Raw genomic sequence first — 56,829 nt, forward strand, 5'->3', positions numbered from 1 at the left:
GAGCGCACAGCCGACATCCCCGTGCTAATGCTCACCGCCCTCAGTCAGACCCAAGACAAGGTGGAAGGTTTCAATGCGGGCGCAGACGACTACCTCACCAAGCCCTTCGAGGTGGAGGAAATGCTGGCGAGAGTCCGCGCCCTCCTGCGCCGCACTGATCGCATTCCCCAGGCAGCAAAGCATACGGAAATCCTGAACTATGGCCCGCTGACGCTGGTGCCAGAGCGGCTAGAAGCTATCTGGTTTGACCAGACCGTAAAGCTCACCCATTTGGAATTCGAGCTACTGCACTGCCTGCTGCAACGGCATGGGCAGACAGTTTCCCCTAGCGAAATTCTGAAGGAAGTCTGGGGTTATGATCCCGACGATGATATTGAGACGATTCGGGTTCATGTCCGGCATCTGCGAACCAAGCTAGAGCCTGATCCCCGCCATCCCCGCTATATCAAAACGGTTTACGGCGCAGGCTACTGTCTGGAGCTTCCAGCCACAGCTGCTTCGGCAGAGACGGCAGAAGTATAGAGACGGTAGACGTACAGATCGTCGTGCATGTCCGGCGCAGGGGTATGAGTGCTGCATCAGCACTCTTGCGTTTTTGGGACGTTGTGAAGCGGGTCTGTCTCAATGCTCCCAAATGGCGCTACGGATAGAATTGCTGGAAGCCCCGCACCGCCTGATTGGTAATCCAAATTCACCAGTTCAAATCTGTCAGTTCAAATTCGCCAGTTCAAATTCGAGAACTAACATAGGCGTTTGTCGATTCTCGGCAAAGCCCCAGCGAATCCGTAAATGCGTCCGGCTTAGCAGTAGGGCGTTACATCTACCCGGCATTTGTCTGCTAGATAACACAGTGCCCGAAACCGAAGCGCTACAACCTCTTCGTAGACGGGATTGAGCTTACACAGCGGCGGAATCCGAAGAATCGTTTTCCCCAAGACCCGCACCTCTCGCTCGAAGGGACACCGGGCGGGGATCGCCTGACAAATCCGACGGGCCTGAGCTTCACTTGAAATTTCAATATTGTTGAGCCATTGGCGTAGGGGTTGCAATGGCGCACACTGCGGACGCAGCGAGGGTGCAACAAATGCTGTTCTGTAGAGCGTGGCTGGGGGCTGGGGGGCTGTATTGGAGTGACTTGTTGCAGCGTCGTTGGGGAGCCATGTCCAGCTAGAGAGCGCCAGATCCGGGGTTCTGTAATGCGACCAATTCATGTCAATACCTCGCCCTGCAATGGAGGGATGTGACGGTGAGAGAAGGACTTTGCGCTAAGTTTGCGTTAATCCGGTAAGTAAACCGCTAAGTAAACCGCGAGAAGGCAGCAAAAGGAGCGGATAAGAAACTGTTAGTTAACCTTTTCTACAAGCTGTAGAGAGCCGCTACTGCAACCAACCTAACGCTTTATTGATGAAGTTGGGGTAGTGCTGTAGACATTGCAGTGTGAATAATTTACGAGCTTTCTAAGCTACGGCTAGAGGTTGATGGGCACACTGCGATCGCCCTCTGCTGCTCTGCCCTCAGATTGCCCCCTGCCTAATCGAAGGATTCGCGTGGGATTACGGAATTCTGGCAGTAATGCGATCGCCCTACTGGGGAATTTACGTGCTTTGTAGGCCGTAAAAATGAAAAACGAAGAACGAAGAACGAAGAGGGAAGAACGAAGAGGGAAGAACGAAGAACGAAGCGGAAGAATTGTAAGGGGGTAGGGGGTTCTGGGGTGGGGTAGGGTTGGGATTGGTCAACTGCGGGATCGCACAACGTGGTAGGCTCGTAGGGCGATCGCCCACCAATGTTTCTTGCACGGTTGCTTGCTTTCTCTTAACTTTCCTGTGCTGGCGTTCTCGCTAACTTACCCACTCACTTTTCTCTGGCATCGATCCCTACCATGCACGCAGACTGGCAGACTGCAAAAAGCTACGAAGATATCCTCTACCACAAGGCAGATGGCATCGCCAAAATCACTATCAACCGCCCCCACAAGCGCAATGCCTTTCGCCCAGAGACGGTTGCCGAACTGTACGATGCCTTTAGCAATGCCCGCGAAGATCCCCGGATTGGGGTGGTGCTGTTGACCGGAGCGGGCCCCCACACGGACGGGAAATACGCCTTTTGCGCGGGCGGGGATCAGAGCGTGCGCGGTCAGGGTGGCTATTTAGATCAAGGCGGCACGCCCCGGCTGAACGTACTGGACTTGCAGCGACTGATCCGCACGATGCCCAAGGTGGTGATTGCTCTCGTGGCGGGCTATGCCATTGGCGGCGGCCATGTCCTCCATGTTGTCTGCGACCTCACCATCGCCGCAGATAACGCCATTTTTGGACAAACTGGGCCCAAGGTCGGCAGTTTTGACGGGGGCTTTGGCGCTAGCTATCTGGCCCGCATTGTTGGACAAAAGAAAGCGAGAGAAATCTGGTATCTCTGCCGCCAGTACACCGCCCAGCAGGCCCTCGATATGGGACTCGTCAACTGTGTTGTGCCTGTGGAGCAGTTGGAAGCCGAGGGGATCGCTTGGGCGCAGGAAATTCTGGAGAAAAGCCCAATCGCCATCCGCTGCCTGAAGTCTGCCTTTAATGCTGATTGTGATGGGCAGGCGGGACTGCAAGAGCTAGCGGGCAATGCAACGCTGCTCTATTACATGACAGAAGAAGGCAGCGAGGGCAAGCAGGCGTTTCTGGAAAAGCGATCGCCCGATTTTCGTCAATATCCCTGGCTACCCTGAACGCAAGCGTTGGAGACATTTGGGGCGATCGCTCGAACATGGAGATCACGCCAACAGCTTTCATCATCGAATCCTGATTAAACTTCCCACTTCAAAGATCCCGAACTAGAATGTGTTTGGGAGCAACGCTCTGAGGAGTAAAGTCGCGTAGTCCAACAGAATTTAACAAACAGGATTTAACAGGCAGAATTCAACAGAACCGACTGAACGAGTTCTTGGCAGAATCGCAAACACCACAGGTACAGGCGCTATAAAGCTCTTGCTCCGAGCTGGCTCAGAGTCTGAATCTAGTGAAAAATTGAGTGGGCAGGGTTTTACCTTCTTACGACTTGGGTTGTGGAGTCTTATCTGCCAGGTAGGTCGCTTTACGAAGTTGGGGTAAAGATGTGGTTGTGAGCGGTGCAGGCTTACGGAATCCGATGGGATCAGGCTGTAGACAGCGGTAGAGTGGGTTCTGAAGTCGAATTAGGTCGCTTTCCTCTTGCATAAGCTGGCTGACCAAGGGATATAGGGATATCGGTTAGGACTGTTCAGGGGTGTCTGCGGCGATCAGATTGAGAGAGCATACTTTTTCACCGAGGGTTGTTTGATCATCCATAGGAATTTATTGATGATCATGCCGAGTGTGACCGGAGATATCTATAGGGCTTTAGAACTAAGCTAGCGTCCTAAAAGTCAGGATTTTCAACCTCTTCTCATACTTTCGCTATAAGCTCCTTTTTCGTAAGAATGTTTTAATATTTAGGACGAGGCAATTGTGTCTCGAATAGCTACAAATACCTAAAAGAAGGTTACGACAATCTAGAATAGTCGAATGTGATGTTATAGAGTGTGGTGATTGGAGGTCGAAGATGTTTTTGCGACTTGCAGAACAGCACCGTCGGTTTGTACATGACCTGGTAATGAATCTCCAGGCATTGGCCATTGTGCTGGAGCGCCAGGGTTACCTCGCATCTTGCTATACCTGCGGCGGTCAGATGAACAGCGCGTCCTTTATGGTGAGTCTGGGCGAGAACCACCTGATCCGCTTTTTGGTGTCAGACTATGGCATTACCTGGACAGAAATGCGCGACGATCGCGAGCTAATGAAGCTCGAAGGCGCGGAGGCAATTAGCCAGCTTCAAGAATTGGCGAACCTCGTAAAGTTCCAGATTAAGCCGTCCGATGGGCATGTTTCGCTGGTACGGGTTTCGGGTGGAGCAGCCTAGGGCAGTCTGCGGGCTATGTGCTCAGGCCTTGACAAAGATGTCGTAAAACGACAGCAGTATTTCCACTACGATCAGCACAACAACGTACCACTCTACGCGCAGGCCGCTGTTGTGCTGGAGTAGATCTAATACTGTTTCTGCTGTACTGGAAATCAGTCCTAGCTTGCGTTCTAGAGCCTGATGGCGATCGCGGATTTCATACTCATTTTCTAAGCGGGCGTAAAGTCGCTCCAGTTCGGGTGCTTCCCAAAGCAGGTCGGGTTTGTCGATAATTTCGACCCGACCCACGATTTTATGCTGAATGGATAACGTCCGTCCGAGCTGCCGCAGGAGCTCTTTGCCCCAGCGCTCATTTTTGGTGGTGCGCTGTAGCCCCGCAGCGAAGGGTTCGATTTGGTCGAAGACGCTAGCTGTGCCCAGTTCGTAGTGTGCCAGCACCACGCTCTTAGCCAGCACATCGGCCACCACTTGCAGCGACTCTACGCTAAATTCTTGCAGCGAGATAATGCCATTTTCCACCTGCCCCGCTCGCGACGGCTCGATCCGGAGGGTCGCTTCCTCGGTTTCAGGCTTGCTGAACGGCTCCTGCACTAAGGGTTTCAAGTTATTTAAAAAAGTGGCTTCCTCAATGGGGTCTAACCCGAATAGCACCACTGCGCCATATTTAAAGAGAACCACACAGCCATCGCTTCCAGCGGCGATCGCCAAGGGTTGCCGTCCGAGGGGTGTGGTTGCTTCTAGCGTTCGCAAGTCGAGGCGCTCTCCAAGAAAAATTGCGCGTCCTTTAACTGCGTCTTTGTCAGGAAATAGTAACTTTTGCATGGGGTGAATTTCAATAGGCTTGTCTTTCTAAACCAGCGCAAGCCGCTACTCACCTTCTTGCTGTCGCATGATTAAAAACCAGAAACGGCTCTGTCCAAAGCGTTGTCTCTCTGGAAGGCGGTGGGTTGCTGGGCTGATCATGCCTGAAAACTAGGGGTGCAATTCCTTGCTGAACCAAAGCGGCTGGACAGCAGAACGTCTCGAATTCTGAGGGAAGCCTGCTGTCTGAGCGCTGAAACTTTATCTTAAACGATCTAAATCAGAGTCGTTTGACGAGGATTGTGCGGATCTGTCTTGTCTAGTCAGTTTTCCCTAAATTCGGTGCAACGGATGAAACGGGGTTCGTTATATTTAGCTGTAAGGTCAGAAATCGCGTGACGCAAGTCGAAAATTTCCTGGAGGTATGCCCTTATGCTGGGTTCTGGAAAACCATCCCGCTCGTCCCGACGCCGCATGAAACGGCGATCTGGGCAGGGTGGAACTCAGCCTTTGGGGTCTGTGCCGCCGGCCGCAGGCAGTCGATCGCAATCGGGCGATCGCTCGGCTACAAATCAGGCTCCTCGTTCGGGACATATACTGGCGCGATCGCCCCGGCCCATCTCCCCCCGCGCCTCCTATTCGGCCCAGCCACCGCTGAACTTACGCAACGTCCTGGATCATTCAGAGCGATCGCCCGCTGCTGGCAACGGTCGCCAATCGTCTGAACGGTCGAATCCGCCATCTCTGGCGCTGATCCAACCCCAGCCTCGCTCACTTTCTCCGAATGGGAATCGGCCTGATGCGGCGAGACGACCTGAGCGTCCAGTGGCGCTGGCTCCCCGACCGATGGGGCGATCGCGCTCGACTCCCCGACGGGGACGCGCCCATCCCCCAGCCTCCGCTTCGCCACTACTCTATGCGACTCGCCTGATCATTCTGGGCGTGGGCATTGGGGCAATCGTCGGCACTAGCCTTTCTGTCTGGAATCCGACAATCCGGGCCCAGGACACCACAGCCGCCAGCCTGGCCGCCAGTCCTACCCACGCCCCCAGCCCCACGCCAACTCCTGGCTTTCGCGGTGATCTTGTGCCTGCCAATCCGTCTTCTGCGATTATGAAGCTGCGTCTGGGGCAGCCGATTGCGCCGCTCACGACCACGCTACAGTCGCTTGTGGCTCAGGCTGGGCTGTCGGCTGGCGTGTTTGTGGTGGATTTGGACACTGGGGACTATGTGGACTTGAACGGCAGCACCGTCTATCCAGCCGCCAGCACGATCAAAACCCCCATTCTGGTTGCCTTTTTGCAAGATGTCGATCGGCAGCGGGTGCGACTGGATGAGGCTCTGACCTTGCAAACGATTGATATCACAGACGGCTCCGGTGAAATTCAGTTTATGGAAGTGGGCAGCCAGCTTAGCGCTCTGGATACCGCGACCAAAATGATCACTATTAGCGACAATACGGCTACAAACATGGTGATTCACAAGCTGGGCGGACTGACCGCACTCAATAGCCGATTTCGCGATTGGGGCATGAGCCACACCGTGCTGAATAATCTCTTGGCGGATTTGCAAGGCACGAACACCACCAGCGCCCGCGATTTGTCGCTGCTCCTAACAGCCGTGATCCAGGGAGATTTGCTGTCGCTGCGATCGCGCGATCGCCTGCTCGACATCATGCGCTCCACAGTGAACAACAGCCTCTTGGCGGCAACTCTCGGGCCGGACGCAAAAATCGCCCACAAAACTGGCAACATCGACAGTCTTTCGGGCGATAGCGGGATTGTAGATATGCCCAACGGCAAGCGCTACGTGATTACCGCCTTGGTGCAGCGGTCGGGCGATGCTGGGTCGGCGGCGCAGCTCATTCAGCAAATTTCTCAGGCAACCTATCAATACTTTGCTCAGCCCCCTGCTGTGGCTATCCCGCCCAATGTGCCGGATTCTACGGCTAATCCCGACACCGCGCCTTCGAGCCAGGATCCTAGCGCCTCTGATCCCGCACAGCAGCCAACTCTTTAGTGACTCAGCCAGCAGGTTGGTGGAAAAAAGCACGTATCCTGCACTCCATCTATCCACTGCTGAGCAATCATTAGAAGAATCTATACATTCCTGCTCTGCGATCGCCCGTGTGCGTCAGCTTCAGACCGACGCACGCCATCCCCTGCAATGTATCGGATCTCGCACGGATCAGATCTCCAATTGCTGCTGACCGACAGACCTATCGGGCGATCGCCAACTTCCGCTTTCCCTATGCCCAGCGTTGTTCTCGTTAATCCCCAGATTCCCCCAAACACGGGCAATATTGCCCGCACCTGCGCCGCCACCTGTACACCACTGCATCTGGTTGGCCCCTTAGGCTTTGAAATTAGCGATCGCTATCTCAAGCGGGCGGGGCTGGATTACTGGAAATACGTAGACCTCTACTATCATTCTGACCTGCAAGCATTCCAGCGCTCCCATGCCCAGCAGGGAGGACGATGGATCGGCTTCAGCACTTCAGGGTTATGTAGCTATACAAAGTTTCAGTATCGAGATGACGATTGGCTGTTGTTTGGCTGTGAAACGACAGGTCTACCGGCCAACGTATTAGCTGCCTGCCACACTGTCGTCAAAATTCCAATGGCTCAACCCAGTGTTCGCAGCCTCAATCTCTCAGTCAGCGCTGCTTTGGGGCTTTTCGAAGCGCGTCGCCAGCTTGGGCTTTTAGACTAGCCCCGCCTCAAAGCTGACTCAGGAACAGCCTGATTCTCCTGTTCCTCAGGAAAACGCTCACTCCATATCTATATATATATGGAATGGAACTTCCTCAGGCGAGTAATTTTCTTCGGAAAGCTTATTTCAGATGCAGTGGCTCTAGAGTAAATGCCCAGTAAATGCCCAGTAAATGCCCAGGCTTTCGTGCCTGAGCGCTAAATTTGGGCTGAATTGAGGGGATATAGGGGCAATATGGGGGCGATCGCCCTCAAATCCCAGCGCCTGGAATCTAACCCAACTGAGAAATTTTTGAGAACTCGCTCTGCTGCGAGCGATCCTCCCAACACTGCTGATCAGACTGCCCTAATCCAGCCGCAAAAAAATCAGATCAACTCAAATCAAGCGCTTGGCTTGAAGGATACGCAATAGAAGTCAGTAACCTGGAATACGAAAGAATAGGGTCTGCCATAAGAAATCCCAATCTGCGAAGTGAGCCTTACAAGCCCTCACCCGGGCGCAATTTGGTCACTCGACGAAGCTTGGCATCGGTACTAAAAACCGGAGAAAAGTGGGTAGTGTTTCTCCAGTTCGTCAACCGTGAAATCCTTGGATCTTCCCTTGTAGATTTGGAAGCTCGAAAGGACAATCGGTTGAAAATTAGAAATCCTAATTACGCAAAAGTGTTCCTAGATTCTTACCAAAACCAGTGACCAAAACTCTCTTCTGACAAGGCGTTTGAGCTTTTCGCAAGGTCTCTTATGTGAAGATAGAAAGCTGTGATTTATTTTTCTATTTAAGGATTAATGCAGTTACCCTGTTAACAGCTAGTCTTTTTTGAAGAACTGGTGTAAGCTCATCGGTTGTTCTGGGAGTCAGGTGGTAAACGGTTTTTTGTTTAAGCTAGACGTTTGAATGCCTCGACAGGGGTAGTTTGAGCACAGGTTTATTCAAGAGTGTTGATTTTTTTGAAGACTGGTGTAAGCTTGTCTAAGCAAAAAGCTTAAGGTAATCTTACCTAGTTGTAAGGCGCGTCAGTGATTAGAACCGCCGTCGGTCTGTGACTTCGGTCACTTCATCCGTGTCAACTTGATTCCAACGACTGGTTCCCTTTGAGGACAGTTGAACGCCGCTCAACAGGAGGTTGTTCTTTGAGACGAGCATTTCCGCAGAAGGTTAAGCCTGTTTCCTGTTATTCGTCTGACTATGCAGCCGAGGCAGGGCAGCCCAAGCAGAACCCCCGAGAGGTTAGCCGTAAGGCTCGCACTTCTGCCGCCATGCTTGGGTTAGCGCTCTCGATGGGCGCTTCTAGCTTGTTACTCCCAAGGCACAGCGATCAGGCGACCGCAGCCGAACCGAACTCCGTTGAGTCCGAAGTTTCTACAGGCTTGTCGGTTCCCCAAACTGATTCTCTGGATTCCCCCCTCGCCAGCCCTGGGATAGACGAAGTAGCTCCCACTGCTCCGTCTGCCCCTGTCAAGGCTTCATCGTCCTCGACGTATTCTGGGGCAATGTTCACCCACCGGGTTCGATCCGGACAGACGCTTTACAAGATCGCTCGTTATTACCGGGTTCCCGTTAGAACGCTTGCCGAAGTTAATGGTCTCTCTTTGGATTCTGTGCTTCGGGTCGGGCAAGCAATTCGAGTTCCGGGCCACCAAAGAGCAGAGTCGGCTAGCGTCTTAAGGGTTGCGCCTGAGCATACTCCGCAGCTAGTCCCCGGCGTAGAGCCTTCACCGCTTGTAGCAGATACGCCTACTTCATCTTCAGCAGGCGTTTTAGACGAGCAGGCAGCGCCATCCGAGGTGGCAGATATTTCGGAGGAAATTCGCACCTCAGACCGTCCCCTCCGCTACGCCAGCCTCGAAAACCTCCGCCAGCGCCGAGAGCGTTTGCGTAGCGTGTTGGCAAGCCAACAATTGCAGTCGTCGGCTGAACCCTCTAGCTTGTCTAAGGGTGATGCTACTCCTTCTGTCCGTGTTCAGGGCAATGGCCGAAGCAGCGCTCTGGAAGCAGATGAGAAGCAATTGGTTTCGCCTCCCTCGTCTTATGGACTAGCCGCTTCGGGTGATGTTGAGCGGAGTTTGACGGCGGTGTTACCTGCTGGCGGTAGTGTCCTGTATCGCGTTAAGCCAGGGGACACCTTGGGGGCGATCGCCCTTGCCTACGACGTTCCTCAAAGCGTTTTGGTTGCAGCGAACGGCTTGGACAATCCCCATCAACTGCAAGTTAACCAGGTTCTTGCAGTTCCATCTGGCTCTGCAACGCTGGAGACTTCTTTCAGTGCTTTGAGTCAGCCTGCTGGCGATGTCTCTCTCAATCTAGAGCAGCCTGTGTTGCTGGCTCATCGCGTTTCTGCTGGAGAAACCATTGAGCAAATTGCGAGCGCCTACGGCGTATCGAAAGATGCTGTTGTAGAAGCCAGCGGTCTGCAAGATCCAGATGTAATTCAGATTGGTCAAGTCATTGCAGTTCCTGCCGAGTCGTCTGAGCTAGTATCATCGGCCCGTCGCCAGTCTTCGGTCGTGCTGCCTCCGGCCGATTCTCGTCAGGTTGACGGGGCTTCTACGATGTTTGAGCCGTCTGATGCGGTGCCCACGGTGGCTACTGGCAGTTCTGTTCTGTTTGCGACTGAGTTTGTTGGGGTTGGGGGTGTTGCTCCTGCCCGGAGCGAAGCGGTACGTTCTGAGGTTTACCGACCCGGAGCAACTGAGGTGGCAGCAGTCGTATTGCCTGCTCAAAATCCTAGCCGCACCTTCGAGCATTTGCATCGACTGATCAACGATGTTTCGCCTTTGCGATCGTCAGAGCCTTTAGAGCAACCAGGTTTAGATGGTCAACCTAGTAAGTTCGGTCAGGACAATCAGCCGTCTGTGGTAGCAGCGCTCACTTTGAGAAGCGTTGGCTCGGCTCAAGACTTGGGCGATCGCTTTGTACCTTCTGTACCCACAGTTGAACCTGTTCTAGAGGCTCTCCCGCATCTAACTCAGCCTCAACCTGAGGTCGTGTCTGAGTTAGATGCGGGAGAGTTTGCGGTAAAACCGGGAGCCTTAGATTCCTCTAATCCTTCTGCTGGCGCTGAGCCTGAGCTAGTGGCTGCTGCTCCTGCTAGCGAATCTGCTCCTGCTGCCAGCAGCGGACAGCTTGTGGCAGTTGCCCCCCTCGGGTCAGAAAGCTATGAGCCTCTTCTAGAGCCGCTGGTGGGTCGCATGGTTTCTCCTGAGCTACCTGCGCTGTCTCAGATGGATGCGTTTTTGCCAGAGGGAACTCCCGTTTCAAACGGTTTCATCTGGCCAGCGCGTGGAGTTCTGACCTCTGGATTTGGCTGGCGCTGGGGACGGATGCACCGGGGAATCGACATCGCAGCACCCGTTGGCACACCCATTGTGGCGGCGGCCGCTGGAGTCGTTGAGTTTTCCGGTTGGAACTCTGGTGGCTATGGCTACATGATTGACATTCGTCATGCGGATGGCACCCGCACTCGCTATGCCCACAATAGCCGTCTACTGGTGCGCGTTGGGGATCGAGTGGATCAAGGTCAGCATATCGCGGCGATGGGTAGCACGGGCTTTAGCACTGGGCCCCACGTCCACTTCGAGATCCATGTCCCGAACCAGGGTACGGTTAATCCGATGTCTCTCTTGGCGCGTCGATAGTCGGGTTCGAGAACTGGATATCCCAAAAAGATTCAAGGGGTCGCTTTTGCAGCCATTTGCGAAGCGACTCTTTTGTCTGGAACGCAGCGTTCGGAACGCTGTGGATTGGACTATGCTTGAGTTTTGAATGGAGGGCTGAGCATTCGCGATTAAGAAAGCCAATTTGCAGCTCCCATCTGCCCTTGTCCCTTTAACGGTATGCGGGCGATCGCCCGATTTTCTTTTGGGCTTGGCTTTTACTTTGATGCTTTTTTAGGGAATATTGACCACAGCACCGCGACGCAGAGGATGGATTCACTATGCCCAGAACACCGAGCGAATTTGCTGTTCACCTGTTGATGGACGGTGGACATCGAGAAGAAGTTCGTTTTTCAACGATTCAAGACTTTCAGAAATGGTACAGTGGCGAACTAGTTCCCAAAGCCACCTCGGATGACTTTATCAGCGTGCCGATCAAAAACATCCAGGGCGAGTATATGGTTGTCCGCCCCTCCAAGGTTTTGGCGCTGCGTGTCGAGCCGATTTTCTCTGGCAGCGTTGATCGATATTAAACCGATATCAAGCAAGATTAAGCCAGTATCAAGCAAGGTTAGGGCGATGCAATTCGAGTCGGCGATCGCCCTCTCTGCCCTGCCTGACCCGCCTTAATTGAGGCCCAAGTTAGGTGAATGTGAAAGAGTTGTAGGTCGAAGAGTTGTAGGTCGTCGCCGTTCCCACACTTCTAATGATGGGTTAAGCCTCTTCCTGAGGCTTTTCGGCAGAACTGGGCGATGCGTTGTATAGCGCATCGAGCTGTTCGCGGGCATCTTCAACCGAAATCGATCGCATCACCAAATACGGCTCGTTAATCAGGTTTCCCGTGTCGTCCAGCAGTTCTGGATGAGAGGTAGACTGAAGGCGACTGGAGCGATAGGGCTGTGCCGGGGGTGCATAGACACGCTGCGACTCTATACCCAGCGTCATCAGGCTGCGGATCAAGTTGCTGACTGCCAGCAGCGCCAGGATCGTAAAGGCAACGACATAAAGCAGATGTAGCATAGTGCTTTCCTTCTAAATTGCGTAACCCCGCCAACCTGAACTGTTGGCATTAGTTTTGAAAGTTTTGAGCAGTCAGAGCAATTAACCCGTCGAGCAACTTAAGTTGAATCGTCAGATGCTTAACAAGCAGACACAAACTTCTCAGGTTCTCTCATAATTGCAGTACACCATTGCAGCACACCAACGACGCTCAGAATATAAGTGCATTCAGACCCGTCTCCACTGCCGAGGAATCGCTCAGCGAAATCCTCAAGGCTCTGAGTCTTGCGACTGCATCCGCTCTAGACGAAAACGACTCGAAACCTGCCAACACTCCGTTACCAGCGAGTGCCAGGGAACCATGACGGCTGCCTCTACACCCACCTTCCCATCTGTTGCCCTAAGGAGCAGTTGGGCCGTTTGCACCTCTCGCTGAGCTTGCAAAACTCGCGCTAATAAATCTGCCTGTTGCTCATTGCTGAGAAACGAAATGGGCTGGGATTCTAGCAGGGTTTGCGATCGCTCAAACCAATACTGAAAGTCCTCTAGCAAAGGCTCTAATAGGGCTTTCAGCAAATCGGGTTCCGGTGTACTTGAACCAGACATAGAGGGTTAACTGTATATAACTTTATCCTGTAATCTTAACGTGATTTACGTTTCGCAACAATTTTTGACACATAAAGTCAGACCCGCCCGATCGAATTTACAATCGGACGGGGCTTGCTTGCGTTTAGGTCAGGGGATTAGCTTTGGGGGATTAACCCGGAAGGCTAAGCCTGGGCTGCTCCAGTCGAAATCAGCGCCACATCGATGTAATCTTCACCGGGCTGGCTGATCTCGACGCGCAGCCCTGGGCCAAAAAATCGCTCAATCTTTTCCCGCTTGCTGTTCCATTTTTCCAGCGAAACATATTCAGACTCGAATTCCAGAACGAGTGCATAGGCTCCGTCTCGATCTTCTTCCCGTAGGGCGACCAGCACCGGGCGCTCATCGTCCGTCGGCTCTAGCCCCAGGCTCTCTAGCGAACTATCGAGATGCGCTGACTGCCCGTAGCGATAGCGAGTCACGTCCTTGCGAATCTGATGCTGGGTTTCGGTTGCTTGCTGATCGCGCAGCGCCAAGGCAGCAGCCGAAGGCGGCTGAGAGTATGGAACTGGGGTCAACTCGGAAATTTTCAGCGCCAGCCCGCCCAACAGCAGGGGGATTCCGTAGAAAAACCCTACCAAATTGAGCGTGGCGCTGCTGGAAAAATAGGCAATGAAGCCTACCACGGTAAGCAAACCGCCCACGACCAGTCCGACCGTCCCTAGCGAAATACGTCCAAGCATAGCCACCACAGATGAAAGGGTTGTTAACAATTATTCAACATTGTTGGAACGGTTTGATAGGATGAAGCTTGTGTCTAGCTGAACGAAAGTTGTTTCGGAGTTTTCGGAGTTTATTGAGGAGTTTATTTCCCATGCTGGATGCTCAAGTTTTGCGCGATCGCCTCAAGTTTCTGATGAGCAAGCGCGACTCACTCGTGCGCCTGCTAGAGCAGCCAGATTTGGGGACGCTGCGGATCGATGTTAACCAGGCGCTAGAAGAGCTAGACGACCTGATTGATGAGTTTAAGCGCACCTTTCCCGACGCTGAACTGAGCTAGGGCGTGCTTTAAAACCCTTCGATCCCCCCTAGCCCCCCTTAAAAAGGGGGGAACCGAGCCGAACCACTCCGGAAGTCCCCTTTATTAAGGGGGATTTAGGGGGATCAACTCAAGGCAATCAACAACCTAGAAAGTTTTAAGACACTGCCTAGGGCTAGTTTCCAAGCTTCGGCTTTTAACACGTCAGCCCACTTAGCGCGTCTTGCAAGAACCCATTCCTCCTACCTGTTCTAACGTTACGCACGACTGTCATCATGACCGACACTTATAGGGTTGAAATTCTTCACCAGGGAAACTCCCACACGATTACGGTTTCAGCAGATGAAACCGTGCTTGCTGCTGCTGCCGCTGCCGGACTGGAGCTGCCGTCCTCCTGCAATGCGGGGGTTTGCACAACCTGTGCCGCGCAATTGCTATCGGGCACGGTGGAGCAGGGTGACGGCATGGGCATTAGCCCGGAACTGCAAGCTCAGGGGTTTGCGCTGCTCTGTGTTGCCTATCCGCGATCGGATTTGAAACTGGAGACGGAGAAGGAAGATACAGTATATGAATTGCAGTTTGGTCAGTTCCAAAAATAGGGATTGAGCATCGGCATCAGAAACCGAGAGTCAGGATTTAGCGGACTGGGGCTGGCAATGAGGCTTGAGTTGGTAGCGATCGAAGTTCATCTGGGCGACGAGTTGGGCGAGTTGCAGACGGCGATCGCCCAAGCTCTGCTGGCCTACGGTGAGCCGCTGCGGTGGGCGGTGACGCGGGTGGAGGGCGATTCGCGAAGCAATCCCTACGGGAATCGCCAGCTTGCCCACGTCGAGGCGGTTGTAATTGTCCCGTCATGACTTTTAAATCCTTTTAGTTTAGATAGCTTAGACAGAATTTTCGACAGGAATTGATCGATCACAACCATTGATTTACAAGTGATCTACAAGCATCGATCAATTACAAATTGACACAAATTGACGCACGACGGGGTGGCGGTCATGATTGGGCAACAGGCGCAGGACTCTCCAATTCCTTTAGATCAGATCCACTATAACGAGGCGGGGCTGGTGCCAGCTATTGTGCAGGACTATCTGGATGGCACGGTGCTGATGATGGCGTGGATGAACCGCGAGTCGCTGCAAAAAACTATCGAAACGGGCGAAACTTGGTTTTGGAGCCGTTCTCGCGCCGAGTTGTGGCACAAAGGCGCAACCTCTGGGCATCTACAACACGTCAAGGCGCTGCGATATGACTGCGACAGCGATGCGCTGCTGGTGAGCGTGGAACAGGTGGGCGACGTTGCCTGCCATACCGGGGAGCGCAGTTGTTTTCATCAAATCGACGGGGCGATCGCCCCTCCGCCCGCTGATACGCTGTCGCAGGTGTTTGAGGTGATTTGCGATCGCCGCGATCATCCCAACCCAGACTCTTACACCTGCAAGCTGTTGGCAGGTGGGGACAACAAAATTCTCAAAAAGATTGGCGAGGAGGCCGCTGAAGTGGTGATGGCCTGCAAAGATGACGACCCAGGAGCGATCGCCGGAGAAGTAGCCGACCTGTTCTACCATACGCTGGTTGCCCTGGCCCACCATAACGTAGATCTGCGAGCGGTGTATCAAAAATTGCAGGAACGCCGCCGCTAAATCGCGTACTCTAAATCGCGTACTAAGGCAGCCGTGGATTCCCCACATCACCCTAGCGCCCCACATCACTCCGGCGGTAGTGTCGTCCTTCCTGGCGAATCCGGTTATCCAAATATTGCAGCGTCAAGATGGAAGGTAGAATGCTGGCGGCGCAGGCGATCCAGAAACCGTGTGCGAGTTGAGCCGTGCCATCCATCGCCCAACCACCCAGAACCGGGCCAATGAAGTAGCCCGCTGCCCAGCAGAGTGAATTGACCGAAAGATACACTCCACGCAATTCTGCTGGAGCCAGCGCAACGACGAGCGAGGCGGCTCCTGGGGTATAGGCAGCCGTGGCGATCGCCATCAGCACCAGCGCCAGCACTGCCCAGCCCAGCGGCATCACTCGCGCCATACCCGTCGCCCAAACTAGCCCAAACCCCGCGCCCCAAAACATCGCCGACACGATCAGCATTTGCGGCTGGGTTAGTCCTTGCAGCTTGCGAATCACCGGAAGTTGCGTCAGTGCTGTCAGCGCCACATAGCTCGAAAACAAAACGCTAATGGTGCTGGTGGAAAATCCGCGTCCCGCCGCAGTCGGCACAAAGTTGGCGAAGTAAAGCGGCAAGGCGCTGTTGAGCAACGCCAGATAGGTGGTGAACAGCGTACACACCACGGTAAAAATCAGCAGACTGCCGTCGCTGAGGGCCTGCTTCCAGCTTTTCAGCATGGACTGATGCGCCTGGGCGGGATTGCGGGTTTCGGCGATCGCCCGATACACAATCCCAAAAAAGATGACGTAGGACATTGCGTCGATCACAAACAGCGCTCGATAGGAACCCGTTGCTGCAATCAGCCCGCCGCCCAGCGCCACGCCCACGCCCAGCCCCAGACTGTCGCCCAGCCGCGCCAGCGCGTAGGCTTCGTTTCGCTGGTCGATGGTGGTCAAATCTGCGACGACCGTTTCGGTGGCTGGCCAATATAGCCCAATCCCCAGTCCCATCAGCAGGTTGCCGATCAGGAAGGTGGGGAAGTCGAATGTGACCGCCAGAATGGCCGAAGCCGCTGCCGACACCGCTGCCGACAGGAGCAGCGTCCGCCGTCGCCCAATCTTTGGGGAATCGGCAAACGACCCGCCCAAGACGCGCCCTAGCACTCCGGCGATCGCCCCGACCCCCAGCCCCACGCCCACCAGCGTCGCCGACAGCCCCACCCGGTTTACAAAGAAAATCGGCGCATAGAACAGCGTGAATCCGGTTCCCACCTGCGACAGCAGCCGCCCCGCAATCAAAATCCACACCCGAAAATCCAGATCCGGCAACCACCCCGCCAGTTTTCGTGCCAACACTCTCTCCACCGCATTTATCAAGAACCTCTGTAGTGTAGGGTTCCCCACCAAGGGGATGCATCCCCTGCTTGGCGGAAGTGATGGAGGTTGGAGATGGCGCTTAGAGCGGCCTCCCGGTTATCCCATCATGCCTTCCCGCTGTCTTCGCCTTCCCGCGCCCGCCGCTCTCGGATCTCCCGGGCCCGCTGCTGGAGGTCTTTGAAGTAGCTGCTTTCGGTGATTTCGGCGACTTGGCGGGCGCGTTTTTCCTGGTCGATTTCGACGGTGGGCTTGATCACGCCCTGCACTTTTTCTTTCATTTGCTCGAACAGGGCTTCGGTGTAGCCACCTTTGGTGGCGCGATCCAGGATGACGACGGCAAGGGCCGTACTGAGGAGGGCGATCGCCGCTGGCGCAAGGGGCACCCAACCGCCCTGCAGAAACAGCAGGTACGACAATCCCGCCAGCACCAGCACCGCCACGCCCTCAGCAATCAGGAACCAGTGGGCTTTGGTAATCAACCAGGCGATCGCCCCGCCCACCAGCGACCAGCCCAGCATCCAGAGCATTTCCACTGCCAGCGGCCAATACCACACCAGGGCCCGCTCTCCCTTGGCCGCGCTGACCAAATGGCTGGCAATTTGGGCATGGAGGATCGCACCAGGGGTGGGTTCGCCGCCGTCGCGGTCGCCGCTGTAGGGCGTTTGAAACAGGTCTTTCTTGATACTAGAGGTATAGCCGATGATGACCATGCGATCTCGGATCAGATCAGGGGGCACCTGGTGTTGCAATACCTCCATCAGGCTGACTACGGGCGCGGCATGTTGCGCCGAGCGATAGCGCAGCATAATCTGATAGTCCGTCGCGCCTGTACGCCGATACCCTGCGGTCTGTCCTGCTGCCAGGGGTTTCAGCAATGCCTGACCCAACTGAATTTCGCCGTTGGGGGCAGGAGCAGCGGTAATATTCTCGTCCTGCAAGTAAAACAGCGCCATTGACAAGCCCAGAGAGACCAGCGGATTGTCGGCGGCGGGCGTGTTGCAGCGGTGTGCCGTTTCCTGGGGCAGCCGCAGCGGATCGGTAATCACCAAGCTGGCGCGGCGGATTATGCCCCTGGGGTCGAAGGGCAGGTCGGCAAAGGCTACCCGTTCGTCGGGCACACTGGGGGGCGGCGCAAGGCTGGGTTCACTGGCTTTGGTGAGGGTGCAGGCAGCAAGGATGCGATCGCTCTGTTGCAGCACGCGCAGCAGTTCCTCTCGCCCTTCGCCCACAGGCAAGTCGCGCCCCACATCCAGCGCAATCACGCGCGGTTCCCCCTGCTCCAGATTTTGCAATGCTTCTGCCAGTGTGCCGTCGTGGATATCGGGCTGGCTCAGCGATTGAATATCCTGGTCGGAAATGCCCACCACCAGCAGCCGCTCATCGGGCCCCAGATCGGGCGATCGCCGCACCAGCGCATCGTAGGTGTCTAACTCGGTGCTTTGCAACAGCCCCAACTGACGCACCGCCACAACTGCTCCCGTCACGACTAAACTTGCCACACCCAGCGTCGCCGCCAGTGCCCGTAGCGCCTTCAGCCGTTTGCGCGTTGAACCCGAAAGGCGATCGCCCGATGGAGGAGTCATGGTACATGCAGCAAGGGAACTGCCTCTCATCCTAGGGCGGAGTCTAGGGGACAAGCGCCAGAGATCAGAGAAAATTCTGAATTGAGGCCCAACGTCCTGCCAAACGGAATGGGCAAAGCCCGCATTTGGCGGAGAAAACCACACTTGGGCTGGCTAGAAAGCCGTCTCCAGGAGCACTGCCATTTTTTGCAGAATGAATTTGCAGAATGAATGCGAATTGCCGGGGCGGATTGCGAACCCGCGAACCGCCACCCTGCAAACCATACGCCCTGCACCCTGCGAAACCCTATTGCACCCAAGGCAAGAATGACGATGAATCTGGATCACAATCAAAACCAACCGGAATTTTGGGACGGACATGGCTGCGCCCTGTGCGAAACGGAGCAATTTTCAGAAGCCGTGGCAGCCTTTGACCGGGCGATCGCCCTCGACCCCAGCTATTGCAAAGCCTGGAACAACCGTGGCAATGCCCTGTGCGGTCTGAAGCGCTACGCCGAAGCGCTGGATTCCTACGACCGCGCCGTGGCGATGCAGCCCGACTATCATCAAACCTGGTTTAACCGGGGGCTGCTATTTGCCGAAATGCAGGCCTACGGCAACGCGCTGGAAAACTTTGAGCAGGCGATCGCCCTCAGCCCCGATCCGCGCTATCTCCACGCCCGCGAAGACATCTGGCTCAAGCGCAAACTGATCTCGGCATAAGTAAGAAAAGACCCCCTAATCAAAGTCCCCCTTAGCCAAGGGGGATTTAAGGGGGATTGGCTCAAACGCGCTACGACTCGATAACGGTAGCTTACTCGGTCTTGAGAGTCCATCAAGACTTGAGGGGTCATGGGCGGGTTCTCCGGAATCCCTGTTGCCTGATGCGTATTAGTCCCCGTAGTGCTTTCCGGCTCGATTTCCAGCACGAAGCATCTATCCCTTGACCAAAAACTCTGAACCTGGCGATTTGCCGCTGGAGGCTCCTGAGATGAAGCATTTTGCCGTGTTGCTGTCTCTGTTGCGCGATCGCCCAGATTTTATCGACGATATTCGCCGCAATTTCAAAGTCGAGCGCAAAAGCGTATCGCTGCTGATTTCAAGCTGCTTCTTTTTCGCAATTTATGGTGCCATTATCGGCTCCTCCAGCAGTTGGATGCAGATGATTGCATCGGCGATTAAACTGCCCGCACTGTATTTGCTGACGCTGGCTATCTGTCTGCCAACGCTGTTTTTCTTTGATGTGCTGTTTGGTTCGCGGCTGAAATTTAGCCAGTACGTGGCGCTGTTGATGACGGCAATGGCGACCATCAGCGTGCTGCTGTTTAGCTTTGCGCCGATTACGCTATTTTTCCTGATTTCGGTTCATGACTATACCTTTTTCCAACTGCTGAATGTTGGCATCTTTGGGCTGACTGGGCTGGTAGGGATACGGCTGTTTTATCACGGAATGCGATCGCTTGCAGAGCAGGATGCGATTAGACTCCAGCCAGAGGGGCTGCCCAAGGGCGAACTGCCCGATTATGATCCCTATTACAAATCAGGTGAACTAGATAAGATAGACGAACTGGACGAAGCGGGCGATCGCCCTGCCCAATTCCGAGACTTTGCGCCACCGGATGATGTGCGGGTTTCTGCCAAACACAGCAGCCTGGCTACCCAAAATAACAGCGACCTGCTCAACACCCGCCTCAAGTTGCTCCGCTTCTGGCTGGTGTTGTATGCATTGGTGGGTAGTCAGTTGGGCTGGACGCTTCGACCCTTCTTTGGCGCACCGGGTCAAGCGTTTCAGTTGTTCCGCCAGATCGAGGGCAACTTTTACAGCGCAGTCTTTAACATAATTCTTAATTTCCTCGGCTTCTAGCGCGTGGCTTCTGGCTCAATGCTTGCATTAACCCTCGACCCCTGGCACTATGCCTTCTCTGACAAACCTCCGGATTACCGAGGATGAACTCGAACGCCTGACGGGGCTGGATATTAGCGACACGTTTATGGGGCGGGCGATTCGTCCGTCGGTGCTGCGGTCGCGGCGACGGCTGCGATCGCTCTTGATGAGCGAAGTGCTAACGCTGGGGCTATCCATTATTTTTTGCCTGCCTGTCAGTTTGGTGATTGCTCGAAATCTGCCGGGGTTCACCGGAGAAGATCTGGATAAATTCCTGGCGATTTCTCTGGGAATTGCCGTAGGCTTGTTTGCGCTGTGGAATGGCTATCTCTGGCGGCAGGGAAAGCAGTTGAGCCAGCTTTCGCATTTGCTCGATCAAGTCGATCGACACAACGAAATCATTGATGCGATCGCCCTAATGGAAGAGTTGGATTCCGTGCGGGCGAACCATCACGAACCTGTGGATCGACAGGAAATTTTTCAGGCTCTGGATGCGACTCGCTCCAGTTTGATCTGCGCCCTGACCACCGAAAGGATTGTGCGAAAGCACCAGAAGATGATTGCCAAACGCGCAGAACTTGCAGAGGCGATCGCCCAGAATCTGGCTATGTTGCAGACGCTTCAGGAAAATGCAACGGCGAATGAATATGGACAGTTTTTAACTGAAGCGTTGAGCATTGGGATCATCGTACAGCAGGAGTTGTCTGAGTTCATGCCGAGTGAATCTCTCTCGAACCGATGGTCTAATGAGTGAACGCCTGAGCGAACGTCTGAGTGAACGTCTGAGTGAACGCCTGAGTAAACGTCTCGGTGAACTTCTGGGTGAACGATTGGGTAGACCTGAGCAAAGAATACTGGGTGGACTGAGAATAGCGTCATCGAATGCTGGACGGCTCTACGCCGGATGGTAATAAAACGCTGCCGCCAGAATCGCGTAGGTCGCCAGCAGCAGCGTCCCGTCCAGCCAGTTCGATCGCCCGTTCAGGCTGATCAAGTTGACGATAAACACAGCGATCGCCACGGTAATCGCCTCAAATGGGTTGAAGTCCAGATCCATCGGCTGCCCCATCGCCTGCCCCACCAGCACCAACACCGGAGCCACAAACAGCGCCACCAGCAGGCTCGACCCCATCGCTACCGACACAGGCAAATCCATATTATTTTTCATCGCCACGCGCACGGCAGTCACATAGCCAGACACATCGCCCAGCAGCGGCAGCAGCACCACGCCCGTAAACAGCGGCGTGAGCGCCCAGTCGGCAATCACCTCTTCCACCACGCCCACAAACAGTTCCGACTCGACGGCGATCCCTACTGTCGCCAGCAGCAGCACTCCTATCCACACCCACAGCGGCGATCGCCCGTTTTCCTCTAGCTGTGGATCTTGCTTGGCCTTGCATACGTCGTAGAGGTAACTGTGGGTTTTTAGTGAAAACAGCAGCGTCAGCCCGTAGACCACAATCAGCACCACAGCCACAATGATCGACAGGTTGGCAATGTCCTGTGCATCCACGAAGTTGGACGTATTGATGACAATCGTGGGCAAGGCGATCGCCGTCACCGCCAGCGTCATGGATGAACCGTTCACCCGCACCACAATCGGCTCAAACGATTGCTCTTTATACTTCAGCCCGCCCAGCAGCATCGCCAGCCCCAGCACCAGCAGCAAATCGCCCAAAATGCTGCCCGTAATGCTCGCCTTGACCAGATCCACCAGCCCACGCCGCAGGGCCGCCAGCGAAATGATCAGTTCCGTCGCATTGCCAAACACAGCATTCATTAGCCCGCCCACCGTTGGCCCCAGCGCTAGGGCTAGCTCCTCAGTAGCGCGGCTGAGGAAGATGGCCAGCGGGGCGATCGCCAGCGCCGAAGTCACAAACACCGCCGCATCGCCCCAGTCTTGCCCGTGCGCCAGCAGCGAAATCGGGATAAAGACCAGCAGCACCAGCGCAGGAAACCGTTTGAGCAGCATAGAGAGGAGAGGAAGAGGTTGGTTGGGGTATAGAGCCGGGGATTAGGAGGGAGAATGTTGATTCTCGATTTTGGATTTTGTTTTGGATTTGCGATTTTGGATTGACCGCCGAGCGTTTGTGGCGCTTCCGTCCACTTCATCTGCCACTGAATCCGTAGCACTACTGAGGAACGGTAAGGGACGGGCGGAGTGCTATCTCATCATCCCCACGCCTCCCTGCCTTACCCATCATTCTCTCCCTACACTACGCTACAGTTAAGCTTGTGCATTTCTCACCTTGCCCCAATCCATGACCCCATCCTCCGCAGACCCTTCCGAATGGGAGCGAAGCCCGACCCGTCGCCCCCAGCGCCCGACGGACTGGCGACTGCTCAAGATGCTCCTGCCCTACGCTATGCGGCATCAGCGGCTGCTGCTGATTTCGCTAATCATGTTGATTCCGACGGCGATTGGGGATGCGGTGCAGCCGATCTTGGTGGGGCAGGCGATTTCGCTGATTCGCAATGAGCCAGTGCTAGGCTTTTTGCGGGGATTGACCCTGGCACAAGGGCTGAATCTGCTGGTGGTGCTGTTGTTAATCACCATTGTGGTGCGGCTGACGTTCGATGGGTTGCAGAGTTTTCTAGTGCAAAAGGTGGGCCAGCGCATTACTGCTGACATTCGCAATGACTTGTTTTTCCACGTCACGTCGCTGGCCACTCGCTTTTTCGATCGCACTCCCGTGGGCAAGCTGATTACGCGCCTGACCAGTGATGTAGATGCGCTAGGTGACGTGTTTTCTACAGGAGCGATCGGGATCATCGGCAATCTTTTTTCCATCATTGTAATTGCGCTGACGATGTTCACGCTGGAATGGCGGCTAGCATCCATGCTGATTGCCATGCTGATTCCCATTACCATCCTCACAATCTACTTTCAGCGGAAATATCGGCAGGCCAACTATCGGGCCCGCGAAGAGTTGTCGTCGCTCAATGCCACGCTGCAAGAGAATATTGTCGGCATTAACGTGGTGCAACTGTTTCGGCGGGAGGCGTTTAATGCCGAACTCTTTCGCACCATCAACCAGCGCTACATCAAAGAAGTCGATCGCACGATTGTGTTCGACTCGCTGGTGTCGGCGACGCTGGAATGGATTTCGCTCGTGGCGATCGCCGCTGTGCTTTGGCTGGGGGGCGTGCTGGTGCTGCAACAGTCCCTCCTGTTTGGCACCCTAGCGTCCTTTATCCTCTTTGCCCAGCGCCTCTTCGATCCCCTGCGCGAATTTGCTGAACAGTTCACCGCCATCCAGGCAGGCTTTACTGCCTTGGAGCGAGTCAGCGATATCCTGATCGAGCCAATCGAAATCCGCGATCCGGAGGTCGGGGAGCAAGGAGTCCCGTCTGTTTTCCCTGCTTCTACCCAAACCCCCGGCGAAATTCGATTCGATTGCGTCTCTTTCGGCTACAAAGCGGATGAACTGGTGCTGCGCGATCTGGACTTCACCATTGCTCCGGGCGAGAAGGTGGCGCTGGTGGGGCCGACGGGCGCGGGCAAAAGCTCGATCATTCGCCTGCTGTGTCGGCTGTATGAAGTAACGAGCGGGCGCATTCTGCTGGATGGCATAGACATTCGCGAAATGCCCCAGGCAGAACTGCGGCGGCGGATGGCGGTAATTTTGCAAGACGGATTTTTGTTTGCGGGCGATGTGAAGGGCAATATTGCGCTGGGCGAAAACTACTCAATGGCGGACATCCAGCGGGCGGCAGAGCAGACGAACGTGGCAAAATTTATCGAGCAGTTGCCCCAAGGCTACAACACAGAGCTGCGGCAGCGCGGCACAAACCTGTCGGGTGGGCAAAAGCAGCTTCTAGCCTTTGCGCGGGCTGCCATCCGCAATCCGCCAATTCTGGTGCTGGATGAGGCGACTGCAAACCTGGACGTGGGTACGGAATCCCTGATTCAGGAAGCATTGGAAACTCTGCTAGAAGGGCGCACCGCCATTATCATCGCGCATCGCCTCTCGACGATTCGCAGCGTGGACCGGATTCTGGTGCTGAAGCGAGGACAACTGGTGGAATCGGGCAGCCATGAGGATCTGCTGGCACAAAACGGGTTGTATGCCAGTTTGTATCGGCTGCAAATGCTGGAAGGTTAAGCGCGTGGTTTGGTGTGGTTTGCCAAACGCAATCCGCCTGCAAGGATGATGCGCCTGCAATCTCAAGCGAGATATTTCACATAGACGCGATCGCACCTTGCGGTTTCTACCCCACTGGCGGGTTCGTAGCCCTGTCGCTCGTAGAGCAGGACGGCTTCTTTCAAGACGCTGGCGGTTTCGATCCAGATTTGCGTATAGCCGCTGCGGGCGATCGCCCCCTCCAGTTCCATCAGCAAAAACTTGCCCAAGCCCTGGCCGCGCACGCTGGGATGCAGGTACATTTTGCGAATCTCGACGGCATTTTCACCCCGGCGAATAGGGTAGTAGCCCGCCGTGCCGACGAGGCTGCTCGCTTGCTCCACCACCCAAAATTCGCCACCCGTTGCCCAATACGCCGTTTCCACCTGAAGCACGTCCTGGTCGGCTCCGTTAGGTTCGCTGCCGAGTCCGTACTCCGCCAGCACCGTGTAAATTAGCTCGGCAGCAACGGCGCGGTCACCTGGCTGCCAATCTCGAATCCGAAAGGTTTTGTAGATTGCGTCCATTGCTCAGTCATCGCTCAGTCATGGCTCAGTCATGGCTCAGGCAAAGAGACTCAGTTAAAGAGACCCCAGGCAAAGAAGCTCAGCTAAAAAGAGGGGTTAGCGCTGTTCCATCAGGCGAGCGGAAAAGTTAAGGAGTCGTAGGGGCGATAAGTCCATAACTTTTCAGTATCGCGCTGCCAGAGGCGATCGCCGTATAACAGAGACATCAAACGAGGCGCACCCCGCTTCACCCTCTAGGAGACACAACCATGCAACTGACCTATCGCGGCACCGAATATACCCCCTGCGCCGAACTGCCTGCTACCAGCCAATCTTTTTACGGACACTATCGCGGCGCTGAGATGACGATGCGCCACTCCTCTGAACTGCCAGTTCAGCCTTTCGTCAACCTCACCTATCGTGGCGCACAGTATCGCCCTGAAGCGGCTCCTCTCTTCAGCAACACAGCGGCGATCGCCCTCTAAAGCTTCACTAGATCTACTTCAGGATCTCTCAGCTTGGTCTGCCTAGCGACTCTCTCCTGACTTAACCAAATCTAGCTGCACTTGGAGCGATCGCACTTTCACTCACTGGCGATCGCTCTTCCTTATCTCAACTGACCCAGTGTTACTTTTGGATCGTATCAGACAGGCTGAAAAATTACCTGGCAACCCCTCAGCTTATCTGCGTCACAAAAGCCGCTGATCCTCGGCAAGCACTGTCACTGTCACAACCGTTACGGCGGCCTCAGCTTATCTGCGTCACCAAAGCCGCTAATCCCCCCTCAGGCATTCAGTTCAGATTTCTATCAAGTTTCCAACTGTCGCTTTTCGGGACGAAAATTGAGGAACGGGCTGATCAGCAGCAATCCCGGAAACAGGAAAAACACCAGGAAATAGAGCAGTAGCCGCTCAATGGAGCCAGCCGTATACCACCGCTGCTTGAGATACAGCATCGTCAGCAGCGGTAGCACCAGCAGATAAGCACCTGCCAGCGCGACATAGAGCAGGGGAACCAGCGGCAAGGAGTCGGAAATGGTGAGCATCGGCTTTCGATTTTGGGTTTCGATAGTTTCGCGATTTTGGCTTGCAGCAGACAAGCGGGCAGGGCAGCTTGCCAAAGAAGCTTAACCTAAGCTCTCCAAATTCTATCGCCTCTAATCTGTGAAAACCGTGACCGGGCAACTCGTTTTCCCTAGAGGTTCCATAAGAATTTTGGATGATGAGCGCTTCGGGCGTAATCAGGCTTGGAACGCAGGATGGCTCTGCGGGAGGCAGATCCTCTGCCAGCGCAATGACCCAGTTTAAGGCTGCCGGTTCTAAAGCTGCCGGTTCAAAGCTCAGAGGATTGCTTATCGCAGGCGAGGCAGGCGGCGGCGCGGCGCAGGCGTTGGCGTGGTAATCAGGGACGGATCATCCACGACTTGCAGACGACGAGTATGCTGCACAATGCCGTCTTCGCGAACCAGCACGCCGGTAATCCAGCGATCGCTCGGTAGCGCAGGAGCCTGCCCCGTTTTGAACAAACCCCCTGCCGACAGCAGTTCCAAGTTCAACGGCGCGGCGCTGAGATAGCCCTGAGCATTCACAGTTTCCTCAATGGCTGCGCCCAGCAAGAGGCGATCGCCCAGCGGCTCCTGCACGATCACGTCAAAATCAAAGCTTTGCCCCACAAGCACCTGCGCCGGAAGCTGAACCTGCACGCTGGGCGGAAAATCTCCACTGGAGACTTCGGTACGCTCGGATAGCACTGATTGAGACACAATGCGTCCGTTTTCATAGCGCTGGCGCGTAGACATCACGGAATTCAGCGTCACGATGCGTCCGTTGATATCGCGAGTGCCTGTAATCGTCGTGGTGGTGTTGGCAACCAGCGCATTGCCATCCCGCTCCCAGGAATCCAGCACGGTTTGATAAGTCAGGCTGCGGTAGGGCTGCCAAAACCGCTGGAGCGCAGTGCTGAGTGTGTCATAGGTCAGCCCGTCGGCATGGGTAAAGTTGCGGCTGAAGAGGCGCATCACATCTCGCAGGTTGCGGCTGCTGGCGGCGGCATCCAAGCGGGCGATCGCCTCCGTCAGTTCCTCCGGCGCAGGCCGCACAGCGGGCGCGGGTGCAGCAGGCTCCGCCGGCGCAGGTGGAGTCTGGGCCCCCACGCGACCCGCCCAACTGAGCAACACCCCCAGCAGCACCGCCGGAATCACCAAATTTGCCCGCCGCCAGTCTCGGCGCGTCAGGCCCAGCCGCAAAGCTACTGCCCGCCCGACGGGGCGCACCAATAGCCCATTCAGGCGATTCATCTGGGGCAATGGAAATTCAGGGGGTTTCTGCATAAGGATGGGGTAGGATACTAAAACGTTTGGGCTGCAAGCCTTTCTCAAGCCACGCTCGAAACCTAGAACCTTCGAGCAACTCACTGAATTTTAGAGGCGCTGCAATTCCAGACACAGTGTAGACGCTATCCACGCTGTTCGTCACGAAATCCGGAACTTCTCCTAACCCACCCCCACCCCACCCCACCCTCCATGAAGCTCCTGATCGCGGCCAGCGGCACGGGCGGACACCTGTTTCCGGCGATCGCCACCGCTGAGCAACTCTCCCGTCATCAGACTCCCTGCCATATCGAATGGCTGGGCGTGCCCAACCGTCTGGAGACGCAGCTAGTGCCAGGAAAATATCCCCTGCACACGATTCAGGTGGAGGGCTTTCAGGGGAAGCCGGGCCTGGGCACGCTAAAGACCCTGGCGCGGCTGTTGGGGTCGGTGGTGCAGGTGCGATCGCTCTTGCAAAAGGGCAACTTTCAGGGCGTGTTTACCACAGGCGGCTACATTGCGGCTCCGGCCATCCTGGCAGCGCGATCGCTTGGGTTGCTCACAGTTCTGCACGAATCCAACGCCCTACCTGGCAAAGTGACGCGGCTGCTGAGTCCCTGGTGCAGCGTCGTGGCAGTGGGCTTTGAGGAGACGATCCAGCGGCTGCCCCGCGCCAAGGCGGTTCACGTTGGAACGCCCGTGCGCGACGCTTTTCGACTCGCGCCCTCGGCCCTGCCGCCGCTGCAACTGCCGATTCCCGATGACGTGCCGCTGATTGTGGTTGTCGGTGGCAGCCAAGGCGCAGTGGCGGTGAACCGCTTGGTGCGCGAGTGTGCGCCCGCCTGGTTTGAGGCAGGCTTCTGGATCGTCCATCTGACAGGCGACTCGGACCCCGATGCCAAAAGCCTCAGCCACCCGCAATATCTGGCGCTGCCCTTTTATGACAACATGGCGGCGCTGTTCCATCGGGCAACCTTGGCTATCAGTCGCTCCGGCGCAGGCACCCTGACAGAACTGGCGATCGCCCATCTGCCCGCCATTCTGATTCCCTATCCCTTCGCAGCCGAAGACCACCAGACTGTCAACGCCGCTGCTTTCGTCCGGGCGGGTGCGGCCAAAGTGTTTCAGCAAAAGGATCTCACGACCGAAATGCTCACGACCGAGGTGCTGGATCTGATGCGATCGCCCCAACGGACAGAAATGGCTGAAGCCGCTGGACGACTGGCGATCGCCGACAGCGCCGAACAGCTTGCCAAGCTCATTCAAAAGACCGTTGGCATATAGTTTTTGGCTCAATGTGAACCAAATGTGAACCATAAGTCTGGCACCAGTTTCAACAGGACACCCTCACAACTGTCCTTTTGGGAGATCAGTTCCAAGGGCGATCGCCCTAAGCTATGAACAGTTGCGTTTTGCCCTCGCTTGCATCGGGTTCATAGCGCGATCGGGAGCATTCTTCCGTCGAACTTGGTGCAGGCAGGCGAACGCAGAGCTTAGTTTTTGGCTCAATCCAAATCATCCCTGCTGTTTTTGCTGGTTTTTTCCTGCTCTATGGTTTTACATCGCCCAACCGACGACCCTTTGACTGCCTCTGTCACAAATCGAGAAAGCAAAGTGAATTCAAAGGTGTCGCCCTGGCTGTCGGCGATCGCCTATCCTTTGGGGAATCGCCTGCTGCTGCCGGCCTACTTCGGCAAAATCGAGATTCATGGGCAACACCACTTGCCTGCTGAAGGGCCGGTCATCCTTGCGCCGCTCCATCGGGCGCGGTGGGATGCGCTGCTCGTTCCCCATGCCACTGGGCCAAGTGTCACAGGTCGCCTTCCGCGATTCATGGTGACGGCCGACGAAGTGAAAGGGCTTCAGGGCTGGTTCATTCGCCGCTTGGGCGGCTTTCCGGTCAATCCCCGCCAGCCAGGGGTTGCCAGCCTGCGGTTTGGGCTAGAACTGTTGCAGCAGGGCGAAATGCTGGTGATTTTCCCAGAAGGCGGCATTTTCCGCGATCGGCTGGTGCATTCGCTCAAGCCTGGGCTAGCTCGCCTCGCCCTCCAGGCAGAACACAGCCAGCCCGGACTGGGCCTACAGGTCGTACCGATTCATTTGCATTACGACGAGCCGCTTCCCCGCTGGGGCTGTCAGGTTTCGATTAACATTGGTGCCCCCATCCGAGTTGAGCCTTATCTCCAGGAGCCGCCCAAGCAGGGGGCAAAACGGCTGACTGCCGATCTCCGCCATGCGCTAGAGCGCCTCAGCCCCAGCCCAGAAACTCGGAGCCTGATAGCCACCCACAAGTCTGAAATGGCGGCTTAGGCGCGGAGTAGCAAGATTTTCTGCAAATTCTTCCACTATAACTTCTTCCACCGCGACCGGTTTCACTGCAGAGGATTCCACAGCATCTCATTGCAACCGATTCCACTGCAGCCTATCTCACAGCGCTGGCAATCGCCTGCACGGCCTGGTTTCTCCCCTGCTCCTTTGCCCGATAGAGCGCACCGTCAGCCTCCATGAGCAAGGTTTCTGGCGACTCCTCTGGATGAGGAATCAGAGTGGCAATACCAATGCTGAGGGTAACGCGATCGCTAATGTCGGACTGGCAATGGGCAATGGCCAGATCGCGCACCGCAGCCTGAATTAGCGCGGCAATTTGGGCGGCTCCGTCGGCAGTAGTATTGGGCAACAAGACTGCAAACTCTTCTCCACCGTAGCGGGCAACCAAGTCAGCCGGACGCTTGGCAGCCTGGGCGATCGCCCCAGCAATTTGCCTCAGGCAGTCATCCCCCGCCTGATGTCCATAGGCATCGTTGTAGCGCTTGAAATAGTCCACATCGCACAGCAGCAGAGACAGCGACTGCTGCTCGCGGGCACACCGTCGCCACTCCTGTTCCAAGCACACATCCCAGCGGCGGCGATTGGCCACCTGCGTCAGCCCGTCCAGATTCGCCAAGATTTCTAGCTTTTCATTCGCGGCTTGCAGGGCTAGCTCAATCTGCTTGCGGCTGGTGATGTCGCGCACCGTCACTGCAAAGCCGTCGCCCAGCTTTACTGCAATGTAGTGATACCAGCGATCGCCCTCTGAGGTGGAATAGGCCAGGTCGCTCTCCAGCGTTTCGCCCGTCTCCACCACGTCCACAAACTTCTGAAACAGCCCCGGATCAATCTGCTGCACCAGTCGCCGCAGAGCCAAGTTGCCAATCAGTTCCTCACGGGTTTTGCCCAGCATCTTCGCCACCACCGGATTCACCACCAGGCAGCGAAAATCGCCAATCGTGCCGCCCACATCGCGCACCGCCTGCATCGCCGCAATGCCATCGAGGGAACTGTTCAAAATGCTAGACAGCAGCGCCCGCGATTGGTAGAGAATTTCTTCTGTCTCGCGACGGATGAGAACTTCCTGCTGAAGTTGCTGCTTTTGCCGCTGAATCGTAAGCTGGCTTTCGAGGCGGGCGACGACTTCCTCCACCTGAAACGGCTTGGTAATGTAGTCCACCCCGCCCACCTGAAACGCCTCGACCTTATCCAGCAGATCGTCGAGGGCGCTGATAAAAATCACCGGGATGTCCCGCGTCGTCTCGTTTGCTTTGAGCGACTCACAAACCTGATAGCCATCCATGTCGGGCATTTTGATATCCAGCAAGATGGCATCGGGGGGTTTGGCGACGGCCGTGCGCAGGGCCATCGCGCCGCTGGTGACGCTCCGCACCTGATACCCCTGCTGGGTCAGGATATCGGTCAGCAGCCGCAGGTTTTCGGGGATATCGTCTACAAGGAGGACGCTGCCTTTGGGTTCAGCCTTGGGACTAGGGTTCATAGCTGCTCAGCATCAGGAATAGGGGCGGTTGAACCAGGAAGTGCTTCAACCCACTCCAGGATTTTGTCAAAGCGAAACTGGTGACTCCATTGGCTCAGATCTTGGGCTAGGGCGGCATGGGTCATGGAAACTTGGGCGATCAGCGCCTCAACTTGGGCACTGTCAGCCTCTAGGGCTGCGGTGTACAGGGCGGCCTTCCAGGCATCCGGCAGATCCTGCAAATCTGGCGAGTGCAGGTCGGCTGGCGGTTCCTGCTCTCGGCTGCCCGACTCACTTTCGTCATACAGGAAGACCACGCCGAGGTGCTTGGAGATCGCATCAAAAATGTTCTGTTCGTGAAACGGCTTGCGAAGAAAATCATCGCAGCCCGCCGACAAAATCACCACTTTTTCCTCTTCTAGCACACTGGCCGTCAGAGCAATCACGGCGGTTGCCTGGCCTTTGGTCGTCGCCTTGATCCGCTGGGTTGCCTCGTAGCCATCCATCACGGGCATTCGCATATCCATCCAGATCAGATGCGGTTCCCAATCATTCCAGATTTCGATGCCCTCCAGACCGTTGCTGGCTTCGCGGACTTCAAACCCTAGCGGACTCAGCAGCTTCACCAGCAGACGGCGGTTCACCTCTTTGTCGTCTACCACCAGGATGCGGTAGGTGGGTTGTCCCGAAGCCAGCCCCCGCACACGCCGCCGAGCAGGTTGCAGATCGAGCGGGGCCGCCTCCGAGAGGCTGGCTTGGATATAGAAGGCGATCGCCGTGCCCACTCCCAGTTCACTACTCACAGCAATATCGCCGCCCATAAGATGGATAAACTTGCGGCTAATCGCCAGCCCCAGCCCCGTGCCTTCCTGCGACTCCTTGCCCGCCTGAGTTTGGGTAAAGGCTTCAAACAGATGGGACAATTCCTTCGGTGCGATGCCAACGCCTGTATCACGCACTTCAAAGTAAATCGGCAGAGTGGCGGCAGGCAGCGTCTGAGCCGGAAGCACTAGCGGCGTAGGGCTGGGCGGATGGGTAGAGACATGCAGCGATACGGAACCTGCCTGCGTAAACTTGATGCCGTTGCTCAGCAGATTGATCAATACCTGGCGCAGTTTCATTTCATCGGTTTGGATATATTGCGGCAGGTCATCGCTGCGGGTGACCGTCAGCAGCACATCTTTGCTCTCAGCCCGCAAGTAGAGCATGTCTTCCAAATCGCTGAGCAGCCGATGCAGGTTAAAACTCTTGAGATTAAGCGTGGTTTTGCCCGCTTCGATTTTGGAGATGTCCAGAATGTTGTTGATCAGCGTTAGCAGATATTCGCCGCTGCGATAGATGATGCCCACATTTTCGCGCTGGTCTGGCGGCAGACTGCTAGAGCGCAGGGTCAGTTGCGAAAAGCCCAGCACTGCATTCAGGGGCGATCGCAGTTCGTGGCTCATGTTGGCGATAAAGGTGCTTTTGGCTTCGTTTGCCACCTCTGCCTTTTCTTTGGCCAATTCCAACTGCCGGTTTGATTCGGCCAGTTCTGCGGTGCGCTCCTGCACCCGCTGCTCCAGCGTATCGAAGGAGTCGCGCAACTGGTGTCCCATCTGGTTAAAGGATTGGGCCAGAGTTTCCAGTTCGGCAATGCCGTTGACCTCGACCGTTTGCGCCAGATCACCCTCGGCGATCGCCTGGGCTGCCTGATTCAGCTTCAAAATCGGGCGAGCAATCCAGCGGCTAGTCAGCACACCGATGCCCGCTGCCAGCACCAGGGCCCCTAGCGAGAGCCACCGCGTCAGACGGTTGTTGGCGTTGATCTCAGCCATGAAGTCGGATTCGGGTATGGCAACCACAATCAGCCAGTCCAGCCCATACTCGTCATGAAACGGCGATACTTGGGCAAACTGGCGATCGCCCCCCAGCAGCCGAAACTCAAGCTGCTGCACTTGGTCGATCTGCCGCAAATCATCAAACTGTTGTTCCAAGTAGTGAGCCGTTGCGCTAACCAGGGGATTCTGACTATCACGGGCAGGCAAAAGTTGAATGTCTTCTCCAGCATTAATCAGCAGATTCTCTTCGTCGGCAGTAGAGCTAGCGATTAGCTCACCTTTTCGGGAGAGAATAAAGGTTTCCCCGGTCTTGCCGACTTTCAGTTGACTCAAAAAATGGTTTAACTCCAAAGAGGGAACCAGGTCTGTAGCGCAGACTCCCAATAGCCGTCCTGAGCCTTCCTCGTACACGGGCGTGCTAGCCGTTAGCACGGGCACTTGATCGTCAAAGTCCAGGTAAATGTTGCTCCAGTTTGGCTTTTGCTGTCGCTTCGCCTTTTGATACCAAGGGCGGGTGCGGGGATCATATTCCCAGTCTAGCGACCCAACTGGGCTACTTCGATTACCGACCTCATCAATCTGGTAGTAGTGGTAAAAACGCTGGGGACTTGGCTTAGATATTAGAACGTATACACCTTGATTGCCCCTAAACTGCCCTAATCCCATAAAGGAGCCGTCTTCAACGCCGCAGTAAATCAGGTTGTTCGCTGGAAAGCTGCGGCTCTGCTTCCAAAATATGTACACCCCTTTGGCGCGAGAAGGGTCTAAGTCCCCCTGTCGAAGGGCGATTGTATTCAGGTCATTGATTACAAAAGGCGACTCGACATAGGTACTTACCTCCTGCTGAATGCGGGCAGTCAGCTCATTGCGTAGCTCCAGTGCCAAATGATTGACCGCTCTCTGGCTATTGCGATAGGACAGGTAGCCGATGAGCGCAGTCGTTCCAGCAAGCTGTAGCAAAAAGGGTAAAACCAAGAGTGCCTGAAGCGGCAGTTTGCGTCCAAGGCGCGAATTAAAAACACCCATAGAGTCTGAAGCGGTTGCAATGAGTCAGCGGGGCCAGAGAGGGGGGACGGATGAAGACAGCGCGGTCAAAATGGCAGGGCTTGCAACGGACTGCCAGTAGACTGGACAGGTCAATCAAAACAGACCGATAAGGCTAGATGCCAAGGTTCGAGATAGAGGTAATAGAGATACCCGTATATTTCCCGAATTTAGCAACGGGCTAACGTTGTTTCTAGCAACCAGATTGGCAGTCTTGCGGTTGTCAATGAACCCAATCTGTGGGTTCAATTTGTAGCCCCAATCTGTCTGGAGAAAGTCAGCGCAGCGGCTCGCAGCTTAAACCGTGGCTAGAGGCATGGCGCGGTATGATCTTGCTTTGATGCAGAATCCGGATCGAAGAAAGCTTATGCCGTTTTCAATGCCGCTGGGCAGGTTAGCGCAAAATCTGGGCGCTCGGTTGCACCACTGGTCTGCGCAGGTGAATCAAACGCCGATCGCCCAGGTGACGACCGACAGCCGCAGCCTCAGTCCGGGGGATCTATTTTTGGCGCTGCGAGGCGATCGCTTCGATGGTCATGCCTTTGTCAAGCAGGTTCTAGCGCAGGGGGCGATCGCCGCTGTCGTGTCTGACCTTCCCCCCAATGCAGTCGGGCCGATGCTCCAGGTCAGCGACACGCTGTCGGCCTATCAGCAGCTAGGCACGCTCTGGCGGCGGCAGTTTTCTGGGCCCGTCGTGGCTATCACGGGTTCCGTCGGCAAGACGACCACTAAGGAGCTAATTGCCGCCGTGCTGGAAACCCGCGGCCCTGTCCTCAAAACCCGCGCCAACTATAACAACGAAATCGGCGTTCCCAAAACCCTGCTGGAACTGGGGCCCGAGCATCAGTTTGCCGTGATCGAAATGGGAATGCGGGCGGCAGGCGAAATTGCACTGCTAGGACAAATCGCGGAACCCGATATTGCGGTGATTACCAACGTCGGCACGTCCCACATCGGGCGGCTGGGGTCTGAGCAGGCGATCGCCGAGGCCAAATGTGAACTGCTCCACGAGCTAGACTCAGCGGGCGCAGCCGTGCTGAACCACGACAATCTGCGGCTGATGGACACGGCCGCCCGCGTGTGGCGCGGCAAAACAATCACCTACGGGCTAGAAGGCGGCGACCTGCGGGGCGAACTGGTCGATGCTCACACGCTGCGGGTTGACGACACCCTGCTGCCCCTGCCGCTGCCGGGCCGCCACAACGCGCTGAACTATCTGGCAGCGCTGGCGGTTGCAAAACTGCTGGGGCTAAGCTGGCAGCCGCTCACCGCTGGGTTGACCGTGGAATTGCCCCAAGGACGGGCGCGGCGGCTAGACTTGCCCAATGATGTAGTGATTCTGGATGAAACCTACAACGCGGGGCTGGAGTCTATGCTGGCGGCGCTGCGGCTGCTGGCAGATACGCCCGGTTCTCGCCGAATTGCGGTGCTGGGCACGATGAAGGAACTGGGCGATCGCTCCCTCGAATTTCACCAGCAGGTCGGCGCGGCGGTGCAAGACCTCAAGCTAGACGCGCTTTTAATCCTGGCTGACCCCGCCGAAGCCGAGGCCCTCGCTGTCGGAGCCAGGGGCATTCCCACCGAGCGCTTCACCACCCATGCCGAAGTCGTAGACTGGCTGAGGCAGAACGTGACTGCGGGCGATCGCCTCCTGTTCAAAGCCTCCCGCGCCGTTGGGCTAGATCAGGTGGTAAGTTGGTTTTTGGACACGCCATGAAGACGATACTCGCTTCCGCAACGCACAATCTTACGAATCACAGGTCTTTGACGGCTGCTAAAGCTGGCTCTAAAGCTGCTTCTTGAGCAGCAGCGACTCCGCCATTGCTCGATCAACCGGAGACGAGAACAAATAGCCCTGGCCGTATTCACAGCCCATTGCCATCAGTTGCACCAGTTGTTCCAGCGTCTCCACGCCCTCAGCAATGACGCTCATCCGCAGGGTTTCCGCCAAGCTCAAAATGGTTTTCACGATTGCCTGACTTTCTACGCTGATGCCCGCCTGGTGAATAAAGGAGCGGTCGATCTTGACGCTGTGGATGGGCAGGCTGTGAAGCTGGCTGAGGGATAAAAAGCCCATGCCAAAGTCGTCAATGCAAAGCTGCACGCCCAGATCGGTCAATCCGTACAGGTTTTGGGCAATCGCCTCTATATCCGCTCGCAGCAGCGCCTCCGCAAACTCCAGACGCAAACAGTTGGGCCGCAACCCGGTTTCCGACAAAATTCGCCCCACCTGTCCAATCAGCTTGGGCTGGACGAACTGCTTTTCCGTCAGGTTGACGCTCATCGTCATCGACCCATCCGCCAATCCCTGCCTCTGCCACTGCTGCATTTGCTGACACGCCTGACGCAGCACCCATTCCTCCAGCATCAGAATCAGCCCCGTTTCGGTGGCAATGTCGATGAACTTGCCGGGTGGCACAAGTCCCTGGGTGGGATGCTGCCACCGCATCAGCACCTCAAACCCTCGCACCCGGCGACTTTGCAGCGCCACAATCGGCTGATAGTGCAGCTCCAGTTCCTGCTGATCTAGGGCCCGCCGCAAATCTGCTTCGAGTTGCACCTGGGTAAACACCTGGGTTTGGCGCGTGCCGTCAAACAATTCGTGGCAAGCTTTGCCCCGATGCTTAGCGCGATACATCGCAATGTCGGCATCCCGCAGCAAGTCTTCCAAGTTTTGGTAAGGCTGACCGGTTTCCCGGTGATGGCTCAGTGCAATGCCGACGCTGGCGCTAATGTGAACCTGATGCCCCTGGAGGCAAAAAGCCCAGCCGAGTTGCTCCTGAATCCTTTCTGCAACATGGATCGCGTCGTCGGCACTTTGAATGTCTTCTAGCAGGATAGCAAACTCATCGCCACCCAGTCGTGCCACGGTGTCGCCGCCCCGCACGCAGTCTTGCAGCCGCTGGCTAACCTGGATCAGCAATTGGTCGCCCAGCAAATGACCAAGGCTGTCATTCACCTGCTTGAACCGATCCAGATCGACAAACAGCACAGCAAACTGGTGCCCCGGACGGCGCGGCAGCGCATTCAGGGCGGTCTTCAGTCGGTTCATAAACAGGGCCCGGTTGGGCAGACTGGTCAACGAATCATGGAAGGCGTTGAGAAAAAGCTGCTCTTCGGACTGCTTGCGGGTGGTGATATCTTCGACAGTGCCTTCGTAATACAGCAGGTCGCCGCGACTGTTGTAGACGCAGTGGGCATTTTCCGAGATCCAGATGGGCGTGCCATCGCGCCGATAAATCAGCGATTCAAAATTGGAGACGCGCCCGTGTTCCTGCATGAGCCGGATGAATTCGCTGCGGCGGTTTGGATCGACGTAGATTTGGTGCTGAATGCTGTGGATGTTAGCGATTAGGTCTTCTGGAGACTTGAAGCCGTAGATGCGAACCAAGGCGGGGTTGACGTTGAGATAGCGTCCTTCCGGTGTGGTTTGAAAGATGCCCTCAATGGCATTTTCAAAAATGCTGCGGTAGCGGGCTTCGGCTTCTCGCAGGGCGGCTTCGGCCCGTTTGCGATCGCTAATATCTCGGCAGATACACACCAGATGGCTGTCGGCGATGCGCGTCAGGCTGATTTCCTGCGGAAACGTGGTGCCGTCTGGCCGCAGGGCGATCGCCTCACCACGCCACTGGGGCTGTCGGCTGAGGCTGGGCCAGATTTCAAGCTGAAACCGCCGCACTTCGCTGGGAATGTAGAACTGCTGCCAAGTCTGGCGGCTGAGGGTCTCATCGGGTGGATAACCAAACTGGCGCAGATAGGCCGGGTTGGCATAGCGAAAGGCTCCTTTTGCATCGAATACGGCTATTCCGTCGGCTGCTGCCTCAATCGCCGCTCGCTGCCACCACAGATCCGCCAGGTTATCCAGCGCGGCGTTGGCGCAGAGAAGTTCCCGCTGGCTATTGAGCAGGGCGATCGCCTGAGATACTTTTCCCAAAAGGGAGGATAGGTCTTGCGCCAGTGCATCGGTCTGTGTTCGGACTTGAAAGCAGTGTGCCGGGAGCCAGGTGTCGCGGAAGTGGAACTCGTCTGACTCAGGGAACGCGGACTCTGACAGCCGCTCCTGAAAATTCGATTGCCCAAATTGCATCTCAACTAGCCTCGATCCTGGGAAAAAGGAAATCACAACGGTCTGATATTGTGGAAATTTGAATCTTCTCTGAAAGCGACTCGCGTCAAAAATATTGCGAGTCGCAAAGACTGCCCCCAGAGATTCTCAATTGCAAAATCAGCAGTTTTTCTGGAAAACTTGGAAGCAATCAGAACAATACTTCAGAGCAGTCGAAATATTGCTTCCTTACTTCAGTTTTAGGAATAAAATTCTCTCTTCTCCGTCCGTTTGAAAGCCCATATCTATCGGCAACATAACGGAGCCACTCCTCCGTATTGATGCCTACGTAGCCAGATAGTTGCTTCTCTCAAAAAGTTAGAATTTTGATTAACTGATCTTCTTATTTTTGAAAAATTACATTTGAAGAATTATTCTTGAGAGATGTATATCGGACTCGAATAAGTGATTCTTTGAGCAGTCAAACGGCTAAGACTTCAAAAGGATTTCGCGCTAAATACAGCCTAGAGCGATCGCATCCGGCACGATTAACAAGGAGGATTTATTATTTTTTAAATACAGGTAAAGAGCGAAATGGACATCCTAGAAATCCTCAGACAGGACTACCGTAATTTCCCCAAATCTCAGACCTTCAGCGCCTATGCAGAGGACGTTTATTTTCGCGATCCAATGACAGAGTTTCGCGGGCGCGATCGCTACGAACGCATGATCGGCTTTATTCAGACCTGGTTCCTCGACCCCCAGCTCGATCTGCACCAGATTCAGCAAACGGGCGCAGATATCCGCACCGATTGGACGCTCAGTTGGACGACACCGCTGCCCTGGAAGCCCCGCATCGCCATCACAGGCTGGAGCGAAATGACCGTCAATGAACAGGGGCTAATCACGTCCCACATCGACTACTGGCACTGTTCGCGGCTCGACGTGCTGCGGCAGCATTTCAGCGTTCGCCAGAGATCCTCATGAACCTCTGAACAGGTCTTTAGCGGAGCATCTGGCGCGTTGACAAGGGGCGATCGCCCTACTGACCGACTCGCTCCAATCCCGCGCCAAACGCCCCATCTGCCTGCAAAACCCGATACATTAGAGGAATGTAACCATTCTTCACGAAATCGCTGGGCACTCATGCGCGTAATCTTAATGACCGGAAAGGGCGGCGTTGGCAAAACTTCGGTGGCTGCCGCAACAGGCTTGCGGTGTGCAGAACTGGGCTACCGTACCCTTGTGCTCAGCACTGATCCCGCCCACTCCCTGGCCGACAGCTTCGACATGGAACTGGGGCACGACCCGCGCCCGGTCAAGCCAAACCTCTGGGGCGCAGAGCTAGACGCGCTGATGGAGCTAGAGGGCAACTGGGGAGCCGTGAAGCGCTATATTACGCAGGTACTCCAGGCGCGGGGTCTGGAAGGCGTAGAGGCGGAAGAACTGGCGATTCTCCCTGGCATGGACGAAATCTTCAGCCTGGTGCGGATGAAGCGCCACTATGACGAAGGCGATTTCGATGTCCTGATTATCGACTCTGCACCAACGGGTACAGCCCTGCGGCTGCTGAGTCTGCCGGAGGTGGCGGGCTGGTATATGCGCCGATTCTACAAGCCCTTGCAAGCGGTGTCTGCGGCGCTGCGGCCGCTGGTAGAGCCGCTGTTTCGTCCCGTTGCGGGCTTTTCCCTGCCCAACCAGGAAGTGATGGACGCGCCCTACGAGTTTTATCAGCAGATCGAAGCCCTGGAAAAGGTGCTGACCGACAACACCCAGACCTCAGTGCGTCTGGTCACGAATCCCGAAAAGATGGTGATAAAGGAATCCCTGCGGGCCCATGCGTACCTCAGCCTCTACAACGTGGCAACCGACATGGTGGTGGCCAACCGCATCATCCCCAACGAGGTGAGCGATCCCTTCTTTCAGCGCTGGAAGGAAAATCAGCAGCAATATCGCCAGGAAATTCACGAAAACTTTCACCCACTGCCTGTGAAAGAAGTGCCGCTCTATTCTGAGGAACTTTGCGGATTGGCGGCGCTGGAGCGACTGAAGGAAACGCTCTATGCCGACGAAGACCCGGCCCAGGTCTACTACAAAGAGACGACGATGCGCGTGGTGCAGGAACAGAACCAATACAGCCTGGAGCTTTACTTACCCGGCATTCCCAAAGACAAGATCGAACTCAGCAAGTCGGCCGACGAGCTAAACGTCCGCATTGGCAACCATCGCCGAAATCTGGTGCTGCCCCAGGCATTGGCAGCGCTGCAACCCGCCGGGGCAAAGATGGAAGAGGATTACTTGAAAATTCGCTTTGCTAACTAGCCGCACCCCCCCCCAGCCACGAAATAGCCCAAAATAGCCGCAAGCCACGAAATAGACCCTGTAGAGCGACAGCCACTTTACACAGCCATAGGACTTACGCAGTTGGACGATTTCTCGCGGGCTGCGCCCGCGAGAAATCGTCCAAACCCCAGAAACCTTAATTGCAAGTGCGTAAGTCCTAAGCCACTCTCCAGGGTCTAGCTTTTGGTTCAGGAACCGGGTTCAGGAACCAAGCGTCCTGGTTCCCTTGAAGCTTGCTCACATGAAGCTCGCTCACATAAACTAGCTCACATAAAAGTCCCGTGTGCCCTTGGCGCGGATAGCATCGTCGAGCCGGTTCAGCGCGTGGACGTAGGCGGCGGTGCGGAGGTCGATGTCTTGCTCTTGGGCGATCGCCCAGATATGTTCCGTCTCCTGCTTCATGGCAAACTCCAGCCGATGGTTCACCTTGTCGGCCGACCAGTAGAAGCCGTTTCGATTTTGCACCCACTCGAAGTAGCTTACCGTCACGCCGCCCGCGTTCACTAGGATATCGGGAAAGACCTGGATGCCACGATTTTCCAAAATGGCATCGGCATCAGAAGTGACAGGGCCATTGGCGACCTCAAAGATATAGCGAGCCTGGATGCGGCCGGCGTTTTCAGCGGTAATCTGATTTTCCAGTGCAGCGGGCACCAGCACGTCTACATCCAGCTCCAACAACTGCTCGTTGGTAATGGTGGAATGCTCCTGGTCGTTGCACACGCTGCCTTCACAGTAAACCGCCTTGAGCCTGCGGCTAGACTCCTTAATTTGCCGCACGCTGGGAATATCGAGTCCTTGGGAAGCGTACACCCCGCCCTGGGAATCGCTAACGGCGACCACTTTATAGCCCGCCTTATAAAGCAGTTCTGCAATGATCGACCCGGCATTGCCAAAGCCCTGCACCGCAACGGTCGTGTTTTCGGGCGATTTTCCCAGACGCGGCAAAACGGTTTGCATCACAAAGAATGCGCCCATTGCGGTGGCCGACTCGCGCCCCTGGCTGCCGCCCATCGTGATTGGCTTGCCCGTCACCACCGCAGGCGTAATCTTGCGCTGAATAATGCTGTACTGATCCATCATCCAGCCCATCACCATTGGGTTCGTGTAGACATCGGGGGCGGGGATGTCGATGTCGGGGCCAATAAAGTCGGCGATCGCATCTACATAGCCCCGCGTCAGCCGCTCCAGTTCAAACTTCGACAGTTCCTTGGGGTTGAGCGTGATGCCACCCTTTGCGCCGCCAAAGGGCAGGTTCAGCACGGCGCACTTAAAGGTCATCCAAAACGCCAGCGATTGCACTTCGTCCAGCGTCACGCCGGGGTGATAGCGCACGCCGCCTTTGGTGGGGCCACGGCTGTCGTCGTAGCGCACGCGATAGCCCTGGAAGATTCGCAGCGAACCGTCATCCATCCGCACTGGAATCGACACCACCAAGCTGGACTTGGGATAGCGCAGCCGCTCCGCCACATCCTCGTTGATCGAGACATATTTCAGCGCCTTTTCCAGTCGTCGATTGGCATCCGACAGCGTGCTGTGGGCGGCCCCATCGAGGAGACTCTTGCCTGCGCTGCCGTTGAGGGCGGCGTGAGTAGCAGAGTCTGCTGCGGCGTTGGACAGCAAGTTAACCATAAATTTCTCCTTTTGGGACGGGCAGTAAGGGATTTGAGGCGATCGCCCTGTCCGCATCTGTTTCTATAATGCCCAATAAACGGTATATTTCGCTACTTTTTAATATTTCAACAAGATTGGCGAAGTGTTTCAGGCCGCAGCCAATTTCGAGAAGACCCGACGCACATAATCCAAATCCAGGTCATTAAAATAGTCGATCGCCCAGTTGGCACGGCGCTGCATCATGTGAAACGGGTAGGTATTGGCAATGCCGACGACCTGCATTCCTGCCCGTTTCGCCGCTTCGATGCCTGCGAACGTGTCTTCAATCGCAAGACATTCTGATGGTTGCAGATTGAGTCCAGAAATGGCTTCGTTCAGCCGCTGCACCCCCAGCAAGTAGCCGTCTGGCTCTGGCTTGCTGGCGGCAATTTCGTCACCCGCCACAATGACTTTGAAATAGTCCGCCAGGTTTAGCCGGGCCAGCACCGTTTCAATTTCTGCTCGCACGGCTCCGCTGACGATCGCCATCGGCAGTTGCGCCGCTCGAATTTGAAAGATCAAATCCTCCAGTCCCGGATAGCTGGGCAGCTTTTCAATTTCCTCAATCTGCAACTGGTAATAGCGCGACTTGCGGGCTACTAGCTCATCCAGGTACGTGTCGGTGACGATGCGCCCGCGCCGCGACAGCAGTTCTCGAATGCAAGCGCGATCGCTCCGCCCCACACAGATTTCCCGATACTCCTCTGGCTTCGGGCGCAGGTTCTCTTCCACCAGCAGCTTTTCTAGCAGCCGTTGGTGCAGCGGTTCGTCGTTGATAATGACACCGTTGAAGTCGAAGAGAATCGCGCGGAGAGACATGGGCAAAGAGAGAGGAACAAAGAGGGAAGAGAGAAGAACGAAGACGGAAGAACGAAGAGGGAAGAGGTTGCGTTTTTCGTTTTTCGTTCTTCGTTTTTAGTTTTTTCCGTCACTTCTTCTCACATCATCTCATCCTCCCCTCACCGCCTCGCTGCGCCAATTCCATGCCCACTGGCGATCGCCCTCTCCTAGCGGCGTGGCAAACTCCACCGAGCGCACCTGCTGCCCTGGCAGCGGTTTTACGCCCTGCGTGATTTGGTGAATCACCCACAGGCTGTCGGTTTGCACCGCGCCAAACCCGGCCTTGCCCATCCAGGCATCGACGCTGCCTGCGGCGTAGGCTTTGATGTAGGGTTCTTCAAAAATTTCCGCGAGCCACTCGGTCTGGCGGATCACGCTCTGGTTGCCGTCTAGCACCAGCACTTGTCCGCCGACGGTCAGCAAGCGAAAGGCTTCCCGCAGGATGGTCTGGGCGACTTCGGGCGGCGTTTCGTGGAACAGTAGCGTGGCGGTAACGAGATCGAAGCTGGCATCGGGAAAGCCCGTCTGCTCAGCGTTTTGATGGACAAACTGGATATCGAGACGATTCCCGTAGGGATCGCTGCGCGAATCGCCCTTCGCTTTATCTTCTGCCACCGCCAGCATGTAGGGCGACAGATCCAGCCCGATCACCTCTGCCTGGGGGAACGCCCGCTTTAGCATCCGCGTCGAGGTGCCCGTGCCGCAGCCCAAGTCCAGAATTCGCCGGGGACTGCCCTGCACTCGCTCCAGCAGCGCCTTGCGAACCCAGGTTTCGTTCGGCGGCAGTGCGTATTGCGTAATCGGGTCGTAGGACAGCGCCGCTTCTAGGCTGAGATAGCCACCCTCGATGCTGTGAAAATTCTGGCTGCTGTAATAGCTGGGGTATTCTACCGCTGGGTTGCGGAGGCGATCGCTCTCTTGCTGCCAATCGCGACTCTGGTAATAGCGCAGAATCGCGTCCCGGTCGATCAGGAAGGTTTTGACGACCGGAGCCAGAAATCGCTCAAAAATGGTGTCATTGCGGACAGGCATAGGGCGATCGCGCCTCAAACGCGCCTCCAGGAGTTGAGTGCAGTCGTTTCGATTCTTGTTTGTAACGAATTGTTACATCAAGATTGTACCCCGATTCTACGGGTCAACAAGCAGGCTCCAGCACCCTTGCAAGCCTCTAGAACTAGCAGATTTCCTCGACCACGAAAGCACTGTAGAAAAAGGCTTTGTCTTGGCGGTGCAGGGCTTCGGCCAGTTCGGGCAGGGGGCGCAGTTGATCTGCCATCCCCTCTGGTCGGCTGCGGGGAGCCAGCATATTCCAATACACCAAGCGGCCGCCCGGTTTGCCCACTTGCGCCAGCCGATGCAGCAGGTGGTAATAGTTGGGCAGCGACAGATACTCGAAAATGTCGCTTAGGTTAAAGCGGGCGATCGCCCCGTGGGGCAGGCGCTTCAGATAATCTTCTACCGAGCAGCAGTGCCACTCCAGTCGATGCAGGTTGGCCCGAATCGTGTCAAAGTGTTCGGGCTGAAGCGCGAGGGGTAGCGCCGTCAGATGTTGACCCGTAAGAATCCATTGCAAATAGGGATTTTCAGCGGGGTCGAGCTGGGTGAGGGCGTAGCGGGTGCGGCTGAGGATGCGGCTAGCCACGTCGCCGTCTACATACTTGAAGAAGCTGGGGTCGCGCCCCATCCGCCCCATCACCAGCCGCGAAAAGAAAATCCGAAACATCAGCCGCCAGCGCCAAGTGTCCCACTCGCGCCGATAAAACCGCTCACACTGCTCCGGCGGGCCGCCCTCTAACAGCCGCATCACTTGGCGGCGCGAGTGAACCAGCGGCAGCACGCGGCGGCGAAACAGGTCAAAATAGCGCTCGAATTTGCCTGCGTGCCCGATACCCCGCTCGATCTCGGCTGGATGGGTATCCCAGAAGTAGCACACATCTGGCGAAAGCTGGCTGCGGCAGCGCTGGTAAAGTTCCGGTCGGTTGCGGCCCGGACGCGAGCCAATCAGCACCAGCAGTTCCTCATGCTCTAGCTCACGGTAGGCCGCGACCCGCAGTTCCAAACACGCCAACTGCGCCGGGCTGAGGTCGAGAGCGATGACTCGCGCCGGGTCTTGGGTAAGCATGGCCAGGGCATTGTCTCCCGCAGAGGCGATCGCCAGACAAGTGTCGCCGGGGCGGATATCCAGCGCCTCCAGCAAAATTTCGGCATCTTCCCAACACTGGGCGTAGCGGATATAGGAAAAGTCGGCCCGGCGCTGCACCTCTGAGGCAGCCTGGGGCAGGGGAGCCTGCGGTATGGATTTTCGGGGCGCATGGCCACTCAAGTCGCCCGTTGGTTCCTCGGTTTCGTCGTCTACTCTACTCAACATACACCTGCGCCCTCCTGAGACGCTTCGACGGTGGAAGCCCGCAAGATGGTTCCCGTGCTGCCGTCCATTTCCACCCAGTCGCCCGTTTGCAGCGCCGTGGTCACGCCGGGAATCGACACAATTGCTGGAATGCCCATCTCCCGCGCCACAATTGCCGCATGGGACAGCAGACTGCCCCTTTCCACCAATACGCCCGCCGCCGCCGGAAACAGCATGATCCAGCCCGGATCGGTGCGTTCGGCCACCAGGATGCTGCCCGGTTTTAGTACGGCGGTTTTGGGGTCGGTAATGACCTGCACCGGAGCGCGGACGCGGCCAGGGCAGCAGCCCAACCCTTGCAGGGTGCTGGCGTTTTGCGGCATTTGGGAACTGGCGGGTTGGGGAGTTGGCAACTGGAGGCGATCGCCCGGTGGGGGCAATTCTCGATAGCGGTCGAATTCGGCGCGACGGACATGCACCAGTCCCTTCAGGTCGTGGCAGGTGGCCGTGCCGTCGAGCTTGCCCAAGAGTTCCTCTAGCTCTAGATAAAAGACATCGCGGGGATCATCCAGCCAGCCCTCGGCATAAAAGCGGCGACCCAGTTCCACGGCGATGCGCCGCACCCGCCCAAACACGCGAGTCCGCTCGAAGCGCAAATTTTCGCGATCGCGCACCCGTGCCCTCGCGTTCTGAAGCACCCAGTTGAACAGGAACCGCCTCAGGGGAGCAGCCCGGAGGGACTGCTGCACCTGAGCTTCGGCGCGATGGCGCAGGGAGGGCTGGGGGACTGGGGCGATTGGCTCCATGCCGCCCTCCATGCCGCCGGATGCTTGCCCCCTGACGGCTGCCAAACTGCCCACAGAGCGCAGGAGCATCAGCGGATCGTCCTGCAATGTGGGGCTTTCAAGCTTTAGTTCTTCTAGGCAGCGATCGCCAAATTTGGCCAAGTAATCCTCATATTGCGCCTGAAATGCAGGAAAGGCAGAGAGCTTGGCGCGAATGTCCCAGAGGGAACCCCGTTGCAGCAACTCGACAAGGGCAGGCGACTGGGCAGCGGTGTGGGCCATCTGCTGAATGCGGCGGGCGGGTTCGGCGCTGATCATGCCGCCTTCGCCGCTGATCAGGTCGTTTTGCAGGGTTCCGGCAGCGTCGCCACACCAAGCGGCGGTGAGCTTTCGCAGCACGCCGTAAAAGATCATGGCGAAGAAGTCGTTCACAAGGGGCGCATCCCAGCGGGTCAAAAGCTGGCGCTCTAGATCGTAGTAATGGGCGACGAGTTCTTCGGCACTGCGAGTGTCTAGCGAGGCAGCGGGCAGGCTGAGGGCCGCATCCAGACGAGCATAAAATCGGCGAATCTGATCCGGTAAGGTTAGATAATTTTTCACCAGACCCAGCAGCGTTTTGACCAGACGCAGGCTATCGCGAATCTTATCCTGGGCAGTGGCCTGCTGGAGCGTGGCGAGGACATCGGCAGGAAGCTCCTCCTTCACGCCCATCATCTGTTCCATAAAGCGGCGATTTACCTGGAATCCGGGCAGCAGCGCCAGCACGCGATACCAGTTCAGCAAGTTGTAGTAAATCCGCCCCTGCACCAGCCCCAGCAGACAGCGGAAGGTGGAGTCCTGCTGGGCGATCGCCCCTTCCGCAACGCCCATCATCCGGCAAAATTCTCGATACACCGCTTCGTAGGCGCGGCGGGCAAAGGAAAAGGTGAGCGGCGTGGTGATGCCACCGTAGCTCTCAGCAATGTTGCTGTTGTCCCAGATGACCAAGCGGCTGTCGGGGTCGGGCTGGCCGCGCAGGGTAGTGATGGGGCGCGATTGCAGGAGGTAAAGCCGGCCCTGGGCGATCGCCCATTCGATATCCTGCGGACAGGCAAAGTGGCGCTCGGCGCGGCGGGCAAGCTGGGCAATGTCGCGCACCTGCGCCAGAGTCAGCACTGGGTTTGCGGGGTCTTGCGGTTGCGCGGAGAGAATTTCGCCGCCCCGATTCACCGTCCAGGTGTCTGCATCCGACTCGCCAGAGACGAGGGTTTCGCCCACGCCCCGCACCGCCGACACCACCGCCACGCCCCGCTGATGGGTAATCGGGTTGGCGCTGAACGCCACGCCAGCCAGCTCTGCACTCACCATGCGCTGCACCAGCACGGCCGGCGGCGGGGGCGGTTCCGTTAGCCCATGCTCGCGGCGATAGGCCAGCAGGCGATCGCTCGTCGCCGATTGCCACACCTGCACAATGCGATCGCCCACTTGCTCCGGCGGCACAAACAAATAGCTCTCTAGCTGCCCCGCAAACGACAGCGTTGCGCCATCCTCCTCCACCGCCGATGAGCGCACGGCGACGAGTTCCCCCTGGGGACACAAGCGGGCGATCGCCGCCCCCAGTTCTGCCCTCACCGCCTCGGTCAGCGCGACTCCCTGCCCTGCGGTGAACGCTTCCGGCGACACCACAAACCAGTCGGGAATCGGAAACTCGCCCGTTGCGGAATGCTGCAAATCGTAGAGCGATCGCGCCTTGCCGCCGAGTTGATCAGGCGGGAGGTCGGGGTCAGCAGAAAAGAGGATAAAAGACATAAGGGAGAGGGAGAGGGAAAAATGGAATAAAGAAAAACGAAAAAGGAAAAATGGATCTTCGCTCTTCATTCTTCATTCTTCGCTTTTCTCTCTTCGTTCTTCGTTCTTCGTTCTTCATTCTTCTCTCTTCGTTCTTCATTCTTCTCTCTTTCCCCCTCCAACACTCCCTACCTGACCCAGAACGGCACCAGGCCCAGAATCAGGCACACGCCCAGCACCCAAAAGCCCGTCACGCCCTGAAAGGCATCGGCCCAGGCGGGAACAGGGCGGGCAAGGAAGCGCCAGGAAGCGACCATCGCCAGGGTGAGCAGGGGCAGCACGGCCAGAACCCCCAGGGGCAGGATGCCGACGGCGCGGGCGGCCATGAGCGTGGCGATCGCCATCAGCCAGATCACCGTCAACCATGCGATCGCGGCTCGCTGCACCCCCCACAGCGCCGTGTAGGTTTCCACACCAGGTTCCTCGTCCTGGGGAGCGCGAATTTTGCGGCCGATTTCGATGGACAGACTAATGAAATAGCTGACCCCGCAAAACCAGAGCATTCGCCAGTCGGGCAGAGCCTGGGCGATCGCCCAGTCACACGCCATTGCAAACCCCGCCATCAGCGGCAAAATCACCGCGTGGGATAGCAGATACACTACAGGACGCGCCTTGAGCCAGCGCGGGGCAAAAAACTCGCGGGTCATCAGCCCCAGATATGCCCACACCAGTCCTAGCATTCCCACCAGCGATCGCCCGACTGCAAGTGACAGTCCCAATTGCAGCACACCTGCGGCGATCGCCACCCAACCCAACTCCGTCAGCGTCACCAAACCGCGCGGCACGGGGCGATAGGGGCGAAACTGGCGATCGGTGTCAGCATCTTTGAACTCATCCGCAACGCGCAATTGCAGGAAAAACAGAAACAGACAAGGGAAGGCGATCGCCCATGCACCCACTGGAAACGCCGCCGCGCCCCGCACCAGCGCCCCATAGCCCACCGCCCCCGCCGCAAACGCCGCAATCAGCAGCCCGTTGGTCAGTAGGGGAAAGCGTTCTTTTTGGTAAGTCCACCAGCGGTTCATGGCAAAACAGGCTCATCAAAACAAACTCAACTGCTGCGGTTCTTCGGGGGGTTGGGCGATCGCATCCCAGGGCAAAGGGGGCACCGGTGCGCCCGCCTGCTCTAGCCAGTATTGAAACTGTCTGGCATTGCGGGGAGAATGTTCCTCCACGGGGCAATGGATAAATAAGTAAACTCGCTTGTCGGCTTGCAGCCATTCGGTGATTTGCCGTGCCCAGTCCTGAAAGTAAGGTTCGTTGAAGTCGAGGCTGGGATGGCTAATGTAGCGAATCAGCGCCGTGTCGGTGGTGAGGGTTTTGTGGAGCGGAACACGGGGCTTTTTGCGCTCCGACCGGATCTGGGGGTCGTCGGGGCAGTCGTAAATCGGGCGCGTGTCGAGTAAGACGCGGCTCGTGTGGTAGCCTGCCAGCAGATACGTTAGCTCGATGGTATTGACCTCTCGAAACCAGTCCAAATGCCGGACTTCAACGGCCAGCTCGGCGCGGTCGTGGGGCCAGCCCGCCAGAAATGCCCGCAGGTCGTCTTGCTGGGCAGGGCCATAGCTGGGCGGAAGCTGGAGAAACATCGGGCCGAGGCGATCGCCCAGTCCTGCCATGCGATCCAAAAAGGCGATCGCCGCTGGCAGTTGCGGAGCCAGCAAGCCCTGATGCGACACATCGCGCGGCAGCTTAGGGCAAAAGTGAAACCCCGCAGGCGTGTCCATCACCCAACGCTGCACGGTCTGCTCGTCGGGCGTGGAATAAAAGGTGGTGTTGCCTTCCACGGTTGTAAACCGCTGCCCATAAAGCCGCAGAAAATCCGCCGACCGACTCCCGCTGGGATACAATCCGCCCACCCAGGCTTTATATGCCCAAATCGCGCAGCCAATCCGAAACATAGCGAAACCGCAGGGGTTGCGAGTAGGTTAAGTATTCAAGAACAGTATTCAAGAATAAAACGGCCCTCTGCTTTTTAACGCTAACATCTGATTCAGACGGAATGAGCGATCGCCCTTCTTTCAATCGCTATATCCTTGGCGCAGCCTTTTGGCGATCGCCCTCATTTTGCAGCACCAACACTTCTGGGCGATCGCCCCCATTGATTTTGACTGATTTTGATTTTGACTGATTTTGACCCCGGACTGCGAAATGTTCGTCCACAAGGGCTTTGTGAGGTTCATCCTCCACGATTGGCTCAGTGCCACAAACGGCTCTGGAAGTCTTTCAACTCCGGATCTGAATGGGCATCACCAGATAGGTCATTTTCAGTCCACCCAGCGGCGTTAGAATTGCCGGACTCGTCGCCGTGTTGCACTGCATCTGCACCTCACTCGTGTTCAGCGCCTTCAGCCCTTCCAGCAGATAGCGGACGTTGAAGGCAATATCTAAACTATCGCCAGAGATCTGGGCCGGAAGCGCCTCGCGACCGCTACCCACGTCTGGCGCATCGACAGAAATCACCACTTCTTGCCCCGCAGTATCCAGGCTAAATTTCACGATGTTGTTTTTCTTGTCGGCCAGTACAGAAATACGCTCCAGCGCCCCAATCAGCAGCTTGCGCTCGACGGTCATCTGGCGCGAAAACTGACGAGGAATCAACTGGCGATAGTTGGGATACTGCCCTTCCAGCAGGCGACTGGTGAGGCGCTGATTGTCCCATTGAAACAGCAGTTGTCCCTGGTCAAATCGGAGGGCGATCGCCTCTCCTGCTGGGTGCAGTTGCAGCATCCGCTCCAGTTCCCGCAGTGCCTTGCCAGGAACCGTGACATCAAACGCCGTTTCAGCCCCACCATCTGCGGCCCCGTCTGCTGCGTCCGACTTCACGGTATTCACCACCGATAGCCGGTGTCCATCCGTCGCCGCAAACTCCATCTCATCAGCGGCTACTGCGATATGCACCCCCGTCAGCACTTGCTTGGTTTCATCTGTGCTAGCCGCAAACAGCGCCCCCCGCAGCCCATCGATCAATTGCTCCACCGGCAAATAGACCGCTTCCCCTGACTCCACCGTCGGCAATTCTGGATATTCGGTCGCGTCGAGGCCCTGCACCTGGTAGCGGCCCAGCGCCGAAGTCAGTGTGGCAAGGCTGCTGTCTGCCTCTGTACTGAGGGTGATTTCCTCATTGGGCAGGCGCGATACGATATCGCTCAGCAGCTTGGCGGGTAGCGTCAGCAGGCCCCCCTCTTCCACCTGCGCCGAAAAGCTCGTCTGCACCCCCAGGCTCAGGTCAAACCCTGTCAGGCTGATTTCCTGCTTGTCTTCGTCCGCGTGCATCAGCACGTTTGCTAGCACCGGATGACTCGGATTTGAGGGCACAGCACGGCTCACCAACGACAAGTGGGCATTGAGTTCGCTCTGTGGGCAGATAAGTTTCATGGCGGGAACAAAAAAGAACTCAGCAGGCAGGTTTGCGGAGCAGTGAACTGGGGAACCCTTTGGGAACCTTATAGCTAAAGCAGCTAAAGCGCCAATCGATAGCCGATCTCCAAAAGGGCTGGAACGTCATCCTAGCACCGTTGCCCGTCAGGTTTAAACTGGGCAAACAGGTGTGCAAACAGGCTCTCTTTTTGAGCGGGTTCGGAAAATTCTTTAAAGATAGAGAGGATAGTAGTAGAGGCTGTGGAAAGTGTGGAAAAAATTGGGGATCACAGGCCGACTCGTGATCAGAATCTGATCTCACCTGTGGAAAACTTGTGGAAAACGCCAGTCTTTTTCCACAGCATCCTTGAGATTCCCAGACTTTTCCACGATCGAAACCCGCTTTCCACGATCGTTTCAACAGGTTTTCCACAGAAATCCACAGGTTTTCCACAGGGTGAGGGTGGTAAGTTTTTTCCTTTCTTTAGAATCCTTTTAAGCACGGTTGGAAAACTTTGAAAAAATTGACCTGCTTCAGGGAAACCTGATTTTAGAGTATTGGAGGTATTCCAAGCCGGATACTAGTGGCATAAGGGTGTAAGCATTAGGGGTAGGTGTTGTCCGCTGGGCTCGACCCGCGATCAGGACTTGATTTCCCTCGACGCGACTGAACAGAGACGCGACTGAACAGATTTACATGACGACCGCATCCTGGAACCTAAGCCGTGTCAGACTTGCCTGAGCCTATTTCTACGTCTCGGTTGCATCCAGATGCCGACGGACTGTCTGATTTGGGTGCGGCTTCCGATGCCGTGCTGCGGGAGCAGGAGCAGTTTCTCCGCAGTATCTACGAGGGTGTGAACTTCTCGGTGTTTGTGTGCGACGTGCGGGAGAATGGCGACCTGTACGTGGCAGGGTGGAACCCCATCAGCGAGATGGATGTGGGCAAGCGCTCGGCGGATGTGGTTGGCAAGACGCTAGAAGAAGTGTTTGGCCCGGAGCAGGGTGGCGCGATCGCCCAGCGGTTTCGCACCTGCGTTGAACGGGCAGATGTGTATACCTATGAGGAACTGCGGATCTTTCAAGGGAAGGAACGCTGGTTTTTGACGACGCTGAATCCGCTGAAGGATTGCAAGGGGCGGGTGTATCGACTGGTGGGCACGGCGATGGATATCACCGATCGCCGTTTGGCTGAGGCGGCGCAGCGGGAGAGCGAGGAGCGGTTTCGACTGGTGGCTGAGCGCACGGGCCAGTTGATTTATGATTGCGATTTTCAGACGGGGCAGATTCTCTGGGCGGGGGCGATCGCCAGCATGACCGGGCACAGCCCCGAAGCGTTTCACCAATTTGGCTTTGAAGGCTGGAAAGAGCGGGTGCATCCTGAGGATTTGCCGGATGTGATGTCGCGGCTAGAGCGATCGCTGCAACTGCGGCTGCCCTATCAGGTGGAGGAATATCGCTTTCGCAAAGCAGACGGCAGCTATATCTACGTGCAGGACAGCGGCGCGTTTGTGGAAAACGAGGCGGGCGAGGTCTATCGCATGGTGGGCACCATTAGCGATATCACCGAGCGCAAGCAGGCCCAGGTGAAACTGCAACAGTCGGAAACCGAACTGCGGCAAAAGACGCAGGATTTGCAAGAAACGCTGATCGAGCTACAGCGCACCCAGAGCCAGATGATTCAAAACGAAAAAATGTCGAGTCTGGGGCAGCTCGTGGCGGGGGTGGCGCATGAAATCAACAACCCGGTGAACTTTATCTATGGCAACCTCACCTACGCCAGCCAATACATCCGGGAACTGCTAGACATTATCCATCTCTATCAGCAACACTATCCCGAACCACATTCCACGATCCAGGAACGTGCAGAAAAGGTGGATCTGGATTTTCTGATGCAGGATTTGCCGAAGCTGCTGGCCTCGATGAAGGTGGGGGCGGATCGCATTCAAAAGATTGTCGCGTCTCTGCGGACGTTTTCCCGCATGGACGAAGCCGAGATGAAGGTGGTGGACTTGCATGAGGGGATTGATAGTACGCTGATGATTTTGCAGCATCGGCTGAAGCCGCGCCCTGTGCCAGGAACCAAGGGGGAAGAGTGTGTGGCGATCGCCATTGAAAAAGACTATGGCGACCTGCCAGAAATTGAGTGCTACGCGGGTCAGATCAATCAGGTCTTTATGAACCTGCTGAGCAACGCGATGGATGCCCTGGAAGAAGAACTGGAGCGGCGACCGGGGTTTGAGCCGAAAATTTTGATTCGGACGCAGCGGGTGGGCGCAGATCGGGTGTGTGTGGCGATCGCCGACAATGGCCCCGGCATTCCGCCAGCCGTTCAGCAGCGGCTATTTGACCCGTTTTTTACCACAAAGCCCGTCGGTAAAGGAACGGGGCTGGGGCTGGCGATCAGCTATCAGGTGGTGGTCGAAAAGCATGGCGGCGATCTGCGCTGCCTCTCTGCCCCCGGCGAGGGCACCACGTTTGAAATTGAGATTCCCCTCGTTTCGGGGCAAACTCCAGAGTCTACCCAAAATTCGGCCCCCCCGGTAAACTAGGGAAGGGAAATATTACGTCTTGCTTAACGTAGAGCTTAATCGCGAGTTTTATGCTGATGACTGCCTCTTTCGCACCGATGGCGATGGCTGCTGCGCCCACGATCGCCCCCGATAAGACAAGTCAGACAGTCCGCAAACCCTACCCAAATTACAAAGTCATTGTGCTAAACGACGACTTCAATACGTTCCAGCATGTGGCCGAATGCCTGATGAAGTACATTCCGGGCATGTCGGGCGATCGCGCTTGGGATTTGACCAATCAGGTTCACTATGAAGGGCAGGCTACGGTCTGGGTGGGCCCGCAAGAGCAAGCCGAACTCTATCACCAGCAGCTTCGCCGCGAAGGGCTGACGATGGCTCCCCTGGAAGCCGTGTAGGTGGTGGGATGCCTGTGGAATGCCTGTGGAATGCCCGTAAGACGACGGGTGAGTGCCGGGATACCCGGCCCCGGCTGGTTGCTCCTTCTGCAATAAACCTGTAACTCCATAGAGGGTGTTTGAAAAGGTATCGACTGTAATGTTAGGCACTCAGAGATCCCCCCTTAGCCCCCCTTTTCAAGCGGGGAACCGCCTTAAAGTGCCCCTTTTTAAGGGGGGTTTAGGGGGATGTTGCACGCTTTGCTACAAACAGTAGGACTTTTCAAACATCCTCTTAGGGCAATTCCCTAGAGCAATTCCTCAGGGCAATTCCTCAGCGTGGCCACCGTCTTCCCCTAAAATGCTATTCGGGGAGCGGGTGTTGGGTCAATGCATCCTGTAATCCGCTTTCATGCAGGGAAAGAGTAAACGTGAGAACCGAAAGCAAGCCTGTTAACCTGTATTAGGCTGGCTCTCCGTTCTGGTTTCTATTTCGTTAGCAAGGTGGGGCGATCGCCCTACCCTCTGACCCCTGCAACAACTGAACCCTTGCGCTGGAGAAAGAACAGTGGATTTATCGCGTATTCCCCCTCAGCCAAAGCCCGGCCTGATCAACGTGCTGATCGAGATTCCGGCGGGCAGCAAAAACAAGTACGAGTTTGACAAAGATCTGAACGCCTTCGCGCTGGATCGGGTGCTGTACGCCTCGGTGCATTATCCCTATGACTATGGCTTTGTGCCCAACACGCTGGCGGATGATGGCGACCCGCTCGACGGCATGGTGATTATGGATCAGCCCACTTTTCCCGGTTGCGTAATTGCGGCGCGGCCGATTGGGATGCTGGAAATGGTGGATGGGGGCGATCGCGACGAGAAGATCCTCTGTGTGCCCGACAAAGATCCCCGCTACGCAGGGGTCAAGTCCCTGGCAGACCTAGCTCCCCACCGCCTAGACGAAATCGCCGAGTTCTTCCGCACCTACAAGAACCTGGAGAAAAAGGTGACGGAAATTTTGGGCTGGAAGGATGTTGATCAGGTGTTGCCGCTGGTGGAACAGTGCGTCGCAGCTTATAAGTAGCCTGAAGACGATTCACTAGACGATTCACTAAATGACCCACTAGACGACTCATTGAGGGATAGTCCGGGGCGATCGCCCTTGTGCGCCAATCTCATGCAGCAACCCGTTTGGAGTTCATACTCTGGGCGGGTTTTGCCTGTGGGGGGGCACCCACGCTGAACCCGGTTTGCAACGCCTGATTGCGTCAATCATCTGCAAGTGTTATAATCTGTTCCCCAAGACTGAACCCTTGCCCCCACCTAAATATACTTATACTCATGACCTCCAACCGCTTTTCCCGCACCACACGCCGCCGCTTTTTGCAATTTTCTGCTGCTGCCGTTTCGGGTGTGGCTCTGAGCAACTGCGGCCGCAGCCCGTCGGAGTCTGGTGCAGCGCCCGGAGCCGCACCAGACTCCGACAGCAGCCCCGCCACCACGGCCGCTGGTTCGCTGTACCTCTACACCTGGGCAGACTATTCTAGCCCCGCGCTCTACCAGCGGTTTCAGGAGAAAACGGGTATTGAGGTGATTGCCGATGTGTATGACGGCAACGAAGTCATGCTGGCCAAGATGCAGGCAGGCGGCGGCAACCAGTACAGCATTCTGTATCCGTCGGACTATATGGTGCGGCAGATGATCGAGTTGGAGATGCTGACCAAGATTGATCAGTCGCGGTTGCCGGGGCTGGCAAACTTGCGCGATCGCTGGCAAGACCCGCTCTACGATTCCAAAAACGCGCACAGCGTCCCCGTTAGTTGGGGCACGACCGGATTGATCTACAACAGTAACGTACTCAATCCGGGCCCCGAAGATTGGGACTATCTCTGGGAAAATAAGGATAAGCTAGCCCGCAAGATGACGCTGCTCGATGACCCCCGCGAAACGATGGGCGCAGTGCTGAAGTCTCTGGGGCATTCCTACAATTCCACCAATCCCGCTGAGCTACAGGAAGCCTACCAAAAGCTGCGGGAGCTAAAGCCTGCGGTGCGGGCGTTCGAGTCCTTTGGGTGGGAAGATCGGCTGATCGCGGGCGATCTGGTGCTGTGCATGACCTACTCGATTTTGGGCAATGCGCTGCCCGCAGAACATCCCGAACTGAAATACGTGATTCCCAAGAGCGGCACCTCAGTTTGGACTGATACGATGGTGATTCCTACGACTGCGCCGAATGTGGATGCGGCCTACGAGTGGATGAACTTCATGCTCGACCCCGAAACGGCTGCTTTTGCATCCAGCGAACTGAAGTTTGCCACGCCCAACCAAAAGGCGTTTGACCTGCTGCCTGCGGAACTTCGGTCTAATACGAACTTGTACCCTGACGATGCGATGATGGCCACGTTTGAGGGCATTAAGGATTTGGGTGCAGACAATGAGCAGTATGACAAGCTGTGGACTCAGTTGAAAGCAGGTTAGGGTTCAGTTCAGGCTTTGGGTGCAATATGACGTGCCCAAAGCCTGAACCTTTCTCCTGAATTTTTCTATAGCCGATAGCGCTCTTCCAGCCAGACGCGCACTTCGGCTTCCGAGGCAAAGGTGGCGGAGCGGTTGCTGGTGGGATCGTAGACATGCCAGACGATGTTGCCAGCGCGATCGCCCGTTTGCCAGACGCGGGGTTCGGGTTCGCTGCCAAAGCGGTTGAGGACTGCTTCGATGCGCTTGCTCAGGGCCTGCATTTTCTGCAACCGGGTCTTTGTGGTGAGGCGTTCCAGGCTATCGAGGCTGCTGAGGCTGTCGATATTAATCAGATCCAGGCAGGGCTGATTCAAGGATTCGGATGGGCTACGCATGGCGGATTCTCCAAGGGGGATAGTGGGTTGGGAAGGGTTCTCTAGATAGCGAATGCTCCCACTCTAGGCAGCGCGACTTGGAGAATCAAAAGTTTATATGAATCCAATTCATGAATGAAATTCATGGATGAATGGAGG

The 56,829-nt window shown here is 56.2% G+C and carries 49 protein-coding genes and 1 pseudogene (1 of these 50 running past the window's edge); 27 read left to right on the plus strand and 23 right to left on the minus strand.

The window, feature by feature from the left end; all coding sequences use genetic code 11:
- Window positions 1–522, plus strand: partial view of a response regulator transcription factor gene (locus JTM80_RS21740; protein ID WP_172358719.1) — the 3' portion only. 210 nt of this gene lie to the left of the window's left edge; only the last 522 of its 732 coding nucleotides appear in the window; its start codon lies off the left edge, out of view; the stop codon is at window positions 520–522.
- A gap of 278 nt (window positions 523–800) precedes the next feature.
- Here the strand turns inward: JTM80_RS21740 and JTM80_RS21745 are convergent, their stop codons facing one another.
- Window positions 801–1,211 carry a Mo-dependent nitrogenase C-terminal domain-containing protein gene (locus JTM80_RS21745; RefSeq protein WP_205370287.1) on the minus strand — a complete coding sequence of 137 codons (411 nt, stop codon included), beginning with the start codon at window positions 1,209–1,211 and terminating at the stop codon, window positions 801–803.
- A 671-nt stretch (window positions 1,212–1,882) separates the two neighbouring features.
- Between JTM80_RS21745 and menB the strand changes: the two genes are divergently transcribed.
- Window positions 1,883–2,716 carry a 1,4-dihydroxy-2-naphthoyl-CoA synthase gene (gene menB, locus JTM80_RS21750; RefSeq protein ID WP_068510707.1) on the plus strand — a complete coding sequence of 278 codons (834 nt, stop codon included), beginning with the start codon at window positions 1,883–1,885 and terminating at the stop codon, window positions 2,714–2,716.
- Between the two features lie 851 nt (window positions 2,717–3,567).
- Window positions 3,568–3,924 (plus strand): DUF1815 family protein, encoded by a 357-nt coding sequence (locus JTM80_RS21755; RefSeq protein WP_172353466.1) that lies wholly within the window; start codon window positions 3,568–3,570, stop codon window positions 3,922–3,924.
- Window positions 3,925–3,945: 21 nt separating this feature from the next.
- On the opposite strand, the gene JTM80_RS21760 is transcribed toward JTM80_RS21755, so the two are convergent.
- Window positions 3,946–4,746 (minus strand): RMD1 family protein, encoded by an 801-nt coding sequence (locus tag JTM80_RS21760; protein WP_172353467.1) that lies wholly within the window; start codon window positions 4,744–4,746, stop codon window positions 3,946–3,948.
- A gap of 453 nt (window positions 4,747–5,199) precedes the next feature.
- Between JTM80_RS21760 and JTM80_RS21765 the strand changes: the two genes are divergently transcribed.
- The 5 genes and pseudogenes from JTM80_RS21765 to JTM80_RS21780 all read left to right on the plus strand — a co-directional run bounded on the left by JTM80_RS21765 (window position 5,200) and on the right by JTM80_RS21780 (window position 11,623).
- Window positions 5,200–6,744, plus strand: coding sequence for a serine hydrolase (locus JTM80_RS21765; protein ID WP_172353468.1), 1,545 nt, complete (start codon window positions 5,200–5,202; stop codon window positions 6,742–6,744).
- Window positions 6,745–6,975: 231 nt separating this feature from the next.
- Complete coding sequence (locus JTM80_RS21770; RefSeq protein ID WP_172353469.1) at window positions 6,976–7,437, plus strand: tRNA (cytidine(34)-2'-O)-methyltransferase; 462 nt, start codon at window positions 6,976–6,978, stop codon at window positions 7,435–7,437.
- Between the two features lie 1,490 nt (window positions 7,438–8,927).
- Window positions 8,928–9,008 (plus strand): annotated as a pseudogene (locus tag JTM80_RS23645) (LysM peptidoglycan-binding domain-containing protein); the annotation flags it as partial.
- 27 nt (window positions 9,009–9,035) lie between these two features.
- Entirely contained in the window at window positions 9,036–11,072 is a 2,037-nt protein-coding gene (locus JTM80_RS21775) for a peptidoglycan DD-metalloendopeptidase family protein (protein WP_255548943.1), read from the plus strand.
- A gap of 299 nt (window positions 11,073–11,371) precedes the next feature.
- Window positions 11,372–11,623 carry a hypothetical protein gene (locus JTM80_RS21780; RefSeq protein ID WP_172353471.1) on the plus strand — a complete coding sequence of 84 codons (252 nt, stop codon included), beginning with the start codon at window positions 11,372–11,374 and terminating at the stop codon, window positions 11,621–11,623.
- A 181-nt stretch (window positions 11,624–11,804) separates the two neighbouring features.
- Here JTM80_RS21780 and JTM80_RS21785 read toward each other — a convergent pair whose 3' ends face one another.
- The 3 genes from JTM80_RS21785 to JTM80_RS21795 all read right to left on the minus strand — a co-directional run bounded on the left by JTM80_RS21785 (window position 11,805) and on the right by JTM80_RS21795 (window position 13,417).
- Window positions 11,805–12,110: a DUF2973 domain-containing protein gene (locus tag JTM80_RS21785; protein ID WP_172353472.1), complete on the minus strand. Its 306-nt coding sequence runs from the start codon at window positions 12,108–12,110 to the stop codon at window positions 11,805–11,807.
- 249 nt (window positions 12,111–12,359) lie between these two features.
- Window positions 12,360–12,695 carry a DUF2605 domain-containing protein gene (locus JTM80_RS21790; protein WP_205370289.1) on the minus strand — a complete coding sequence of 112 codons (336 nt, stop codon included), beginning with the start codon at window positions 12,693–12,695 and terminating at the stop codon, window positions 12,360–12,362.
- Window positions 12,696–12,859: 164 nt separating this feature from the next.
- Window positions 12,860–13,417 carry a DUF2854 domain-containing protein gene (locus JTM80_RS21795; RefSeq protein ID WP_172353474.1) on the minus strand — a complete coding sequence of 186 codons (558 nt, stop codon included), beginning with the start codon at window positions 13,415–13,417 and terminating at the stop codon, window positions 12,860–12,862.
- Between the two features lie 131 nt (window positions 13,418–13,548).
- Between JTM80_RS21795 and JTM80_RS21800 the strand changes: the two genes are divergently transcribed.
- The 4 genes from JTM80_RS21800 to hisIE all read left to right on the plus strand — a co-directional run bounded on the left by JTM80_RS21800 (window position 13,549) and on the right by hisIE (window position 15,356).
- Window positions 13,549–13,734, plus strand: coding sequence for a hypothetical protein (locus JTM80_RS21800; protein ID WP_316791091.1), 186 nt, complete (start codon window positions 13,549–13,551; stop codon window positions 13,732–13,734).
- A gap of 254 nt (window positions 13,735–13,988) precedes the next feature.
- Window positions 13,989–14,312 carry a 2Fe-2S iron-sulfur cluster-binding protein gene (locus tag JTM80_RS21805; RefSeq protein WP_172353475.1) on the plus strand — a complete coding sequence of 108 codons (324 nt, stop codon included), beginning with the start codon at window positions 13,989–13,991 and terminating at the stop codon, window positions 14,310–14,312.
- 57 nt (window positions 14,313–14,369) lie between these two features.
- Window positions 14,370–14,570, plus strand: a complete 201-nt coding sequence (locus tag JTM80_RS21810; RefSeq protein WP_172353476.1) for a hypothetical protein — start codon at window positions 14,370–14,372, stop codon at window positions 14,568–14,570.
- Window positions 14,571–14,711: 141 nt separating this feature from the next.
- A complete protein-coding gene (hisIE, locus tag JTM80_RS21815; RefSeq protein ID WP_172358721.1) occupies window positions 14,712–15,356 on the plus strand; it encodes a bifunctional phosphoribosyl-AMP cyclohydrolase/phosphoribosyl-ATP diphosphatase HisIE in 645 nt (214 codons plus the stop codon).
- A 52-nt stretch (window positions 15,357–15,408) separates the two neighbouring features.
- On the opposite strand, the gene JTM80_RS21820 is transcribed toward hisIE, so the two are convergent.
- Both JTM80_RS21820 and JTM80_RS21825 read right to left on the minus strand, forming a co-directional pair.
- Complete coding sequence (locus tag JTM80_RS21820) at window positions 15,409–16,683, minus strand: MFS transporter (RefSeq protein WP_255548844.1); 1,275 nt, start codon at window positions 16,681–16,683, stop codon at window positions 15,409–15,411.
- A 125-nt stretch (window positions 16,684–16,808) separates the two neighbouring features.
- Window positions 16,809–18,287 carry a CHASE2 domain-containing protein gene (locus JTM80_RS21825; RefSeq protein WP_172353477.1) on the minus strand — a complete coding sequence of 493 codons (1,479 nt, stop codon included), beginning with the start codon at window positions 18,285–18,287 and terminating at the stop codon, window positions 16,809–16,811.
- 210 nt (window positions 18,288–18,497) lie between these two features.
- Here JTM80_RS21825 and JTM80_RS21830 point away from each other — a divergent pair, with 210 nt between their 5' ends.
- From JTM80_RS21830 to JTM80_RS21840, 3 genes are all read left to right on the plus strand, one after another.
- Window positions 18,498–18,989, plus strand: coding sequence for a tetratricopeptide repeat protein (locus tag JTM80_RS21830; RefSeq protein ID WP_225906708.1), 492 nt, complete (start codon window positions 18,498–18,500; stop codon window positions 18,987–18,989).
- A gap of 268 nt (window positions 18,990–19,257) precedes the next feature.
- Window positions 19,258–20,130: an actin-binding WH2 domain-containing protein gene (locus JTM80_RS22860; protein WP_390820409.1), complete on the plus strand. Its 873-nt coding sequence runs from the start codon at window positions 19,258–19,260 to the stop codon at window positions 20,128–20,130.
- 49 nt (window positions 20,131–20,179) lie between these two features.
- Complete coding sequence (locus JTM80_RS21840) at window positions 20,180–20,905, plus strand: hypothetical protein (protein WP_205370290.1); 726 nt, start codon at window positions 20,180–20,182, stop codon at window positions 20,903–20,905.
- Window positions 20,906–21,046: 141 nt separating this feature from the next.
- Here the strand turns inward: JTM80_RS21840 and cax are convergent, their stop codons facing one another.
- Window positions 21,047–22,123: a calcium/proton exchanger gene (cax, locus tag JTM80_RS21845; protein WP_172353479.1), complete on the minus strand. Its 1,077-nt coding sequence runs from the start codon at window positions 22,121–22,123 to the stop codon at window positions 21,047–21,049.
- A 289-nt stretch (window positions 22,124–22,412) separates the two neighbouring features.
- On the opposite strand from cax, the gene JTM80_RS21850 reads away from it, so the two are divergent.
- Window positions 22,413–24,257: an ABC transporter ATP-binding protein gene (locus JTM80_RS21850; RefSeq protein WP_205370291.1), complete on the plus strand. Its 1,845-nt coding sequence runs from the start codon at window positions 22,413–22,415 to the stop codon at window positions 24,255–24,257.
- A gap of 62 nt (window positions 24,258–24,319) precedes the next feature.
- Here the strand turns inward: JTM80_RS21850 and JTM80_RS21855 are convergent, their stop codons facing one another.
- Window positions 24,320–24,802, minus strand: a complete 483-nt coding sequence (locus tag JTM80_RS21855) for a GNAT family N-acetyltransferase (protein ID WP_172353481.1) — start codon at window positions 24,800–24,802, stop codon at window positions 24,320–24,322.
- A gap of 248 nt (window positions 24,803–25,050) precedes the next feature.
- Between JTM80_RS21855 and JTM80_RS21860 the strand changes: the two genes are divergently transcribed.
- Window positions 25,051–25,266 (plus strand): DUF4278 domain-containing protein, encoded by a 216-nt coding sequence (locus JTM80_RS21860; RefSeq protein ID WP_172353482.1) that lies wholly within the window; start codon window positions 25,051–25,053, stop codon window positions 25,264–25,266.
- Between the two features lie 323 nt (window positions 25,267–25,589).
- Here JTM80_RS21860 and ndhL read toward each other — a convergent pair whose 3' ends face one another.
- Both ndhL and JTM80_RS21870 read right to left on the minus strand, forming a co-directional pair.
- Complete coding sequence (gene ndhL / locus JTM80_RS21865) at window positions 25,590–25,826, minus strand: NAD(P)H-quinone oxidoreductase subunit L (protein ID WP_205370292.1); 237 nt, start codon at window positions 25,824–25,826, stop codon at window positions 25,590–25,592.
- 306 nt (window positions 25,827–26,132) lie between these two features.
- Window positions 26,133–27,110: a nuclear transport factor 2 family protein gene (locus JTM80_RS21870; protein WP_172353484.1), complete on the minus strand. Its 978-nt coding sequence runs from the start codon at window positions 27,108–27,110 to the stop codon at window positions 26,133–26,135.
- A 192-nt stretch (window positions 27,111–27,302) separates the two neighbouring features.
- On the opposite strand from JTM80_RS21870, the gene murG reads away from it, so the two are divergent.
- Window positions 27,303–28,373 carry an undecaprenyldiphospho-muramoylpentapeptide beta-N-acetylglucosaminyltransferase gene (gene murG, locus JTM80_RS21875; protein WP_172353485.1) on the plus strand — a complete coding sequence of 357 codons (1,071 nt, stop codon included), beginning with the start codon at window positions 27,303–27,305 and terminating at the stop codon, window positions 28,371–28,373.
- 267 nt (window positions 28,374–28,640) lie between these two features.
- Entirely contained in the window at window positions 28,641–29,399 is a 759-nt protein-coding gene (locus tag JTM80_RS21880; protein WP_205370293.1) for a 1-acyl-sn-glycerol-3-phosphate acyltransferase, read from the plus strand.
- 112 nt (window positions 29,400–29,511) lie between these two features.
- Here JTM80_RS21880 and JTM80_RS21885 read toward each other — a convergent pair whose 3' ends face one another.
- Window positions 29,512–30,897 (minus strand): diguanylate cyclase domain-containing protein, encoded by a 1,386-nt coding sequence (locus JTM80_RS21885; protein WP_205370295.1) that lies wholly within the window; start codon window positions 30,895–30,897, stop codon window positions 29,512–29,514.
- Window positions 30,894–33,719: a response regulator gene (locus tag JTM80_RS21890; RefSeq protein WP_205370297.1), complete on the minus strand. Its 2,826-nt coding sequence runs from the start codon at window positions 33,717–33,719 to the stop codon at window positions 30,894–30,896. Before JTM80_RS21890 ends, JTM80_RS21885 begins: the two co-directional genes overlap by 4 nt.
- Before the next feature lie 385 nt (window positions 33,720–34,104).
- Here JTM80_RS21890 and murF point away from each other — a divergent pair, with 385 nt between their 5' ends.
- The gene (gene murF, locus JTM80_RS21895; protein WP_172353489.1) at window positions 34,105–35,454 is read left to right on the plus strand and encodes a UDP-N-acetylmuramoyl-tripeptide--D-alanyl-D-alanine ligase; all 1,350 of its coding nucleotides are present in this window, start codon (window positions 34,105–34,107) and stop codon (window positions 35,452–35,454) included.
- Between the two features lie 69 nt (window positions 35,455–35,523).
- Here murF and JTM80_RS21900 read toward each other — a convergent pair whose 3' ends face one another.
- On the minus strand, window positions 35,524–37,824 hold the full coding sequence (locus tag JTM80_RS21900; protein WP_172353490.1) for a bifunctional diguanylate cyclase/phosphodiesterase: 2,301 nt from the start codon (window positions 37,822–37,824) through the stop codon (window positions 35,524–35,526).
- 552 nt (window positions 37,825–38,376) lie between these two features.
- Here JTM80_RS21900 and JTM80_RS21905 point away from each other — a divergent pair.
- Together JTM80_RS21905 and JTM80_RS21910 are read left to right on the plus strand one after the other, a co-directional pair.
- On the plus strand, window positions 38,377–38,769 hold the full coding sequence (locus JTM80_RS21905; RefSeq protein ID WP_172353491.1) for a DUF2358 domain-containing protein: 393 nt from the start codon (window positions 38,377–38,379) through the stop codon (window positions 38,767–38,769).
- Window positions 38,770–38,928: 159 nt separating this feature from the next.
- A complete protein-coding gene (locus tag JTM80_RS21910; RefSeq protein WP_172353492.1) occupies window positions 38,929–40,104 on the plus strand; it encodes a TRC40/GET3/ArsA family transport-energizing ATPase in 1,176 nt (391 codons plus the stop codon).
- Window positions 40,105–40,386: 282 nt separating this feature from the next.
- On the opposite strand, the gene JTM80_RS21915 is transcribed toward JTM80_RS21910, so the two are convergent.
- The 7 genes from JTM80_RS21915 to JTM80_RS21945 form a co-directional block, all read right to left on the minus strand.
- The gene (locus JTM80_RS21915) at window positions 40,387–41,757 is read right to left on the minus strand and encodes a Glu/Leu/Phe/Val dehydrogenase (RefSeq protein ID WP_172353493.1); all 1,371 of its coding nucleotides are present in this window, start codon (window positions 41,755–41,757) and stop codon (window positions 40,387–40,389) included.
- A 129-nt stretch (window positions 41,758–41,886) separates the two neighbouring features.
- On the minus strand, window positions 41,887–42,597 hold the full coding sequence (locus tag JTM80_RS21920) for an HAD family phosphatase (protein ID WP_172353494.1): 711 nt from the start codon (window positions 42,595–42,597) through the stop codon (window positions 41,887–41,889).
- Window positions 42,598–42,726: 129 nt separating this feature from the next.
- Window positions 42,727–43,650 carry a class I SAM-dependent methyltransferase gene (locus JTM80_RS21925; RefSeq protein ID WP_172353495.1) on the minus strand — a complete coding sequence of 308 codons (924 nt, stop codon included), beginning with the start codon at window positions 43,648–43,650 and terminating at the stop codon, window positions 42,727–42,729.
- A gap of 142 nt (window positions 43,651–43,792) precedes the next feature.
- Complete coding sequence (locus JTM80_RS21930) at window positions 43,793–44,986, minus strand: DUF3419 family protein (protein WP_172353496.1); 1,194 nt, start codon at window positions 44,984–44,986, stop codon at window positions 43,793–43,795.
- The gene (locus JTM80_RS21935; protein ID WP_205370298.1) at window positions 44,980–47,538 is read right to left on the minus strand and encodes a PEP/pyruvate-binding domain-containing protein; all 2,559 of its coding nucleotides are present in this window, start codon (window positions 47,536–47,538) and stop codon (window positions 44,980–44,982) included. The genes JTM80_RS21930 and JTM80_RS21935 overlap by 7 nt, the downstream gene beginning before the upstream one ends.
- 167 nt (window positions 47,539–47,705) lie before the next feature.
- The gene (locus tag JTM80_RS21940) at window positions 47,706–48,602 is read right to left on the minus strand and encodes a UbiA family prenyltransferase (RefSeq protein ID WP_172353498.1); all 897 of its coding nucleotides are present in this window, start codon (window positions 48,600–48,602) and stop codon (window positions 47,706–47,708) included.
- A 15-nt stretch (window positions 48,603–48,617) separates the two neighbouring features.
- Complete coding sequence (locus tag JTM80_RS21945) at window positions 48,618–49,478, minus strand: DUF72 domain-containing protein (RefSeq protein ID WP_172353499.1); 861 nt, start codon at window positions 49,476–49,478, stop codon at window positions 48,618–48,620.
- Window positions 49,479–49,579: 101 nt separating this feature from the next.
- Here JTM80_RS21945 and JTM80_RS23285 point away from each other — a divergent pair, with 101 nt between their 5' ends.
- Window positions 49,580–49,708, plus strand: coding sequence for a hypothetical protein (locus JTM80_RS23285; RefSeq protein WP_255548846.1), 129 nt, complete (start codon window positions 49,580–49,582; stop codon window positions 49,706–49,708).
- Window positions 49,709–49,803: 95 nt separating this feature from the next.
- Here the strand turns inward: JTM80_RS23285 and dnaN are convergent, their stop codons facing one another.
- Entirely contained in the window at window positions 49,804–50,955 is a 1,152-nt protein-coding gene (gene dnaN / locus JTM80_RS21950) for a DNA polymerase III subunit beta (RefSeq protein ID WP_172353500.1), read from the minus strand.
- Between the two features lie 707 nt (window positions 50,956–51,662).
- Here dnaN and JTM80_RS21955 point away from each other — a divergent pair.
- The 4 genes from JTM80_RS21955 to JTM80_RS21970 all read left to right on the plus strand — a co-directional run bounded on the left by JTM80_RS21955 (window position 51,663) and on the right by JTM80_RS21970 (window position 56,317).
- Window positions 51,663–53,489: a PAS domain S-box protein gene (locus JTM80_RS21955; protein WP_205370299.1), complete on the plus strand. Its 1,827-nt coding sequence runs from the start codon at window positions 51,663–51,665 to the stop codon at window positions 53,487–53,489.
- A gap of 56 nt (window positions 53,490–53,545) precedes the next feature.
- Window positions 53,546–53,866, plus strand: coding sequence for an ATP-dependent Clp protease adapter ClpS (clpS, locus tag JTM80_RS21960; RefSeq protein WP_172353502.1), 321 nt, complete (start codon window positions 53,546–53,548; stop codon window positions 53,864–53,866).
- 547 nt (window positions 53,867–54,413) lie between these two features.
- A complete protein-coding gene (locus JTM80_RS21965; RefSeq protein WP_172353503.1) occupies window positions 54,414–54,923 on the plus strand; it encodes an inorganic diphosphatase in 510 nt (169 codons plus the stop codon).
- Between the two features lie 257 nt (window positions 54,924–55,180).
- Window positions 55,181–56,317, plus strand: coding sequence for a PotD/PotF family extracellular solute-binding protein (locus JTM80_RS21970; RefSeq protein WP_172353504.1), 1,137 nt, complete (start codon window positions 55,181–55,183; stop codon window positions 56,315–56,317).
- A 65-nt stretch (window positions 56,318–56,382) separates the two neighbouring features.
- On the opposite strand, the gene JTM80_RS21975 is transcribed toward JTM80_RS21970, so the two are convergent.
- Window positions 56,383–56,691 (minus strand): hypothetical protein, encoded by a 309-nt coding sequence (locus JTM80_RS21975; RefSeq protein WP_172353505.1) that lies wholly within the window; start codon window positions 56,689–56,691, stop codon window positions 56,383–56,385.
- Window positions 56,692–56,829: the final 138 nt, after the last annotated feature.

This window comes from Thermoleptolyngbya sp. PKUAC-SCTB121, assembly GCF_016919485.1.
Classification (GTDB): domain Bacteria; phylum Cyanobacteriota; class Cyanobacteriia; order Elainellales; family Elainellaceae; genus Thermoleptolyngbya; species Thermoleptolyngbya sichuanensis.

What these genes read in the sequence shown, in the direction of transcription:
- menB (WP_068510707.1), top strand. Translation starts at nt 1,883, where the DNA reads ATGCACGCAGACTGGCAGACTGCAAAAAGCTACGAAGATATCCTCTAC.
- JTM80_RS21970 (WP_172353504.1), top strand. Translation starts at nt 55,181, where the DNA reads ATGACCTCCAACCGCTTTTCCCGCACCACACGCCGCCGCTTTTTGCAA.
- JTM80_RS21755 (WP_172353466.1), top strand. Translation starts at nt 3,568, where the DNA reads ATGTTTTTGCGACTTGCAGAACAGCACCGTCGGTTTGTACATGACCTG.
- JTM80_RS21810 (WP_172353476.1), top strand. Translation starts at nt 14,370, where the DNA reads ATGAGGCTTGAGTTGGTAGCGATCGAAGTTCATCTGGGCGACGAGTTG.
- JTM80_RS21745 (WP_205370287.1), bottom strand. Translation starts at nt 1,211, where the DNA reads ATGAATTGGTCGCATTACAGAACCCCGGATCTGGCGCTCTCTAGCTGG.
- JTM80_RS21870 (WP_172353484.1), bottom strand. Translation starts at nt 27,110, where the DNA reads ATGCAGAAACCCCCTGAATTTCCATTGCCCCAGATGAATCGCCTGAAT.
- JTM80_RS21935 (WP_205370298.1), bottom strand. Translation starts at nt 47,538, where the DNA reads ATGTCTTTTATCCTCTTTTCTGCTGACCCCGACCTCCCGCCTGATCAA.
- JTM80_RS21780 (WP_172353471.1), top strand. Translation starts at nt 11,372, where the DNA reads ATGCCCAGAACACCGAGCGAATTTGCTGTTCACCTGTTGATGGACGGT.
- JTM80_RS22860 (WP_390820409.1), top strand. Translation starts at nt 19,258, where the DNA reads ATGAAGCATTTTGCCGTGTTGCTGTCTCTGTTGCGCGATCGCCCAGAT.
- JTM80_RS21890 (WP_205370297.1), bottom strand. Translation starts at nt 33,719, where the DNA reads ATGGGTGTTTTTAATTCGCGCCTTGGACGCAAACTGCCGCTTCAGGCA.
- JTM80_RS21885 (WP_205370295.1), bottom strand. Translation starts at nt 30,897, where the DNA reads ATGAACCCTAGTCCCAAGGCTGAACCCAAAGGCAGCGTCCTCCTTGTA.
- JTM80_RS23285 (WP_255548846.1), top strand. Translation starts at nt 49,580, where the DNA reads ATGAGCGATCGCCCTTCTTTCAATCGCTATATCCTTGGCGCAGCCTTT.
- murF (WP_172353489.1), top strand. Translation starts at nt 34,105, where the DNA reads ATGCCGTTTTCAATGCCGCTGGGCAGGTTAGCGCAAAATCTGGGCGCT.
- JTM80_RS21790 (WP_205370289.1), bottom strand. Translation starts at nt 12,695, where the DNA reads ATGTCTGGTTCAAGTACACCGGAACCCGATTTGCTGAAAGCCCTATTA.
- hisIE (WP_172358721.1), top strand. Translation starts at nt 14,712, where the DNA reads ATGATTGGGCAACAGGCGCAGGACTCTCCAATTCCTTTAGATCAGATC.
- JTM80_RS21800 (WP_316791091.1), top strand. Translation starts at nt 13,549, where the DNA reads ATGCTGGATGCTCAAGTTTTGCGCGATCGCCTCAAGTTTCTGATGAGC.
- JTM80_RS21925 (WP_172353495.1), bottom strand. Translation starts at nt 43,650, where the DNA reads ATGCCTGTCCGCAATGACACCATTTTTGAGCGATTTCTGGCTCCGGTC.
- JTM80_RS21910 (WP_172353492.1), top strand. Translation starts at nt 38,929, where the DNA reads ATGCGCGTAATCTTAATGACCGGAAAGGGCGGCGTTGGCAAAACTTCG.
- JTM80_RS21975 (WP_172353505.1), bottom strand. Translation starts at nt 56,691, where the DNA reads ATGCGTAGCCCATCCGAATCCTTGAATCAGCCCTGCCTGGATCTGATT.
- JTM80_RS21860 (WP_172353482.1), top strand. Translation starts at nt 25,051, where the DNA reads ATGCAACTGACCTATCGCGGCACCGAATATACCCCCTGCGCCGAACTG.
- JTM80_RS21905 (WP_172353491.1), top strand. Translation starts at nt 38,377, where the DNA reads ATGGACATCCTAGAAATCCTCAGACAGGACTACCGTAATTTCCCCAAA.
- JTM80_RS21945 (WP_172353499.1), bottom strand. Translation starts at nt 49,478, where the DNA reads ATGTTTCGGATTGGCTGCGCGATTTGGGCATATAAAGCCTGGGTGGGC.
- dnaN (WP_172353500.1), bottom strand. Translation starts at nt 50,955, where the DNA reads ATGAAACTTATCTGCCCACAGAGCGAACTCAATGCCCACTTGTCGTTG.
- JTM80_RS21770 (WP_172353469.1), top strand. Translation starts at nt 6,976, where the DNA reads ATGCCCAGCGTTGTTCTCGTTAATCCCCAGATTCCCCCAAACACGGGC.
- murG (WP_172353485.1), top strand. Translation starts at nt 27,303, where the DNA reads ATGAAGCTCCTGATCGCGGCCAGCGGCACGGGCGGACACCTGTTTCCG.
- JTM80_RS21840 (WP_205370290.1), top strand. Translation starts at nt 20,180, where the DNA reads ATGCCTTCTCTGACAAACCTCCGGATTACCGAGGATGAACTCGAACGC.
- JTM80_RS21855 (WP_172353481.1), bottom strand. Translation starts at nt 24,802, where the DNA reads ATGGACGCAATCTACAAAACCTTTCGGATTCGAGATTGGCAGCCAGGT.
- JTM80_RS21880 (WP_205370293.1), top strand. Translation starts at nt 28,641, where the DNA reads ATGGTTTTACATCGCCCAACCGACGACCCTTTGACTGCCTCTGTCACA.
- JTM80_RS21760 (WP_172353467.1), bottom strand. Translation starts at nt 4,746, where the DNA reads ATGCAAAAGTTACTATTTCCTGACAAAGACGCAGTTAAAGGACGCGCA.
- JTM80_RS21830 (WP_225906708.1), top strand. Translation starts at nt 18,498, where the DNA reads ATGCGAATTGCCGGGGCGGATTGCGAACCCGCGAACCGCCACCCTGCA.
- JTM80_RS21795 (WP_172353474.1), bottom strand. Translation starts at nt 13,417, where the DNA reads ATGCTTGGACGTATTTCGCTAGGGACGGTCGGACTGGTCGTGGGCGGT.
- JTM80_RS21930 (WP_172353496.1), bottom strand. Translation starts at nt 44,986, where the DNA reads ATGTTGAGTAGAGTAGACGACGAAACCGAGGAACCAACGGGCGACTTG.
- JTM80_RS21920 (WP_172353494.1), bottom strand. Translation starts at nt 42,597, where the DNA reads ATGTCTCTCCGCGCGATTCTCTTCGACTTCAACGGTGTCATTATCAAC.
- cax (WP_172353479.1), bottom strand. Translation starts at nt 22,123, where the DNA reads ATGCTGCTCAAACGGTTTCCTGCGCTGGTGCTGCTGGTCTTTATCCCG.
- JTM80_RS21940 (WP_172353498.1), bottom strand. Translation starts at nt 48,602, where the DNA reads ATGAACCGCTGGTGGACTTACCAAAAAGAACGCTTTCCCCTACTGACC.
- JTM80_RS21915 (WP_172353493.1), bottom strand. Translation starts at nt 41,757, where the DNA reads ATGGTTAACTTGCTGTCCAACGCCGCAGCAGACTCTGCTACTCACGCC.
- JTM80_RS21825 (WP_172353477.1), bottom strand. Translation starts at nt 18,287, where the DNA reads ATGACTCCTCCATCGGGCGATCGCCTTTCGGGTTCAACGCGCAAACGG.
- JTM80_RS21765 (WP_172353468.1), top strand. Translation starts at nt 5,200, where the DNA reads ATGAAACGGCGATCTGGGCAGGGTGGAACTCAGCCTTTGGGGTCTGTG.
- JTM80_RS21850 (WP_205370291.1), top strand. Translation starts at nt 22,413, where the DNA reads ATGACCCCATCCTCCGCAGACCCTTCCGAATGGGAGCGAAGCCCGACC.
- JTM80_RS21805 (WP_172353475.1), top strand. Translation starts at nt 13,989, where the DNA reads ATGACCGACACTTATAGGGTTGAAATTCTTCACCAGGGAAACTCCCAC.
- clpS (WP_172353502.1), top strand. Translation starts at nt 53,546, where the DNA reads ATGACTGCCTCTTTCGCACCGATGGCGATGGCTGCTGCGCCCACGATC.
- ndhL (WP_205370292.1), bottom strand. Translation starts at nt 25,826, where the DNA reads ATGCTCACCATTTCCGACTCCTTGCCGCTGGTTCCCCTGCTCTATGTC.
- JTM80_RS21900 (WP_172353490.1), bottom strand. Translation starts at nt 37,824, where the DNA reads ATGCAATTTGGGCAATCGAATTTTCAGGAGCGGCTGTCAGAGTCCGCG.
- JTM80_RS21785 (WP_172353472.1), bottom strand. Translation starts at nt 12,110, where the DNA reads ATGCTACATCTGCTTTATGTCGTTGCCTTTACGATCCTGGCGCTGCTG.